Genomic DNA, 57671 nt, shown 5'->3' with positions numbered 1-57671 from the left:
TCCATTGTCCTTGCGCCAGGCTGCGGCCGATGACGCCTTGCAGCAGATCAACCTGAGTTTCCAGCAAGGCGCCGCCTGGCGGGTGCTGCGCACGGTTGACGGGACGCCGGCCTGGGCGTGGAAAACCTGCACCTCTGCCCAGGAACTGAGTGCAATGTTGATCGGGCGCCTGGCGATCGAGGCTACGCAATTGCTGGTGTCCGGTGATCTTCGTGCCTTGAAGTGTTGCACGGCCACCGACTGCGATTGGCTATTCCTGGATATTTCCAAGAACAAGCTGCGCAAATGGTGCCAGATGAGCGTGTGCGGCAGCCGGGAGAAATTGAGCCGCCTTAAACAGGCGCTTTAGTTGCCAGGCAATGTCGCGGTCGACGGGTAGCAATTGCTCCACTTAATAGGAAGCATTACTATTCACGCCCCGCCTCCCCAGTGCCCTCGCGATGATCCCTCAGCCGCCCCGCAGAACAGGCTTTTTCGAGCACTACGAAGAGTTGATCGGCACCTGGACACGCCGCCTGAGAAACCGTCAGCAGGCCGAGGACCTGGCCCATGACACCTTTGTGAGGGTGCTGGAGGCAAGCGCTTCCCAGGTAGAGCAACCGCGCGCTTATCTGCATCAAACTGCGCGAAATATCGCCGTGGACGCCTACCGACGTGAAGACCGGCGGGAAGCCATGGCGTTGGAAGCCTTTGATCAGAGCCAGCCCCACGGTGGCGATCCGGAGCATTTCATGCACGCGATCCAGTTGGCGGACTCCATCGAGCGGGCCTTGGCCGAGTTGCCGCTCAACTGCCGCAGGATCTTTATCTGGCAGAAGATCGAGGGCCTGACCCAGCAGGAGATCGCCGAGCGCCTGGGCTTGTCCAAGAACATGGTGGAAAAGTATATGATCCGCACCCTGCGGCATTTGCGTGAGCGCCTGGACACGATGGCCCCATGACACACGCTCGCTCTGAAACAGGACCTTCCATGATGGATAACCGTGCCCGCGACGAAGCCGCGCAATGGTTTGTACGCCTGCAAGACGCTGGGTTGGACGCCACCGAGCGCGAGCGTTTCGATGCGTGGCGCAGTGAAAAGCCCGAGCACCAATATGAATTCGATGTGCTGCAAGGCCTGTGGAGCGCCGCCGACCTGGTGCCCAAGGCCCGCTTGCAGGCGTTGGGCGAGGCGCCGGCCGAGCGTCCAAAACGTCGTGGCGTGTTGCGTTACGCCGTCGCGGCCAGTGTGGTCGCCGTGGCCTTGGGGCTCGGCTTGTTCAGCGGCCTTGATCATCCGAAGCCCTACCGGGCCGATTTCAGCACGCGCCTGGGTGAGCAACGCCAGGTGGCATTGCCCGACGGCTCGGTGATGGATTTGAACAGCCGCAGTGTTGTCTCGGTGCACTATGAAAAAGGTCGCCGCAGTGTTGAACTCAAGCAGGGCGAGGCCATGTTCAGTGTCGAGCATGACACCCGCCGTCCCTTTGTGGTCGCCGCCGGTGCAGGGCAGGTGACGGTCACCGGCACGCGCTTTGATGTGCGTCGCGATGACGACCAGACCCGTGTGGTGGTCGAGGCCGGTACAGTGAAGGTGCAAGGGCGCTCACCGAACGAGGGGGTGACGCTGACGGCGGGGCTGGGGACCCATATCAATGACCAAGGCCTGGTGGCAGCGTCCTACGCAGTGAATGCCGAGGAACTGACGGCCTGGCGCAGCGGCAAACTGGTGTTCAACAACGCATCCCTGGGTGAAGTCGCCCGTGAGGTCTCGCGTTATCGCGAGCGCCCGTTGCGCGTCAGCACACCCGCCGTTGGCAACCTGCGACTGACCAGTGTGTTCAAGGCCAATGACACCGATGCCTTGCTCAAGGCCTTGCCACATATCCTGCCCGTGGCCCTGCGGACCTTGCCGGACGGCAGCCAGGAAATTATTTCACGCTGAGATTCAGGTTTTTTCCGAGTTCTTCGTCTTCCTCCCAAGCTGCAACTGGTTTGCATTAACAGCCGCATACTCTTGCGATTACAGGACTGGGGTCGACGTGAAAAAATGTGCCGTTCACAACAATAAAATCTCCCGCTGGGCGCCGCTTGCCCTTGCGCTTGCTGTCAGTGCCGCAGTGCCGGCGGCCTATGCTGGCGACGCTATCCATATCCAGGCCCAACCCCTGGGGAGCGCGCTGAGCCAACTGGGGCAGCAGACGTCCCTGCAAGTGTTTTTCAGCCCCGACCTGGTCGCCGGCAAGCACGCCCCCGCAGTAGACGGCAACCTGTCGGCGGAACAAGCCCTGCGTCAATTGCTGCAAGGCAGTGGCCTGGACTATCAGATCGACGCCGGTTCCGTGACCCTGCGCCCGCTCGGCAGCGGCGCCGGTGACGCCGGTTCGCCCCTGGAACTGGGTGCCACCGACATCAGGGTGGTCGGCGACTGGCTTGGGGATGCCAATGCCGAAGTGGTGCAGAACCACCCGGGCGCGCGTACGGTGATTCGTCGCGAAGCCATGGTGGAGCAGGGCGCGATGAATGTCGGTGATGTGCTGCGTCGTATGCCTGGGGTCCAGGTGCAGGAATCCAACGGCACAGGTGGCAGCGATATTTCCCTCAATGTCGGCGTACGCGGGCTGACATCACGTCTGTCACCACGCTCCACCGTGCTGATCGACGGGGTGCCGGCGGCATTCGCGCCCTATGGCCAGCCACAACTGTCGATGGCGCCGATTACCGCCAGCAACCTGGACAGCATCGACGTGGTACGCGGCGCCGGTTCCGTGCGTTATGGGCCACAGAACGTCGGTGGCGTGATCAACTTCGTGACCCGCGCGATCCCCGAGAAATTCTCCGGTGAAGTCGGCACTACCCTGCAAACTTCCGCCCATGGTGGCTGGAAGCACATCGAGAGCGCTTTTATCGGCGGCACTGCCGACAACGGCATCGGCGCTGCGCTGTTGTACTCCGGAGTGAATGGCAACGGCTACCGCAACAGCAACAACGGCAACGACATAGACGACGTGATCTTCAAGACCCACTGGGCGCCGACCGACCAGGACGACTTCTCGCTGAACTTCCATTACTACGATGCCAGCGCCGACATGCCCGGCGGGCTGACCCAGAAACAGTTCGATGCCAACCCGTACCAGTCGGTGCGCGATTGGGACAATTTCAGCGGGCGCCGCAAGGACGTGTCCTTCAAGTACATCCGGCAGATCGACGACCGGACCCAGGCCGAAGTGCTGACTTATTATTCCGACAGTTTCCGCGGCAGTAACATCGCTAACCGCGACCTCGCGACCCTCGGGTCCTACCCGCGCACCTACTACACCTTCGGCATCGAGCCGCGGGTGTCCCATGTATTCGACGTGGGCCCCAGCACCCAGGAAGTCAGCGTCGGTTATCGCTACCTCAAGGAGGGCATGCACGAGCAGGCCACCAGCCTGAACCTGATCAACAACGTGCCGACGCCGGGTGGCCGCAGCGATGGTCACGTCTACCAGGATCGCACCGGTGGTACCGAGGCCAATGCCTTCTATATGGACAACAAGATCGATATCGGCAAGTGGACCGTCACCCCGGGCATCCGTTTTGAAGACATCCGCACCGAATGGCACGACCGTCCGGTCATCCCCCTTACGGGGCCTCGCACCCAGGAAAAACGCCGCGAGGTCCATAGCCAGGAACCGCTGCCGGCCCTGAGCGTGATGTACCACGTGTCCGATGCCTGGAAACTGTTCGCCAACTACGAGACCTCGTTTGGCAGCCTGCAATACTTCCAGCTCGGGCAGGGCGGCACCGGCGACCAGACCGCCAGCGGCCTGAACCCGGAGAAAGCCAAGACCTATGAGGTCGGTACGCGCTACAACGACAGTGTGTGGGGCGGGGAACTCACGTATTTCTACATCGACTTCTCGGATGAGCTGCAATACGTCAGCAATGCCGTGGGCTGGACCAACCTTGGCGCCACCAAGCACAGCGGCATCGAAGCGTCGGCCCACTATGACTTGTCGAACCTGGACCCACGCCTGGACGGCCTGACCGCCAACGCCGGCTTCACCTACACCAAGGCTACCGCCGAAGGCGACGTACCGTTCAAAGGGCGCGACCTGCCACTGTATTCCCGGGAAGTGGCAACCCTGGGTCTGCGCTACGACATCCACCACTGGACCCACAACCTGGATGTGTACGCCCAGTCCGGACAGCGTGCACCGGGTACCACCAGCACCTACATTACCCAGGGCACCGCCGATGGGCAGTACGGTGATATCCCGGGCTATGTCTCGGTCAACGTGCGCAGTGGCTACGACTTTGGCGAACAACTGTCGAACCTGAAGCTGGGGGTGGGGGTGAAAAACGTCTTTGACCAGCAGCACTACACCCGCTCCAGCGACAACAATGCCGGGCTGTACCTGGGCGAGCCGCGTACGTTTTTTGTACAGGCCAGCGTCGGGTTCTGACCCTTATCGGTTTGGAAAAGTCGCAGTCTTGCAAGAGGCTGCGATCGTTTGTCCTGTTTCTTACATCCTCGCAGTGCATATTGCGGCTGGTTCAGGAACCGTTTCCGACAGAAGTGCCACACATGGGAAAGCTAAAGGGCTTCGACGTTGCGTTGGAGCGGCAAGCTTAAGATCGCGCCCACTGTAATGGAGAAAACTATGTCGGTATTGGTGTCCGATACACAGGCCTCTACCTCATCAACCTCTGACCTTTTGCAGGCCACTTCCAGGCCTGAGGTCAAAGCCCCTCGGCCAGCGACTGCCCCCAACGGCCAAACGGCTGCAAACGTCAGCTTCCTGCCTCGGGAAAACCAGAGGGGGCCCGTGTTCGGCGCGCCCTCTTCGGAGGCCCCCCGTCAGAGTGCTGCTGACAACGTGATGCGTCACTCCAGCGAGCCGGCTAGGCAGGGCCTGATGGATACGGTCAGACACTGGGTGAGCCCTTGGTTTGCCTGGCATCGCCCACAACCAGGTCCTGGCTACTGCAATCCGCCGCCGAGGCCGAATCCTGGCTGCTGCAATCCGCCGCCGAGGCCGGATCCTGGCTGCAGCAATCCGCCACCACGCCCCGATCCTACCGTGGGTAAGCCGTATCCGCCCGCACCGGGCTGGCCTGATCCGACGTACTCGCTGAAAAATAATGATGAGTTGGCCCAACAGTTACGTGACAATTTCAATGCCTTCAGGGACCGCAGCGACCCCAGGTATGTCAGCGTTGACAGTATCTATGGGATGGCGAAAAAAAGCTGGTCTCCCAATCCGGTCACGAACGCGAACATTCGCCTGGCCAACGAGTTGCTGCGACGTCCAGAGCTGATGAGCGCCCTGGACCGGCACTCCTCCACCGGTGCATTGGATGGCCTGATCGACCGGCAAAATGTGAACATCGTGGTCAAGGGGGAAAACTACTTCAAGTACAAGATCGACAAGGAAATGGCCGGTGAAATGCTTGATCATTTCGACGAGTTGAAACGTTATCCCTGGGAGCGGGAGCTGAGCTTCAGCCACCTGAGGAGCCTGGCGGCCCGGAACCAGACGGGCGACTCGTCCATGGATCATCTGATCCAGCTGTCCCAGGAGATACTCAAGCGCAGTGACGTGTTGAGGGAAATGGACAATCTCGCCGGTCGTGATAACGACGGCTGGATCAGCTGGCAAGCGCTTTACCTGCTTTCCCGCTGACCGTCCGCCAGGCGCCGCCGCTGAATGACGGTGCCTGGCTCAATTTTGTCAGGAACTGTTTACGCCGACTGACCAAGTAGTTCACAGGCACCGGCCTTGATCAAACCGGTCGGCTTTCAGATTCCGTGTGGAGGGCTAGCAAATGACGTCAAGCTCGTTTCACCCGCCCCAGCCCAGCTGTCATGAGCTCTTTCGCAATACGGATGATGGCGATCCGACTGTGCCCACGGGTGACATCGTTGCGCACGAGCCCCCGGCCGCGGCCGATGTGCATGCTGTCGAAGCCAGGCGCATGAGGGCTTTTGCCGGTCAGTGCCAATTCCAGGCGCCGGTCGAGGAAGACTTTTCCCGGGGCATGCTCGCGACCGGGCAGATGGCGAGTGACGACGCCAAACCCCCCAAGTATTCCAGGCTGATCAATAGCCTGACGACCTGGTTGCGTCGGTAAGGGTGGGAATCACCGTACCTTCTGGTCGTTGTTTACATGCTGTCATTGGTATTCATCGGTTGTCCGGAACTGTTGTGTTTGTCCAACCACACATGGGGTGCTTGCCGGTGGAATCCATTCGCTGATTCCGTCTGGGGGTGGTGATCACCGGGCAGGTATGTATCGGAAACGCGTTGGAGAAAACCCATGACGATCGAGGGTGTACCCCCTCATGGTCTGCCCTTGGCGCTGGACGAGCCGGCTTTACGGTCTACAGTGCCAGCGCCGCTCACGCCCTCTGGAACCTGGCAGGGGGCTGTTCCTGCGCGCCCCGACGGCGTGTCGCGGGTGCCTCTGGTGCTGTGCGGAACAATGTCGGTGCTGCGCCAGCGAGCGCTGCAGAACCTGCCCGCTGCTACGCGCGCGTACCTCGCCCAGCCCGGCGTAACGTCCACCGACAGTCAACTGGCGTTGGCCCTGGAAAAAGATTTTGGCAGGCTGTACCCCTTCCTGAACGACGGGCGTTTGACCTGCTCATCATTGCAGCGTGTTGCAGATGAACGTATGGGGAAAAGCGAGGAGTTGGACCGGACGATTCAAGTGGTCAGCGAGATTCTCAAGCGCCCGCGGTTGAGCGATGCAATTTTGAGCCGCGACGGCGATATCACCCGGGATAGTCTCAGGGCGGCAGCCCAAACGCTACAGGGGAACAGCTCGCCAAGTGTGTTCAGCCAGGACCCGTTCCATGCCCAGGGCAATACCCAGGTGGTGCTGGCCCTGCAGGGCCAGTTCGAACAATTGAGGGATAAATCGCAGGATCGGACGTTCTTCTTTGAACAACACCAGTACGTTGAAATCGCCACGCTCAAGGCCGTCATGCAGGACCCGCATGCCGTTGATCAAGAGGGTGCGCCTGTGCTGGATCCTTCCTCCGGCATGCCTCGGCCCAGGTACAGCGAGCTCTGTGTCTACACGGCGAAGAACATTCTTGAGCGGCCAGGTCTGCTGCCTTCGCTGGTACGTGCGAACGGCACACGATTGTTTGGTCCGCCGCAAAAAGACGGCTGGCTCAGTAACAAAAGCCTCGAGCGTTGGCTGGAACAGGACAAGGCCCGCAAAGCGCGCTGATGTGCGGGGGTCATACCTTGAGGACCTTGCCGCTCAGGGATACACCGGCGAGCAGTACTGCGATCAGCACAAAGCCACTGCTCAGGCCGCTGCCATGGGCAATGAAGCCAATCACTGCGGGGCCGGCAAGAATCCCGGCATACCCCAAGGTCGTGATGGCAGGTACGGCAATATGTTCCGGCATCACCGTTTGCTTGCCGACGGCGGTGTACAGCACCGGCACGATATTCGAGCAACCGGCACCTACCAGCGCATACCCCAGCAATGCGGTTTCCCAGGCTGGCAATAACGTTGCCAACAACATGCCAGCAGTGGCCAGTGCACCACCGATCACAATCACGCGGGTTGCGCCCAGGCGCCGCACGATGGCATCGCCGGTCAGGCGCCCGGCAGTCATGGTCAGGGCGAAGGCTGCGTAACCCAGGCCGGCGTAGGCTTCGTCCAGACCGCGTTCGGCACTGAGGAACACGGCGCTCCAATCCAGTACGGCGCCTTCTGCCAAAAACACGATAAAGCACAGACAGCCGATGAACAGTACTACGCCGTGGGGGATCGCAAATGCCGGACCCGAACTTTCACTGCCGTAGGGCAACAAATGTGGCCCGGCCTTGAGCAGCGCCAGCGCCATGATGACGATCACCACCAGGGTCGCCTGCAGAGGTGACAGACCCAACCCCAGCAGCCCTGCAACCCCGGCCGCGCCGACGATCCCTCCCAGGCTGAACAAGCCGTGGAAGCCCGACATCATGGTTTTGCCACTGGCGCGCTCAACAATCACCGCTTGCAGGTTCACCGTGGAGTCCACCGTGCCAAGGCCCGCGCCAAACAGGAACAATCCGGCGATCAGTAACGGAATCGAGCTGACCGTGGCCAGCATGGGCAAGGCCAGGCAGATCATGATCGTGCCGGCGCTCAGCACGCGTCGGCAGCCATAACGAGACGCCAGCGCACCGGCGGCCGGCATGGCAATGATAGACCCCACCCCCAGGCACAACAGCAGCAGGCCCAGGGTGCCTTCACTCAGTTCGGCGCGTGCTTTGGCGTATGGCACCAACGGCGCCCAGGCAGCAATGCCGAAGCCGGCGATGAAAAATGCGATACGGGTCGACATTTGTTCCAGCCGCCCGGGAACCACGGGTGCTGAGGTGGGGATGGCAGTCATGAAAAAATCCTTGGTTTTGCGTTCAGCGAACGATGTCCGGCGCGATATCCTTGCACATCAGGCCCTTGGGGGCGAGCCAGGTTCCCCCCGAGATCAGCGGCGATGATTTCTTTTTGCAATTCGGGAACGCCATGGGCGTTGGCAACCACACACGAAGTGTCTTTGCAGAAGGCGTTCTGGAAGGTGTGTAATCCCTGTGGGAACTGGTGAACCCCCGGGTTTTCACGGTGGATTACCACCTTCCAGGCCGCCTCCCACACACCCTGCATTGTGTAATACGCTGCTGGTCCAACCCTATAGGCAACCGAGCGGACGCACCGATGAAGATTGCAAGGCAAGTGGCGCCATGACCCGGTTCTATGATGCACGTGGCAACATTTACGGGGTCTCCAGCCCGGCGTTTTTACGACAGCAGGGTATCGAGGTGCCCAACAGCGCGGCACAGGCCGCGAAGACTCGCGAGGCTTGGGCTGCATCTGCCATAAGCTCCGAATGCGAGTGGGGCTCGACGCTGCGCCCGGCCAATGCCAAGGCCCACCGCTGTGATGGCTTGCTGGTTGGTCCCTTCCAGGCCGAGCCGCCGTTTGACCTGTTGATCGTGAACACCGACGGCTCCCTGGCCGAGCGCAGTGGCAATGGCTTGACGATTTTTGCCCAGGCGCTTACTGACCAGGGCTTGATGACCGAGGCTTGTGATTTGCGCGTGCATCATGACCAGCCTGACGGGGGGGCGCCGTTGGTGACTCGGGTCGAACCTGCCATCTATGAGCACCGCTCTGGATTCTGGCTGGCATTGGGTTTGCCCGGGTTCGGGCCGTCGTCCGTGGGTGCGCAGGGGGTTGAGCAGGTGTTCCAGGACGGCATTGAACTGAGCCATGTGAAGGCGTTGGCGGCGATCAACCCACAGTGGGCGCACAGTCAGTTTGTGCGTGTGGGCAATCCACATTGTGTGACCCTGGTCGAACACCTGTCAGCCTTGCCGGACAATCTGCAGATGCAACAGCCAGCGCTGTTCGAACCGTTGCAGGCGATTGCCTTCGCCCCCCCGGCAGGAAGCGGCGAGCCATGCTTGGCCGGAGTCAATTTGCAATGGGTCGCCAGGCAATCCGGCAACCGGGTGGTTGCCCGGGTGTTCGAGCGGGGAGAGGGCCCCACGGCGTCCTCCGGCACCAGCGCCAGTGCCGTGGCCTGTGCGGCGTGGCGAGCGGGTTGGGTTGAGGGTGGTGAAGTCGCGGTGGTTATGCCGGGTGGCACTGCGCCGGTACGTTTGCATACCCAGGTCGATACGCTGCTGAGCGTCAGTCTGTTCGGGACTGCACGGCCTCGGACATGAAGTCTTTTGAGCAGTTGACGCCCTGAGTGGGTGTCGGCTGTTTCGCTATTAATTAATTGATCAGATAAAAGTTGATGTAGGACATTTCTTATGTTTAAGAAGTGGCTCATTGACTCGATTTATTATTTTGTAAAAGACACTTCAATCTCAGTCGTACGAAACTTCTTTTTTATTTTTTGGGGGCCGATTTTTTCCTGGAAACGCTAAGCTTCAAGGCGTTCAGGCGCTTTTCCTCGGCAACTTATTTCATGTTTGGCGGGGGAGGTATCTCAGTCCGGTAATAACTATCGATATTGGCGGGTAACAACGGATGGTTAACGCGTTTGTTTCGTCACGTTTCAAATTAATCCTTCCAGGCATAAAGACTGACTTTCAAGTACTGGCGTTCAACGGTCAGGAGGTGCTTGATCAGCCGTTTTTCATCCAGGTGCAGGTGGTCAGCGAAAACCCTTCACTGGACCTGGAGTCACTGCTCCACCAGCCTGCCTACCTGGTTTTTGGCGATGCCAATGAAGGCCTGCATGGGCAGGTTTACGCGATTGGCCGCGATGATCCCGGGCGGCGGCTCACCCGTTATCACCTGACGTTGGCGCCGCATCTCGCCTACCTTGCCCATCGACGCGACCAGCGGATTTTCCAGCAGCGCAGTGTTCCGCAGATCATCGCGGCAGTCCTCGAACACCACGGCATCCTGGCCGACCGCTATGCCTTTGAGTTGGGGCCGGTGGTCTACCCGCCGCGGACGTTCTGCGTGCAATACTCGGAAACCGACCTGCATTTCATCCAGCGCCTGTGTGAAGAGGAGGGCATTCACTACCACTTCCGTCACAGCGAGCACCAGCATGTGCTGGTGTTTGGCGACGACCAGACCGTGTTCCACCGCCTGCCTGCGCAGCGTTATTCAGCTGCCGGCGGGCCGCTGGCCGAGACACGGGTTATCCAGCGTTTCGACGTACGCCTGGCGACCCGCAGCCAGCAAACGGTGCGTCGTGATCATGACTTCGAGCATCCGTCCTTATGTCTGCAAGACAGCGCGGGTTCTGCCTCAGCGCTACCCCTTGAGGACTACCGCTACCCGGCTGGATTTACCGGCCATGCACGGGGCGCGCGCCTGGCTCGCAGGGGGTTGGAGCGCCTTCAGATCGGCGGATATCGGGCATTGGGCAGGAGCGACCAAGCGGTGCTGCGCAGTGGGCATTTTCTTGAGCTGCACGACCATCCGGATCCGGCCTGCAATGATTTATGGTTGATCACTTCGGTCCGTCACGAGGGTTATCAACCGCAGGTGCTGGAGGATGCGACAGGTGAGGTGGATGCATTCCAGGGGTATCGCAACCGTTTCACCGCGACACCCTGGACTGCACCGTATCGACCCCCTCTCAAGCATCCCAAGCCGACCATTCACGGCACCCAGACCGCCACGGTAACCGGGCCTGTCGGTGAAGAGGTGCATTGCGATGCATACGGCCGGGTGAAAGTACGGTTTCACTGGGACCGACTGGACAAGAGCGATGACACAAGCAGTTGTTGGGTGCGGGTGGCATCGGGTTGGGCCGGAGACGGGTTTGGCGCAACGATGATCCCGCGGGTGGGCATGGAAGTGCTGGTGACGTTCCTGGAGGGCGACCCGGACCAGCCGCTGATCAACGGTTGCCTGGCCAATGCGTTGCACATGCCGACCTATTCCTTGCCGCAACACAAGACCCGCAGCGTCTTGCGCAGTCGCAGCACCCTGGGCGGAGGCGGCGGCAACGAATTGCACCTGGAAGACCGCCGTGGCAAGGAGCTCATCTACCTTCGTGCCCAGCGGGACCTGGAGCAGCAGGTGGGGCATGACAGTCGCCTGGAAGTGGCCGGTGAGCGGCGTGAGATCATTCGAGGGATAAGTACGGTGCACCTGGAAAGCGAGGAGCATCGTCACGTCACCGGTGACCGCAAGGTTGTGCTCAAGGCCAGCGATCATCTGGACGTGCAGGGCGACAGCCGGACCTATGTCGGGCAAACCCTGGTGATTGAAGCCGGGCAACAGGTGCATCTCAAGGCCGGCGCCAGCCTGGTGATCGACGCGGGCGTACAACTGAGTTTCAAGGCCGGCGGAGAGCACCTGGTGATCCAGGCAGGCGGCATTTTCAGCAGTCGGCCCATCACCCTCGGTGGAACCCCGTCCGCGACCGGGTCGGCGAACGCCCTGTTGGTTGCGCAGAGCCCGAAAATCTCCGCCACACAGGGCGCCGTCATGCACTTGGCCAGGCAATTGGATGCGGACTTCTGCCCGCTATGCGAGGGCTGCCGCGAAGGCCTCTGCACCGTCGGCGGGAGGGCTGCCTGATGGAAAACCTTCCAAGCCGATGGATGAGCCAGCAGCAGCAGGCAGGTCACAGGCTGTGCCTGATGCTTGAGGGAAAAAACGCAGCCTGCCAGTCATTGTTGGCGGTACGCGGTTTTCCAGCGTACTGCCACCTCTACGCACAAACCCCACTGGCGGAAATGGCCACGGCTGGCCCCGTGATCCTGTTGCTGGATCAGGTAGGAGAGCCCGCGCTGCTCGATCTTCTGCAAGAACCAGAGATGAATTGGGGCTGGCTGGGCAGTTTGCAAAATGCGGACCTGACGGACATGTCCCGGCATTGGCGCGACCGGCTGCTGGTCGGACCGGAGAATAACCGGACGCTGTACCGCCTTCACGACAATCGTACGTTGGCGCGCGCACTGAACCATCTGGGCCTTGAACACTGGCCAGCATTCCTCGGCCCACTGATCAGTGTGTGCTACTGGCATGAAGGCAGCTGGCACTGTGGCGACAACCCTGCCCCCGGTGACTATCCGGTGCCCGAGCCAGCCCCCTGGCTGAACACGCCCAACCCGAATGCCAGCGCCATCCTGCACGCCAATATCCTGCGTTACCTGCTGGCTGAACGCAGTGAAGACCTGGCGGCATTGGTTGAATTCCAAGACCCCAGGGTCTGGCTGACCCAAGTGTTGGAACAGGCTAGCAGTTGGCGATGGAGCCAGCCGGAACAGCTGGAGTTTCTGGTCGTGCGACGGCTGGAAGAGGCCACCCGCAGCAGTGTGATTCGTTGGCAACCGACGCTTGGAGAAACACCGCAGGATCACTTTGAACGAGTTAAGCAGCAGTGGCACATGTTGGAGAACAAGGATGAGTAAGCGTGTATGGGGCGTGCTGCTTGCACTGGCGATGGCGGGACTTTCGGGGTGCGCGATGAAACCGGTTGATCGCTTTACGTTGGAGGTGGATTTACCGGGGGAGTTTAAACTTAAAACTGCCGCCAACTATGGGCCTGCAACAGGTGAGACCTGCACCTTGCCAAGGCGCCGAGGCAAGAGGCCGGAGCGGAAGGTCTTTTTTACCGAGTACAAGCCGGTGGCGAGTCGTGCGAGTTATGAGTTGCCTCTGAGTGAGACGGTACAGGGGTGTCCGTTGGTGCTGCGAAGTGTGGATTTTGATCTTTATGCGAAGTGGGGCAAGCGGGATTCGGACGTTGGGGGGGATATAGGGGGGGTTTCCATTCGGGATCTTCTGGAGGGGGATCGGCCAGGAATGCCGGAGTCGGGAGTTAAGGAGCTGTCTTGGCAGTGTCAGTGGTTGTTTCGGACTGCAGGGCGGAAGCACGTAATCATAAAGGTCCTTAAATGTGGATATTTGAGTGACAGTGGGGCGCTATCTAACGCTGGTACGAGAGGTGGTTTGCTGCGAGATGAACTGGGAGGACAAAAGGTACTGATAAAAGTAGGACTCAATCCCGAAGAGCGACCTTACATGGGCGATAACTGGATTCGTTTTCCTGGTGGGTGGAAGCGTTGTCTAGGGACGGATTTTGATGATCTTTATGCGTTCTGTAACGGGAATACTACCGACTTCAAGCCCATCACAATGCCCGATGGGCGTATATGCGACATCTATCCAACTTGTACTGAATAAGGATATCCAGGCATGACGATGGAAGAATGGAAGCACCCTTTTTTTGATGAAAGTATGCCTGCTTGCGCATTGCATGGAGGTTGGCTGAGTTTTTGTCTGGTGGATGAATCAGGTGATGGGAAAGCCTATGGAGGGCTTAGATATGAGGTTGTTGACAGCGCAGGGCAGCGGTACAAAGGCCATTTGAATGGAGAAGGGTTTGCACGGTTGGAGGGGCAGTGTCGCGGTCCTGTCGTGCTGGTTTTAGATGCTCCATATGAGGCGGGGAGGGGCTACTATTCAACATTGCAGCAGCGAGACAGCTATCCATTACCGATCACCGATCTTCAAGTCCGAGCTGAACAAACCCGTTTTTCAAGCGTCGATGGTCGGCGAACTGAAAGCAATCCAGGACGACAGAGCTCAGATCGGTTTTACCAAGTTGAAGTAAGCGATCTGGTTCGCCATATCGCCCATCTTCCCCCCGTGGAAAAAACACCCCACCGCCCCCAGCGCCACGCATTAAAAATGATGGCCGACCTGGGCTTTGGCCCGCCCCAGCCAACCTTATCGGGTATCGTGCTGTTCCCCAGCCAGCATACCGTTCTCGAAGTCCGACCGCTGCGAGCCTTGCGCCCGATGCTCTCCACTGAAGATGAGTTCTGTGCTTTGAACCTGTATCAGTTGGCTTTGTTTGCAGCGTTGAGTTACTGCGATTTTGGGCAGGAACCCTCAAAGAAACCCGTTGATAAAGTCCATTTCCCGCTGGACCCCAGCGTTGGGAATCTGTTTGGCAAGCAACTGTCTGGATACCGTGAAGCCTGGCGAGTTGATCCCGAGCAAACCCGGCGATTTTTCCCTCTTTATGAAGATGTCCCTTATTCCAGGCGCTTCGAAATCCTGCCCTTCGACCCTGAGTTGTACCTGCAAAATCGCCCGGAGTTGGGCGAGAAACAGGAACATCCCGCAAGCTTGCACTTCTTTGATGACGAAAAAGACGGCACTGACACCCAGGCGTTCATCACCCATCACGATGAGGTGATCCTGATTTCAGTGCGCGGAACGTTCAGCACGGCCGACGCACTACGGGATGCAAATGCCCATCAGGTTGCATTCGCCGACGGGGTCGGCAAGGCACACGAAGGTTTCTATCAGGCTTACCGGGCTGTGCGTGACTTCGTACTGCGTTACCTCAGTCAATTTCACATAGGCCAACGAATAGTCATTTGCGGTCATAGCTTGGGCGGCGCAATTGCGTTGTTACTGGCAGAAGCGTTACGTCGTATTCCTGAGCGTAACTACAACATCCTCCTCTACACCTACGGCGCCCCCCGCGCCGCCGATGCCGAGTTCACTGCCGGCGCTTCCACGTTGGTCCACCACCGCATCGTCAACCACAACGACCCGGTCCCCAGCGTCCCGGCCCCTTGGATGAACACCACCGCCAAACTCTGGATCCCCGGTGCCGTCACGCTATTCAGCGCCCCCACGGCCGGGGGCCTGTTGTTCGCCGCCGGCCTGGTACGTATTGGCGGTAACCCCTACCAACACCACGGCGATCAACAGCACTTCATGCCGATCGTGCTCCCGGACGGTACGCATTCGTCCGTGCTGTGGAAGCCGGGCTGCGAGTCCATTGAAGAAGCTGGCCGCAACCGGGCATGGCAAACGCGCGGTGACATGCCCGATCGCGAAGGCCTGATCAAACAGTTGGTGCAATACAAGCAGCATTTCATGACCGCCAGCTACATCCCCGCCGCCTGGGCGACGTTGCGTCGCTGGCAACAAACCGTGGATAGCAACGGTCCTCTGGTGACCCAACGGGAGTTTGAACTGCTCGACCACGCCCTTGCGACCATGCGCAAGCAACTGCACGACAAGCGACGTGAACTGACTCGACAGCGCCCGGCCAACGACCGTGCCTATGAATACCATGAGCCGCTGAACGCTGAGATCGACCGCCTGCACACCAGTCGCGAACGCCTGCAAACCCTGCGCTGGCGTCGTCTTGAAGCGCGTGATGTCTACGGCAGCCATAGCCACTCCTCCAACCTGCAACCCAGTCTCAAGCGCTGGTTCCGCCATCGTGAAAACCAGGCGTTGCCTCAGGTCGCGAGCATCCCTCCCGCTGCGCAGAGTGAGCTGGGGAGGGCACAGCCGCTGGATCTCGACTCAATCGTCTGACCTGGGTGCTTAGACAAACTCCACCTGCGTCGGCTGGCGTTTCATCAACACCTTGCCGTGGCGAATCGAGTACAGCGCCAGCCCTTGGCTGCGAATCACCTCGTAGTCGCTGTCGGCCGAGAGGATCAACAGGTTGGCCGGGCGCCCGGCTTCTAGGCCGTAACGGTCACCCAGGGCCATGGCCTTGGCGCTGTTGTCGGTCACCAGGTCGAGGGCGCTTTGCAGGTTGCGGTAGCCGAGCATATGGCAGATGTGCAAACCGGCTTCCAGCACGCGCAGGATGTTGCCGTTGCCCAGCGGGTACCAGGGATCGACGATGGAGTCCTGGCCAAAGCATACGTTCATGCCGGCCTCCAGCAGCTCGTTGACCCGGGTGACACCACGGCGTTTCGGGAAGCTGTCGAAGCGACCCTGCAGGTGGATGCTTTCGGTGGGACAAGAGACGAAGCTGATCCCGGAGTGCCCCAGTAGGCGGAACAGTTTGGCGCAGTAGGCATTGTCGTAGGAACCCATGGCCGTGGTGTGGCTGGCGGTGACGCGGGCGCCCATGTCGCGGCTGCGGGCTTCTTCGGCGAGTACTTCGAGGAAGCGTGAATGCGGGTCGTCGGTTTCGTCGCAGTGCACATCCACCAGGCAGCCGGTGCGTTCGGCCAGGTCCATCAGGAACTTCACCGAACTCACGCCTTGATCGCGGGTGTATTCAAAGTGGGGGATGCCGCCGATCACATCGGCGCCCAGGCGAATGGCTTCTTCCATCAGTTCGCGGCCGTTGCGGTATGACTCGATGCCTTCCTGGGGAAAGGCGACGATTTGCAGGTCGATCAGGTGCGAGCTTTCTTCGCGCACTTGCAGCATGGCCTTGAGCGCCGTGAGGTCGGGGTCGGTGACATCGACATGGGTGCGTACATGCTGGATGCCGTGGGCGGCGAGGGACTGGATGGTCTTTTTGGCGCGGTTCCTGGTGTCTTCCTCGGTGATGGTGGCCTTGCGTTCACCCCAGCACTCGATGCCTTCGAACAGGGTGCCGCTCATGTTCCAGCGTGGTTCGCCGGCGGTGAGGGTGGCATCGAGGTGAATGTGCGGTTCGACGAAGGGCGGTATCACCAGGTTGCCGGCTGCGTCCAGGTCATTGGGCCCCACTGCCGGCGCTGTTGCTTGTGGGGTGATGCTGGCGATCCGGCCATGTTCCAGGTGCAGATCATGCAGGCCTTCACGGTTGCGCAGGCGGGCGTTGATGATGTGCATGGGCAAGTTCCTCTTGGTTGAAAGCAATCAGGCAGACAGCCGCCAGATCATCAGGGCGATGCCGATGTCCAGGCGGTCATAAGCGTTATCCAGTGTCAGACCGCACAGGGCCTCGATGCGCTGGACACGGTGTGTCAGGGTATTGCGGTGCAAGGCCAGGCGTTGGGCGGCAGCCACAAGGTTACCATTCTCGTGAAACCAGGCTTCCAGGGTCGGCATCAGGCTGGGCCCGTGGTGCAGGTCGTGACGCAGCAGCGGGCCCAGGCGTTCATTGAGGAACTGGTCGAGCAGGGCGCGATCACGCACACCGCTGAGCAGCTTGAGCACGCCGAGTTCGTCATACACGCACAGCCCGGCACGCTCGCTGAAGCGTCGTGCCGCCACCAATGCCTGGCGTGCTTCGTCTTGCGCCTGGGCCAGGCGCGCGGGTGGGTGTGCAGCGGCGCTCAGGCCGATAAACAATTTCAGCGGCGCCAGGCGCAGGTTGAGCGGATTCAGCCAGTTGGCCAGTTGCTGGCGGTTGGCCAAGGCCGTGACGGCATCCGGTGTCGGCAGCAGCAGGGTCCATTGTCCGGCGCGCCCCAGTACCGGCAGTACCGCCGATAATTGACGCAAGCGCCGGCTGATAGCGTCGTGTTGCCGCGCCAGCTGTGCCTCCACCTGTGCCGCGTCCCCCTGGGCAAACAGCAGCTCACTGCCTTCCAATTGCAGTTGGGCGACCTGCCAATGCCCGGCCAGTGGCATATTCAATTGCACGGCCCGATGCAGCAGCAAATCCAGGGATTGATAATCCCCGCTCAGCAAGCGCTCCAGCACGTCGTGTCGCGAGCGTCCCAGTTGCTCGGACTGGATCAGCGCCGAACCAATTGCCTGGGTCACCAGCACCATTTTCAGCGAATAGGGCTGCTCGATCAGCGGCATGCCGGCGGCTTCGGCGGCGTCGAGCAAGCGCTGGGGAATCGCCTGGATATACGCCGCTCCCGTCAGGATCACCAACCCGGCCACTTGACGCTGGCAGGCTTCGTCCAGCAGTTGCAGGAGGTTGGCCTCATCCCGTGGGTGGTTGATGCCGGTGACGAACACCAATTCACCGCCCAGCACCCACTCGGCGATCCCGCTGTTTTCCGCCACATAAGGCCAACGCACGACGCTATCCAGGGCGGCAGCGCCGGCGCGCAGGCGCATGGATTCCAGCCCCCGCAACGCCAGTACATCCGCAATGGTCAGGCTCATGCCCGGGCATCAGCCAAAGGCACGCGCAGCACGGCGGTGAGCGCGACGTAGGTCAGCGACGCGGCAGCGATGCCCACCAACGGCGCGACCCATGGCGAGTTGAACGCCAGCACGGTACCCACCGCGTACGCCACCAGCCCGGCCCAGTTGAAGGCTGGCAGGCGCGCATCCGCCAGGCGCGGGTAGTGGCCGCGCCAGCGGTAGAAGAAGTCCGCCATGATCACCCCGCCAATCGGCGGAATCACCGTGCCCAGCAGGATCAGGTACGGCACCAGCATGTCGTACATACCCAGCAAAGCCAGCAGGGTGCCGATCACCGCACCCGCCAAGGTCACGGTTTTGCGGCGCTTGGTGCGCAGCAGGTTGCAACCGGCCACGGCGAAGTTGTAGATGGTGTTGTCCTGGGTGCTCCAGATATTGAGCAGCAACATGGCCATTGCCGCCATGGCGAAGCCTTGCAGCAGCAACACTTCGACCACGTCGGGCTGTTGGTAGACGATCGCGCCATAGGCGCCGATCAGCACCATCAAACCATTGCCGATAAAGAACCCGATCAGGCTGGCCAGCACCGCGACCTTGGCCGAGCGGGAAAACCGCGTCCAGTTGGTAGCCTGGGTGGCGCCGCTGACGAACGTACCGAACACCAGGGTGATCGCGGTGGACATATCCAGCTCGCCGGTCGGTACCACCGCCAGCAGCCCATCCAGCCCGCCGACTTTCACCGTGGCGACCCACATCGACAGCAACAGCAACAGGCCCATGGCCGGCACCGCGATGTAGGAAAGAAGCTCCAGCCCGCGATAGCCCACGTAGGCCGTGGCGCAAAACACCAGGCCGAACAGCACCATCAATGCCAGCACGCTGCCCTGGCTCAACTCGAAATACTTGCCCAGCACCACGGCCGCCGTGGCGGTGCCCCAGGCGTACCAGCCGATCTGGGTGAACCCGAGGATCAAGTCACTGAGCTTGCTGCCCACCTCGCCAAAGCAGAAGCGGCCCATCAACACTGAGTTCAACCCGCTTTTGAACGCGATGTAACCCAGGCCTGCGGCGTAGATACCCAACAGCAGGTTACCCAGGGCCACCACGCCGAGCATCTCGGTGAAACTGAACGCCACCCCGAGCTTGCCGCCGGCAAACATGGTCGCTGTAAAAAAGGTAAAGCCCAGCAGCACCATGGCGGTCGACGCCAGGCCTTTGCGCGCATGCATGGGGACTTCGCTTAAGGGGTAATCGTTGCCCGGTTCTTGCTGCGTCATGTGCGTGCTCCCTGAATGAGTGACGCAGGCCTGTTGCACCGGGCGTGCCAAATCACCGGCAGTGACAGGCGCACGGTCGCCACTGTGCACCGTGCACAGTATTTATAGCCAAACAGGTGGGGAATGCAGGCGGGAGTGTTCGTTGTGCCCAGGCGGGCACGAAAGCGGTGCAGCAGTGATACAAATTGGATCAGTCGAACAGCGTCTGCGTGGTCTCGCCGCGATGAAAGGCGAACGCCGCCTCCAGATCACTTTCGATGGTGCGCCCACGGGACAGCGGCGGCAGCTCGTCCAGGCTGAAAAAGCCCACCTCGGTGGTCTCGAACCCGGCCACCGGCGCCAGTTGATCCACCCGGTCACACAGGAAATACAACTTGTAGAAATCCCGCACATCCGGCCGGTACAGCCCCTTGGCCTTGTGGGTGACGCTATACAGTGCACGCGCAGTAACGCTCAGGCCGGCTTCCTCGCGAATTTCCTTGATGATGTTTTCCGCCGCCGACAACCCGATATCGGCATAACCACCGGGCAGCGCCCAGCAACCGTCGGTGGCCTCGCGCACCAGCAGAATCCGCTCACCCTCGATCACCGCGCCACGTACGTCGATCATCGGCGTCGAATAGCGCTGGGCGAAATCCGACACCAGCCCGGTGATGCGCTCCAACGGTACGTTGCCCAGCTGTGCCAGCATGCTGTGGGCAATCTCGGCGATTTCTTCCAGGCGTTCGCGCTCGAAATCATCGGTGCAAAAGTGCAGTCCTGTGGAGGCCAATGCCTGCAAGCGTTTGGCCTGGGCCAGCCAGGTAGTTTCCATGGACATCTCCTCGGTCGCGAAGAAAGGCAAGGGTGGAAGGGTGCTACGGGATGCACAAAAAAACCACCGCAAGGGTGGTTTTTTAACAGCGCAGGCTTACTCGCCGCGATAGATGCAGCCACTGGTGCAGGTCTCGTGGATACGGATCGCACTGAGCTCCGGCAGCAGCGGCTTGAGTTCAGTCCAGATCCACTTGGCCAGCACTTCGCTGGTGGGGTTTTCCAGGCCTGGGATGTCATTGAGGTAGTTGTGGTCGAGGCGTTCGTAGAGCGGCTTGAAAATCGCCTTGATCTCCGAGAAGTCACGAATCCAGCCGGTATGGGGATCCAGGTCGCCACTCAGGTGGATCGCCACCTTGAACGAATGCCCATGCAGGCGCCCGCACTTGTGGCCTTCCGGTACGTGGGGCAGGCGGTGGGCGGACTCGAAGGTAAACTCTTTGAAGATTTCCACGGTATTTTCAGCTCGGTCAGGTATCTGGCAGGCGGCGAGTTTAACAGCTTGATCCCATGCCGCGCATACCGCTGGGTCAAAGCGCCTGCAAGCGCTCGCCCAGGCCACCGTTATCGGCCAGTTGCAGAAACTCATCCCCCAGCCGCCGGCTCTCGCTCATCGCGGTTTGCCAGTACTTGTTGCGGCTCGGATCGTCGCCCATGAAGCGCTTGAAGTCGCTGCGGTCCGGCAGTTTGCCGTGGGGCAGGCGGGCCAGGTAGTCCTTGGACGGCGCCAGCAGCAACACATCCTGCAAGCCGTGCGGGTTGCTGCGCCGCCATGGCAGGCCCTTGTCGAACCAGCCGGGGATGACCCGGTCGGTGAAGTGCGGGTACAGCACGATGTCGTCGCCGTGGTAGGGCAGGTCGAGGTGGTAGTCCAGCAGGCCGCCGTCGCGATAAGTGCCGGTGCCGGCTCCGGGCAGGTCGCGCACGCCTTGCATCACCATGGGGATCGATCCGGACGCCAGCAGCGCCTGGCGCAGGTTGCCCATGTCCAGCGCAAGGAAGCGCGAGGGGAAATCCTTCAGCGGGTGCACCGGCGGTGCCTGGCGTGGGTCGTGGATGATCAGCCGCTCGAAATGCCGCGCCAGCCGTGCACGGCCGCGCAGGTTGTCGGCAATCACCGAGGACAGGCCCAAACCCAGGCGCCCGCGGTGGTCATCGGCGAGTAGGCCGTGGCTCTTGACCACCATGATGTTCAGTCGGTAGTCGGGGTTGTCCAGTACCCGCGCATCGCGGCCGGCCAGCAGGTCGTCGAGCATGCGCTGGCAGCTGCGGCTGACTTCGGCCATGGTCACGCCTTTGGCAAAGCGTTGTTCGTTGTACAGGCGGCCGAGGTCCCGCAGGCCTTGCACCGGGTCGGGCAGGCAGGCGCTGGCAAACCGCCAGGAACCGATCGATGCGCCGATCAACGCCCGCTCCCGCGGCGCGCGCGGCAGCCAGTCGCCGAACAGCGCCAGGTCCAGGCCCTGGATCCCCAACGCCTTGGGGCCGCCGGCCGCTCCGGGAAGGATGCCGACATCCGCGGGCTTGAGGCCCTGTTCGCGAATGCGCGCAAAGGCGCGTTTGCCGGCCTTGAGGGTCAGGGCGGGGAACTTGATGTGGATGGCTGTCATACCGGTCTCTGTTGAAGCGAGGTGCAGGTGCAAGCGTGCTCGCGAAAAACGCTAACGATACCGCGTGAATCCTGAATAAGCATCGTAGCCTGTCGCGGCTGCTGGAAATTGCCATGGTGGCAATTCAGTTTCAGTTAAGTTGCAGCCGCTACCGTGGCCGGTGTAGGAAAAACATCGTGTAACGGAGACTCATCATGAAACGCCTCACTGCTCTGGTCGCCGCCGCTATCATCGCCTCCACGGCGACCCAGGCCGGAGCCGTGGACCCCGACAAACCACTGACCGTGCCCGCCACTGTTACAATTGTCGCGTTCGACCAGCTCGAAGCCACAGCCCAGGCCCTGCACCCCGGTTCAACGCTGCTGGACACCGACCTGGACGAGGCTTACGGCAAGTATGTCTATGAAGTCGAACTGCAAGATGCCGACGGCATTGAATGGGAGGTCGAATTGGACGCGCTCACCGGGCAGGTTCTCAAGAATCATCAGGATACGTAATGAAGGTAAATTTACGCGCCGGCAGTCGAGTGGCGTTGGTGCTGGTGGTGTTCTGCTCAGGCTTGCAGGCCCGCGACCTCAACCAGGACGAAGCCTTGGCGCTGCGCCAGCAGGGTGTGATCCTGCCCCTGGAGCAACTGTTGCAGCAGGCCATGGCGCGGTATCCCGGCTCGCGCCTGCTGGAAGCCGAGCTTGAGAAAAAGCACGGCCAATATGCCTACGAAGTGGAACTGGTGACCACCGACGGCGTGGTGCGCGAGATCAAACTCGACGCCACCAACGGTGTACTGATCAAAGATGAGGAAGACTGATGCGCCTGCTCCTGGTGGAAGACAACGTACCCCTGGCCGATGAACTGCTGGCCGGCCTGCAGCGCCAGGGTTATGCCGTCGACTGGCTGGCCGACGGCCGTGACGCCGCGTATCAGGGCCGCAGCGAACCCTACGACCTGATCATCCTCGACCTCGGCCTGCCCGGTTTGCCCGGCCTTGAGGTGCTGGCGCAATGGCGCGCCGCTGCGCTGGCCACCCCGGTGTTGATCCTCACCGCCCGCGATTCCTGGGCCGAGCGTATCGAAGGGCTCAAGGCCGGTGCCGACGATTACCTGAGCAAACCCTTTCACCCCGAAGAGCTGCACCTGCGCATCCAGGCGCTGTTGCGCCGCTCCCACGGGCAGGCCAACCAACCCACCTTGCAGGCTGCCGGCCTGCACCTGGACGAAGGCCGCCAGTGCGTGCTGCGCGATGGCGACGAGATCCAGCTGACCGCCGCAGAATTTCGCCTGTTGCGCTACTTCATGCTGCACCCCGAACAGATCCTCTCGAAAAGCCACCTGGCCGAGCACCTGTACGACGGCGAGACCGAGCGCGACTCCAACGTGCTGGAAGTGCACGTCAACCACCTGCGCCGCAAACTCGGCCGCAGCGTGATCGAAACCCGGCGCGGCCAGGGTTACCGGTTTGGCGCCAGCCCTGCATGAAGTCGATTCAGCGCCGCCTGAGCCTGGGCCTGATCAGCGTGATGGTGATCGTCGGCGTGGTGCTGGCGCAAACCAGCCTGTGGTTGTTCGAGGCCGGTTTGCAACGCTACCTGGAAGCCGGGTTGCGCAACGATGCCGAGAACCTGCTGGTCGCCCTGGTACGCGGGCCCAACGGTGTGCAACTGGATGAGCAGCGCCTGTCGCCGGCCTACCAGCGGCCGTTTTCCGGGCATTACTTCCGTATCGATTTTGCCGACACTCACTGGCGTTCCCGTTCGCTGTGGGACCAGGAATTGCCCCGACTGCCGGAGGCCGGGCTCAAGGGCAACCTGCAATTGGGCCCCGAAGGCCAGCAATTGCTGGTCCTGCGTTCGGACTACAAACGCTTTGGCCAATCGATTTCCATCAGCGTGGCCCAGGACTACACGCCGGTGCGGGAAAGTTTTCGCCTGATGCGTCGGATCGGCCTGGTGTTGGGGCTGGCGGCACTGCTGCTGGTGTTGTTTTTGCAGCGAGTCACCGTACGTCGCGCCTTGCGCCCGCTGGAAAACGCGCGTAACCAGATCGCCCAACTGCAACAAGGCCAACGCTCGCAACTCGACACCCAGGTGCCGCTGGAACTGGAACCGCTGGTCGCCCAGATCAACCACCTGCTGGCCCACACCGAAGACAGCCTCAAGCGTTCGCGCAATGCCCTCGGCAACCTTGGGCATGCGCTGAAAACCCCGCTGGCGGTGCTGTTGAGCGCCGCCTCGAGCGAGGCGCTCAAGGATCACCCCGAACTGAGCAAACTGCTGCGCGAACAATTGGAGCAGGTGCAGCAACGCCTCAACCGTGAACTCAATCGCGCCCGGCTGGCCGGCGAAACCCTGCCGGGTGCCTTGTTCGACTGTGAACAAGAACTGCCCGGCCTGCTTGCCACCTTGAACATGATCCATGGCGAACACCTGGACCTCAGCTACCACGTCGCGCCGGGACTGCAATTGCCCTGGGACCGCGAGGATTTGCTGGAGCTGCTCGGCAACCTGCTGGACAACGCCTGCAAATGGGCGGATGCGGAGGTGCGCGTGAGCGTCAGCGAGACGCCGCACGCTTACCTGCTGGCGGTGGAAGATGACGGTCCCGGCATTCCCGAGGCCCAGCGTGACCAGGTCTTCAGCCGTGGTGCACGCCTGGACGAACAGATCGACGGCCATGGCCTGGGGTTGGGGATCGTGCGCGATATTGCCGAGGTCTGGGGCGGGGTGTTGCAGTTGCAGGACAGCGAACTGGGCGGGCTCAAGGCGCTGATCGAATTACCCAAGCGCCATGGCTGAGACACCGTAGATCAACATGTGGGAAGGGGCTTTCTGTGGCCCCCCCACATTAGACTTGTCTTCGACCCTCAGACGCGGAACTGGTCCATCAACCCCTGCTGCTGATTCGCCAGACTGTTCAACGCCTGGCTCACCCGCGCCGACTCATTGGCCTGTTCCGACAACGACTCGGTCACATCGCGAATGGTCGCCACATTGTGGTTGATCTCTTCGGCCACCGCGCTTTGCTCTTCGGCGGCGCTGGCGATTTGCAGGTTCATGTCGCTGATCACCGTGACCGCATCGCCGATCTGGCGCAGGGCGGTAACGGCCTCGCCGACCTGTTCGACACTGCCCTGGGCCTGGCGATAGCTGTTGCCCATGGAGCCGACGACCTCTTCGGTACCGCTTTGCAATTGCTCGATCACAAGGCGGGTTTCCTCCACCGACTCCTGGGTACGCCGTGCCAGGTTGCGTACCTCGTCGGCGACCACGGCAAACCCGCGGCCGGCCTCGCCGGCGCGGGCGGCTTCGATTGCCGCGTTGAGCGCCAGCAGGTTGGTTTGCTCGGCGATGCCGCGAATCACTTCGAGCACGGAGCCGATCTTCTCGCTGTTGGCGGACAGGCCTTCGACCTGGGCCATGGCGGTGCTCATATCGGCCGCCAGTTGGCCGATGTTGGTGGTGGTGCGGTCGATCACTGTCAGGCCATCGCGGGTGGCCTGGTCGGCATCCCGTGCGGCCTGGGCCGCCTGGGCGGCGCTGCGGGCCACGTCCTGGGCGGTGGCGCTCATTTCGTGGGAGGCGGTGGCCACCTGGTCGACCTGGCGGTACTGCTGCTCCATGCCGGCGCTGGTTTCCGTCGCAATCGCGGCGGACTGGTCGGCGGTGCCACGGGCGTCCTGCACCGAGCGTTTGACTTCGGCAATGATGGGTTGCAGCTTGTCGAGGAAACGGTTGAACCAGCCGGCGAGCTGGCCCAGTTCGTCCTGTTTGTCATACGCCAGGCGGCGGGTCAGGTCGCCTTCGCCGCTGGCGATGTCTTCAAGCATATGGGCCACGCCGAGGATTGGTCGGGTCACGCTGCGGGCCATCAGCCAGACCAGGATCAGGCCGATCACGGCGGCCAGCAGGCCCAGGCTCAATTCCAGCAGGGTGCCGCGGGTATTATCGGCGTCCATCTGGGTCTTCAGTGCTTCAGCCGGCCCCACCAGGACTTTTTCCGGCACATCCAGCAACACGCCCCATGGCTTGCCGTCGGGAATCGGCGCGAACGGCGCCAGCACCTTGAGTTGATGGTCGGTGCGCAGGCTGCGGGTCTGTGTCCCGCCGGCCAGGGCGCTGATCAATTGTGCGCCGTTTTGCATATCGACCTGATCCAGGCGTTTGCTCAACTGGCTGGCGTCCGCGCTGTAGCCGGCAAGCAAACCGGTGGGGCTGAGGATGCTGACCTGGGTCTGGCCGTCATACAGCTTCTGGCTGGCCTGCTGGCTCACGGCCTGCAGGCTGTTGAGGTTGATGTCCACCGACAGCGAAGCGATCACCTTGCCATTGACCGTCAACGGAAACACGATGCTGGTCATCAGCACGTTTTGCCCATCGATCACATAAAAGTACGGTTCGATCACACACGGCTTGAGGGTGCTGCGCGGGCAGGTGAACCAGGCGTTGGCCGGTTCGCCGCTGGGGCCGACGCGGGTGTCGGACATGTCGCTTTCCGGCAGTGCCATCGAGGTCAACGTGCCTGGTGTTGGCTGCGACCAGTACAGGGCGAAGCGGCCCTTGTCATTACTGCCCAGCTCCGCCTGGCCAGCGAACAACTCATCCTTGCCATCCAGCGCATTGGCTTCGAAGACCAGGGACAGCCCCAGCAGTTCCGGGTTGGCCTGCAGGGCGGCCTTGACCTGGCGGGTCAGGTCTTCGCGGGTGTCGAAGGCGTCGAGGAAGCGTTTTTCGGCTTGCTCACGCAGGAACAGGACCTGGCGGGAAAACCCGTGCCCATATTGATAGGCGTCCATGAATTGCCGGCGGATGCCCGCGGCCTGCACCTCACCTTGGGCCTCGATGCGAGCCTGGGCCGCTTCATCGAGCATCTGCATGCTGGAAGCCTTGACCTGCTCGGAACTCTGCGCCATGCGGTACAACGACAAACCCACCAGCAGGGTCACGATCCCCAGCAGGCACAGGCCGGCGAGCAGGGTGATTTTCCATTGAATGGAGAGCTGTCTGAGGGACATCGGCACATCCTTACCTGAAAACACATAGAGCCCGGTTATCGGCCGATCTGGAATTTTCTTTATTCAAACGATCAATTTAAACCTGAAAGCGGCGCCGCTTTTTGACATGGGGCGCGACCTGCTGCACAGTGCGCGCCCTCTAATAAGACCTCCTTCAAGCCTGCACGCCGGCTGCCATCCGATGGCCGCCCGGGCGCGGGCATGCCTGTTTTTATGTTTCTGCTTGAGGTAACCATGATTAACGCAGTCATCGCCGCGGTCGGCACCATGCTGGTGCTCAGCCTGTCCCGCGTGCATGTGGTCATCGCCATTATTGTCGGCGCCCTGGTGGGCGGCCTGACCGGTGGCCTGGGCATCGAGGCCACGCTCAAGGCGTTCAACGGTGGCTTGGGAGGGGGGGCGACCGTGGCCTTGTCCTACGCCTTGCTCGGCGCTTTCGCCGTGGCGATTGCCAAGTCCGGCCTGGCCCACGCCCTGGCGGACAAGGCCTTGCTGCTGGTCGACCGTCAGGAAGCCAGCGGCGGCAACCACGTCAAATGGTTGCTGATCGGCCTGCTGTGGGTGGTCGCGATTGCGTCGCAGAACATCCTGCCGATCCATATCGCGTTTATCCCGTTGCTGGTGCCACCGCTGCTGTATGTGCTGACCAAATTGCAGTTGGACCGCCGCCTGATCGCCTGTGTGATGACCTTCGGCCTGATCACGCCGTACATGTTCCTGCCGGTGGGCTTCGGCAATATCTTCCTCAACCAGATCCTGCTGGCCAACGTGGCCAAGAGCGGCGTGGACATCAGCCAGGTCAACGTCACCCACGCCATGAGCCTGCCGGCGCTGGGCATGGTGGTCGGGCTGCTGGTGGCGGTGTTTATCAGCTACCGCAAGAAGCGCGTGTATGACCTGGAGAAAATCGAACGGGTCGAGCAAGTGGCGGTGCAGTACAACCCGCTGACCCTGCTGGTGGCCGGCCTGGCGATTGCCTCGGCGTTCATCATCCAGTTGTGGCTGGACTCGATGATCATCGGTGCCCTGGCCGGGTTCCTGATCTTCTCGATCTCGGGCATCGTGCGCTGGCGCGACACCGACGAACTGTTTACCGAAGGCATGAAGATGATGGCGATGATCGGCTTCATCATGATCGCCTCGTCAGGCTTTGCCGAAGTGCTCAAGGCTACCGGCGACGTGCGTTCGCTGGTGGAAACCTCGGCGGCTTTCATCGGCCATAGCCGTGGGGTGGGGGCGTTGTTGATGTTGCTGGTGGGGCTGCTGGTGACCATGGGCATCGGCTCGTCGTTTTCCACGGTGCCGATCCTGGCGGCGATTTTCGTGCCGCTGTGTGTGCAACTGGGCTTCAGCCCGCTGGCTATCGTGTGCATCGTCGGTACCGCCGGGGCGCTGGGTGATGCCGGTTCGCCTGCCTCGGACTCCACCCTCGGCCCGACCTCCGGCCTGAATATCGACGGCCAGCATCACCATATCTGGGACACCGTGGTGCCGACGTTCCTGCACTACAACCTCCCATTGCTGGCGTTTGGCTGGTTGGCGGCGATGACGCTCTGATCTACAGATTCACCGGCTCTGGCCGATAACCTCTCAAGTCGCCCAATAAGAGAGAAAAGCCATGCGTCTGAGCCTGAAGGCCAAAGTCCTGTCCCTCGCCGTTGTGCCGGTGTTGCTGTTCGCCGTGGTCATCAGCCTGACCACCGTGTGGATCCTCCAGGGCCAGGCGCGCAATGAGGTGGATGAAACCCGCCAGCGCCTGCTCAACAACGCCAAGGCCACCCTGCAAAGTTATGTGGAAGTGGCCATGACCACCATCAAGCCGCTCTATGACGCGGCCGCCCCCGGCGATACGGCGGCGCGGGCCGAGGTGGTCAAGCTGCTGTCCAACACCAGCTATGGCAAGGACGGTTACTTCTTCGGCTACGACTCCGAGACCATCCGCCTGTTCAAAGGCAACAGCCCCGACGGCGTGGGCAAGAGCTTCAAGGACAACCGTGATCCCAACGGTGTCTACGTCAACCGCGACCTGGTCAAGGTCGGCAAGGACGGCACCCACTACCTGCAATACAGCTCGACCCAGCCCGGCCAGACCGAACTGGTGCCCAAGATGGGCTACACCGAATACCTGCCCAAGTGGGACATGGTCATCGGCACCTCGGTGAACCTGGATGGCATCGAAGCCCAGGTGGCGGTGGTCGAAGCCAAAGTGAAAACGCGCATGGAAGGCGTGCTGCTGAGCATCCTCGGCGTGGCCGTGGTGGTGTTGCTGGTGATCGCCGCTGCCGGCATGCTGCTGGCCAACACCATGCTGCGCCCGCTGCATCTGATGAAAGCCAACCTCGACGACATTGCTGCCGGTGAAGGCGATTTGACCCGCCGCCTGGCCATCACCAGCCAGGACGAGCTGGGCGACCTGGCTGGCGCGTTCAACCGCTTTGTCGACAAGATCCACGGCCTGGTGCGCCAGATCACCGAGATGACCACCCAACTCACCGGCCTGGTCAGCCAGGTGTCCGACCAGGCCCAGCGCTCGGAGCAGGCCATGGAACGCCAGCGTCACGAGACCGACCAGGTGGCCACCGCCATCAACCAGATGTCCTCCGCAGCGCAAGAAGTGGCGCGCAGTGCCCAAGGCGCTTCGGTGGCCGCGCAACAGACCGACGCCGAAGGCCAGGCCGCCAAGCGCGTGGTGGACGGCAGCATCGCGCAGATCCATGCGCTGGTGAATGACATCCGCAGCAGCGGTGTGTCCCTCGACAGCCTGCAGCAGGACGTGTCGTCGATTGTCAGCGTGCTCGGCGTGATCCGCTCGATTGCCGAACAAACCAACCTGCTGGCCCTCAACGCGGCGATCGAGGCCGCGCGGGCAGGGGAGGCCGGGCGCGGTTTTGCCGTGGTCGCCGACGAGGTGCGTGCCCTGGCCAGCCGCACGCAAACCAGCACCCAGGAAATCCAGGGCATGATCGACCGCCTGCAAAAAGGCACCGAGGCGGCCGTGGATGCCATGCGCCGCTCCAGCGATGCCGGCGACGGCACCTCGGCCAAGGCCAACGAAGCCGGGGCGTCCCTGGACACCATGGCCCAGTTGATCGGCACCATCAACTCGATGAACGCGCAGATTGCCAGCGCCGCCGAAGAACAGACCGCCGTCGCCGAAGAGATCAACCGCAGCGTGCATCAGATCGCCGTGGCGGTGGACAGCGTGGCCGATGAAACCCAGTTGGGCGCCCAGACCTCGCGCAGTCTGGCGGACCTGGGCCAACGCTTGGGCCAATTGGTCGGCCAGTTCAGGATCTGATCCTCATAGGTTGAGCATATGGTTATCCACCGTTAATACGAATATACCTATCACCGCCCCTCAGTGAGACTTGAGCCCCACTCACCACAGGGGCTCACCTCATGCCACTTCCCGACCCGCTTCAGCGCCTGGCTGAACTCGACACCAATACGGTCTCCGACGCACTGGATTTCCTGCAACTGCCGGGGGCAGTGGTGGGCATCCGCCCGTTGTGGGACTGCCCCAAGGTGGTGGGCCGGGCCAGCACGGTCAAGCTGGGGCCCAAGACTGACGCCGCGCCCGCCGTGCACCTGATTTCCCCGGTGATCGACGCGATCACCACCGATGATCGTGTGCTGGTGATCGCCGGTGGGCTGGAGGGTATCTCCTGCTGGGGCGACATCATCGCCAATGCCGCCGTGGCCAGGCGCATTCGTGGCTCGGTGATCGACGGTTGCAGTCGCGACATCGACGGCAGTGCGTCCATCGGCTACCCGGTCTATGGCCGTGGCGTGACCATGATCAGCGCGCGCAACCGGGTGGTGCAGGTCGATTCCGGCGTCACTGTCAGCGTGGGCGGTGTGAACGTGTCGGAGGACGACTTCGTGATTGCCGACCGCTGCGGCACGGTGTTCATCCCCGCTGCCGTTATCGAGCAGGTGTTGGACCTGGCGGAGCGCATCGCCGCCCGTGAAGCCGGCATGGTCGAGGCCGTGCGCAGCGGCCGCTCGGTGGCCGATGTGATGCACGACAGCCACTTCGAAGCCATCCGCGTGGAGCCTGCCCGATGAACGATCAACACCTTGTCGCCCTGTTTGCCGGGCTCGATACACCGAGCGTGTCGGATGCCATGGATAAACTCGGGATTGCCGGCCAATGCCTGGGCATCGCGCCGCTGGATAACTACCGGGGCATCGTGGTGGGCCCGGCGTTTACCGTGCAATACGTCCCGGCGAGCACGCCGCCGGGCTCGGTCGGTGACTTTATCGAAGACGTGCTGCCGGGGGATGTGGTGGTTATCGCCAACGCCGGGCGCAGCGATTGCACGGTGTGGGGCGACATCATGACCCAATACGCAGGCAGCCGGGGCATTGCCGCTACGGTGATCGACGGGGTGTGCCGGGATGTCAGCAAAGCCCTCGGCGACGGCTACCCGTTGTTCACCAAGGGCCGCTATATGCGCACCGGCAAGGACCGCGTGGAAGTGCTGGCGGTGAACCAGCCGGTGGCGATCAGCGGCGCGCGTGTGTGTGCAAGGGACATCGTGGTGGCCGACGCCAATGGCGTACTGGTGGTGCCGCGTGCCCGTGCCGAGGAAGTCGCGCGTACGGCCCGGCAGATCGAGGCGGTGGAAGCCCGGATCCGCGCGCAGATCGAGGCCGGCAGGACACTCAAGCAGGCGCGTGAGTCCCTGGGTTATCACACCTTGCAGAGGAAGGACGCATGACCATTGAACGCCTGAACACGCGCCTGGCCCAGGCCCGACCGTCTGCCACCTACCGCATCATCGACCGCGTGGCCGCACGCCGCGCCGAGGGCGCAAGCATCATCTCGTTGTGTGCCGGGGAGCCGGATTTCGACACCCCGGAACACATCCGCCAGGCAGGTATCGATGCGATCCGCAACGGCCATACGCGTTACACCCAGGTCGCCGGAGTGCGTGCATTGCGTGAAGCGGTGGCGCAGAAGTTTCGTCGCGAAAACGGCTTGGACGTCACTTGGCAGGACACCCTGGTCAGCAACGGCGGCAAGCATGTGATCTACAACGCCCTGGCCGCCACCTTGAATGCAGGCGACGAGGTGATCGTGCCCGCGCCGTATTGGGTCAGCTACCCGGAAATGGTCGAACTGTGCGGCGGCACCGCAAGGATTTTGCCGTGCGCCGCCCAGCAGGGGTTCAAGCTGACCGCGGCAGCCCTGGAGCAGGCGATCACCCCCCGCACGCGCTGGCTGATCCTCAACTCACCGTCCAACCCGACCGGCGCCGTGTACAGCCGGCTGGAGTTGCAGGCCTTGGCGCAGGTGCTGTTGAAACATCCTCATGTGCTGGTACTGGCGGACGATATCTACGAGCACTTGCTGTTCGGCGGGCAAACCTTCCACACCCTGGCGCACGTCGAACCGAGCCTGGCGCCACGGGTGCTGACCATGAATGGCGTGTCCAAGGCCTACGCCATGACCGGCTGGCGTATCGGCTTCGCCACCGGCCCGCGCTGGTTGCTGGCCGCCATGGAAAAACTCCAGGGCCAGCAGACGTCGGGGGCCAGTGCGATTTCCCAGCAGGCCGCGATTGCTGCATTGACCGGCCCGCAGGACTTTATCCAGCAGTCACGGGCGGTATTCGAGCAGCGCCGTGACCTGGTGGTGGCCTTGCTGAACGCCAGCCCGGGGCTGGAATGCATGAATCCGGACGGTGCGTTCTATGCCTTTGCGTCCTGCGCCGGTCTGCTGGGCCGCACCACGCCGGCCGGCAAGCGGCTGCACACCGACGAAGACGTGGCCGATGCCTTGCTCGACGAAGCCCACGTGGCCGTGGTGCCCGGCAGTGCGTTCGGGCTGGCGCCGTACCTGCGCATCGCCTACGCGTTGGACGACGCCTCGTTGCGCCAGGCCTGCGAGGCGATCCACCGGTTCTGTGCTGCGACCCGTTAGACGTCGCGCATCAGCAAACCGAAGCGCAGGTCGATCTCGGTCGGCAGGGGCACATACACCGTGTGCCCATCCCCCGGCGCCACATCGATGGCTTCGCCCTTGGCGTTGTGCAGGCTGGCCAGGTCAAAGTGGAAGTTGCCGGCGGGGGTCATCAGTTCCAGGTGATGACCCACGGCAAAGCGGTTCTTCACCTTGACCTCGGCCAACTCGCCGCGGCGCTCGCCGGTCAATTCGCCGACAAACTGCTGGCGCTCGGACACTGAGCTGCCGTTCTGGTAATTCTGGTATTCGTCGTGCACGTGGCGGCGCAGGAAACCTTCGGTGTAGCCGCGTTGGGCCAGGGATTCCAGGTCGGTCATCAAGTTGCGGTCAAACGCACGGCCGGCCACCGCATCATCGATTGCCTGGCGGTACACCTGGGTCGTGCGGGCGCAGTAGAAATGCGATTTGGTGCGGCCTTCGATCTTCAGCGAATGCACGCCCATGTGGGTCAGGCGCTCCACATGCTGCACGGCGCGCAGGTCCTTGGCGTTCATGATGTAGGTGCCGTGTTCATCCTCGAAGGCGGGCATCTGCTCGTCGGGGCGGTTGGCTTCCTGCAGGAGGAACACCTGGTCGGTGGGCGCGCCGATCCCCAGTGTGGGTTCCGGTTGATACACCTGGACTATATCGCCCGTGGCGTTTTCCACCGCCGGGGTGGCCTGGTATTTCCAGCGGCAGGCATTGGTGCAGGTGCCCTGGTTGGCATCACGTTTGTTCATGTAGCCCGAGAGCAGGCAGCGCCCGGAATAGGCCATGCACAAGGCACCGTGGACGAACACTTCCAGCTCCATGGCCGGCACCTGCTGGCGAATCTCGCCGATTTCTTCCAGGGACAGCTCCCGCGACAGGATCACCCGGCAAATCCCTTGCTGCTGCCAGAACTCCACGCTGGCCCAGTTCACCGTATTGGCCTGCACCGACAGATGGATCGGCATCATCGGGAAGTGCCGGCGCACCAGCATGATCAGGCCAGGGTCGGACATGATCAGCGCATCCGGGCCCATGGCGATCACCGGGGCGAGGTCCTTGAGGAAGGTCTTGAGCTTGGCATTGTGTGGCGCGATGTTCACCACCACGTAGAACCGCTTGCCCAGCGCGTGGGCTTCCTGGATGCCGAGCGCCAGGTTGGCGTGGTCGAACTCGTTGTTGCGCACCCGCAGGCTGTAGCGCGGCTGGCCGGCGTAGACCGCATCGGCGCCGTAGGCGAAGGCGTAGCGCATGTTTTTCAGGGTGCCGGCGGGGGCGAGCAGTTCGGGGGCAAGGACGAGAGGCATGGGGATCGGATCGCAAAAGACCGCGAGCGTAGCCCAACATGTGCCGGGCTTTATTGATCTGGGTCTACGCTTACCGCAACAAAGATGGCACTCCCGGGATTTGCGGTGGACTAAGCAGCTGGACGCACACGCGCGGCCTGCTTTTCTGACATGGATCGGACATGAATCAAACCAACCTGCAATTCAAGACCCTGCTGCTACTGCTGGCCCTGGTGACCGTCGCCTTTATCTGGATATTGCTGCCGTTCTACGGTGCAGTGTTCTGGGCGGTGATCCTCGGCATCATCTTTGCGCCGATGCAACGTCGCCTGCAGCAGCGCTTCGGCTGGAACCGCAACCTGACGTCCCTGGCCACCTTGATGGTGTGCCTGGTGATCGCGATCCTGCCGGTGATCATTACCAGCGCGTTGCTGGTGCAAGAGGGCGCCACGCTGTACAAAAACGTCGAGAGCGGCAAGCTGGACGTGGCCGGCTATATCGAGCAGTTCAAGAACTTCCTGCCGCCGTACTTCCAGCACCTGCTGGACCGCTTCGGCATGGGCAACCTGGAAGGGCTGCGCGAGAAGATCGTCAAGAGCGCCATGCAGGGCAGCCAGTTCTTTGCGACCCAGGCGTTCAGCTTCGGTCAGGGCACGTTTGATTTCCTGGTGAGTTTTTTCATCATGCTGTACCTGCTGTTTTTCCTGCTGCGCGACGGCCCGGAACTGGTGCGCAAGGTCCGCACGGCGGTGCCGCTGGCCGAGCCGCAGAAGCGTCGGTTGCAGCTCAAGTTCAATCGGGTGGTGCGCGCCACGGTCAAGGGCAATGTGCTGGTGGCCGTGACCCAGGGGGCGCTGGGTGGTTTGATCTTCTGGTTCCTGGACATTCCCAGTGCGTTGCTCTGGGCGGTGCTGATGGCGTTTCTATCACTGCTGCCGGCCGTGGGCGCGGGCATTGTGTGGGGGCCGGTGGCCGCCTACTTCCTGTTGAGCGGTTCGATCTGGCAGGGTGTGGTGCTGGGCCTGTTCGGCGTGTTTGTGATCGGCCTGGTGGACAACGTATTACGCCCGATCCTGGTGGGCAAGGACACCAAGATGCCGGACTACCTGATCCTGATCTCGACCCTGGGCGGCCTGTCGGTATTCGGCCTCAACGGGTTCGTGATCGGGCCGCTGGTGGCGGCGCTGTTCATGTCCAGCTGGGCGTTGTTTGTCGAGAGCAAGCCGCGGGTCAAGTTGCCGTTGCCTTGAGTCTCAGGCGTGCAGGCGGAAGTTCGAGGCTTGCTGCAGTTGTTTTTCGGCGGCAGACAGGGATGTGAGCGGGCCGCTGATGGCTTCGCCGTCGCGCACCACGTACCAGCAAGCCAATAAACCCAGCTCTCGAAGCGGGGCAGGGACGGCGCTGCCGATGACGGACATGATTTGAACAGTGGGCATAAGGACCTCCAATCGCTATGGAGGTCACCTTACGGGGCACAGGCGCTCAGGAAAAATCATCTGGCTCGATAGTCGACATCAACAAAAGGCCTCAGTCGACCACTTGATCGAGCATGCTCACCACTTCCTGCTCATTAAGCAGGCCTTTGTGCACCAGGTTTTCCGCCAGCAGCGCGAGGAACTTGGCGCTGCGGTGGCCTTCCAGGTGCTTGAGCTCCGTGAGGGCGCTGTAGACCTTGCTGGACGTACACAGGCCAGCGGTGCGGTGCGGATTTTGTGTGGGCATGGTCAGTCGTCCTTGTTGTTATGGAGTGGACAGGATTGATAGTGGGAGTGTGGCGTGACACAAACATGACAGCGTGAGCCCCGTTCGGGCAAGTAGACTTTCGACCTTAATCATGTGGGATTGCAGCCCGGTCATTGTCCTCAGAGCGACCTTGGCAGGATAAATCCGGACGTTACCCACAAGAAAAGGCCCCGCGGGTGGGCGAGGCCTGTTGCATAGCTGACGGTTGAGACTTACCAGCCGCGGCGGTAATAGCCGTGGGGCGGGCCATAGTAGCCACGCGGTGGGCCGTAGTAGACCGGCGCAGGGCGGTAATAGACCTCCTGCTGCACGTACACCGGTGGCGGTGGTGCGTAGTAGACGGGCGGCGGCGCGGCATACACCGGCTGCGGTTGCACGTAGACCGGCTGCTGCACATAGACCTCACGGGGCTGGCTGGCCACCACGGAGCCCACTACGGCGGCGCCGACCAGGGCACCCAAGACGGCTGGGCCACCCCATCCACCACCATGGGCGGAGGCTTGGCCTGCCATAGCGAGTGCACCTACCAGCAAGGCGATCTTGGGGATTGTACGAATCATGGTCATTCCTCGGTTAGCCCCTGCGCTTGTGGTCTGCAATCAATAGACTCAAGTAATGTCGCGGGGATACTTTTAAGACAACGTATTTCTGAAAAACAGCACGGCCGCTAGGTAAAGGTTGTGTAAGGTCTGTACCGATTTGCTTACTCAAAGGAGTTATCCATGCAGATGCACCCCAACAAGGACACCCAACTGTGCATGTCGCTGTCGGCCCGCCCTGGGAATTTTGGCTTGCGTTTTCATAACCACCTGTACGAACAGCTGGGGCTGAATTTCTACTATAAAGCCTTCAGCAGCCAGGATTTGCCCGGCGCGATAGGTGGTATCCGTGCGTTGGGCATCCGGGGTTGCGGGGTGTCCATGCCCTTCAAGGAGGCCGCCATTGCCTTAGTGGACGAACTGGACGATTCGGTTCAAGCCATCGACTCCCTGAATACCATCGTCAATACCAATGGCCATCTCAAGGCCTACAACACCGACTACATCGCCGTCGAACAATTGCTCAAGAAACACGCCGTGCCGCAGGATTCGACCTTCGCCCTGCGTGGCAGCGGCGGTATGGCCAAGGCCGTGGCGAGCGCCTTGCGGGATGGCGGTTACGCCAATGGTGTGATCGTGGCGCGTAACCAAGCGGCGGGCCGGGCGTTGGCGCACAACCTGGGGTATGAGTGGCAGGCGGAACTGGGCGATTTGCGCCCACAGATGCTGATCAACGTGACGCCCATCGGCATGACCGGCGGGGCCGAGGCGGATGCCCTGGCGTTCGAGGCGGATGCCGTGGATGCAGCGGACACTGTCTTCGATGTGGTGGCGATCCCCGCCGAAACACCATTGATCGTGCGTGGACGGGCCAAAGGCAAGCGGGTGATCACTGGGTTGGAGGTGATTGCGATCCAGGCGTTGGAGCAGTTTGTGCTTTATACCGGCGTGCGGCCTACGGATGAACAGTTCCAGGCAGCAGTAGCCTTCGCCCGCAACTGAAGGCTACTGCAGCTCTAAATGTGGGAGGGAGCAAGCCCCCTCCCACATGGTTGACCGTGTCAGGCCTGTTCCAGCTGCGCCAGCCGCTCTTCCAGAGCTGCAATTCGTGCTTCAAGCTCTTCGATACGATCCAGCGAGACTGCGCCGGCAGAGCGCTCCACCGGGCTTCCCCGCGCCGCGATAATCACCTCGATGTCCGCCGGATCCCCCAGCGCATGGGTATAGCGATCTTCCCGCTGCCCCGCCTGGCGCGGCACCAGCAGCGCCAGCCCACGGGCAATCAGGCGCTCCAGTTGGTGCACCACCTGCTCGGCATCCTCGAAGTCATGCATGCGTCCGCTGCGGGTCAGCAGTTCGTTCACCGTCTGCGGCCCACGCAAGAACATCAGCCCGGTCAGGATCACCTGGGCCGGTACCAGTTCCAGCGCCTTGTCCACGCGATGCTCCCAGCGGTCGGCACGGCTGCCCATCACCAGGCGCGTGAAGCCTTGGCCTTCCAACGCACGCAGACTCTGGCCAACCTGGCCCTGGCTCAGGTTCATCACCGGCTCGCGGCTGGTCTTCTGGTTGCAGGCCAGGACCAGGGCGTTGAGGGTCAGGGGATAGGTTTCCGGGTTGGTCGCCTGTTTTTCGATCAGGCAACCCAGGACGCGAATTTCCGTGCTGTTCAGGCGCGGCTCAGGGGTGTCGGTGTCGTGCTCGGCGGTCATCGCGCTTTCCCTATGCTGTGAATGGGTGCGCTCTCAATTAGTTTCCTCAGCGCGGCGAGGAAACTAATTGAGAACGCCCCCGCCTAGCCTAAGCCGGAAAAAATAAAAGACAAGCGCCTGGCGTGTCTATAATCGCCGCTGGTTCCAACCCTGCCATTACCCATGAGACTGCCATGACTATTTCCCTGTACGCCGCCTCCATCCCGGTCTTCAAGCAAATGCTCAGCGCCCTGAGCGATGTGCTGAACAAAGCCGAAGCCCACGCCACCGCCAGGAACATCGAACCCAACGCCTTGCTGCAAGCACGCCTGTTCCCGGACATGTTCCAACTGGTGCGCCAGGTGCAGATCGCCGTCGACTTCGCCAAGGGCGTTTCCGCACGCCTGGCTGAGATCGAAGTACCGAAATACGAAGATACCGAAGTCACCTTCGCCGATCTGCAAGCGCTGATCGCCAAGGTGCTGGCGTTTGTCGACACCATCAAGCCCGAGCAAGTCGACGGCAAGGAAGGCATCGAGATCATCACCCGCCCAGGCACACCGAAAGAGAAGCGCTTCAGCGGCCAGTCCTACCTGCTGACCTACGGCCTGCCGCAATTCTTCTTCCACGTCACCACCGCATACGCCTTGCTGCGTCACAACGGTGTGGAAGTGGGCAAGCGTGACTACATGGGCGCTTTCTAAGCCCAGGCATCGGAAAAACGCCCGGAGCCGTTCTTTGCCGAATGGCCCTGGGCGTTTTTTATTCCATCCCGGTGTGGACAAACACCCCCGCAATTTTCTCCGGCAGCGGGGTAGACGAGATCAGCACAAGCCGTTGGCCTGCGCGAGTCATCGCCATATACAGCTTGCGAGCATTCTGTTCCAGCTCGTCCGCCGTGATGCCAACCTTCTGCTCGATAATCCTGAGCAATTTTTCCAGCCCAACCAGAAACACTACGTTGGCTTCCAGTCCGGTTGCACTTTCAACTGTCGCGATTCGCAGCGTTTCATCATGACCGGGTACGACGTCTGGATCATTCATGTCCCAGATTCGCTCGGTGCCGAAACTCTTCTTCAGGGTTTTCATTAACAACGCTTTGTCTATGCCCTTGCCATACAGCAGCAACATTGCCGACAACGGTAATTCATAGCTGTTCCGATGCGCTCCAATTTCATTGCAGGCCTGGACCACGGCATCCTGTGGAGAGGGCGACAGAACAAACAGCGGCGGTGTACCTGCTTCCATACCGTCGAAGTCTGGTTGCAGATACTCGTCCGGATCGGTCTGCGTAATATCGGCCAGCATCTGGCTGGCAGCGCTTAGTATGGCCTGGGTGGTGCGATACGATTTGCGCAGCTTTTTGGTCTTGCCCGCCACATCCAGGCCGACTCGTTTCCAGCTAAGGCGGCTCTTCAGAAAGCCCTGATTCGGATCAGCGCATAAAAACAGCGTTCCCTCGGTTTTTTCCAGGGTGAGTTTGATCAGTTGGAACCACGATGGTGCGAAGAACTGTGCCTCGTCCACCAGAATGTGCTGATAGGCTTCCAGCGTGTCTGGGCGATTGGCCAGGCACAGATCACGGGGCAGAGAGCTCCATAAACGCAGCCCATGCTGATTGAACAGGGCTTTGGTCACCCGTTCGTACAGCGCCCAGACCTGTTGTCGCTCCTCTTTGCGCAGCGCAAAGCCCTGGCCTGCCCGTTCTGCCTTGAGATAATCAGGCTCGTCGATGACGACGTTGTCGTTTATAAAGTTGAACTCATCAAGCAACTGGTTGTTGTCCGGTTTCAGTTCCCGGTATTCGGTGTCGCGAAAATGCTGAATAAGGCCTATGGCTTCGGTAGTGAACTTAGGCATCTTCAGTGTTTCTTTAAACAGCGCCCTCCATTGCCTTGAGATCCAGCCCAGCGCCGTCATGATGGTGAGGTTCTTGGGGATTTCCCCATAGACGCGCTGCAGGCGGTGTTTCAGATCTTTCACGACAGGAACGTTGTGAATCAGCATGAGAACCTGCTGGTCAGGGAATTTCCTGGCCAGGATATAGGCGCGACTGGCAGCAATAAGCGTTTTGCCGCTGCCCGCTACACCATTGATCAGCCGCACGGAAAAATCCCCCGCCATTTCCGTTTGCTCATCCGGAAGGTCCAGGTCGAGCTTGCTGGCCCACTCTTGCTGAGGGTCCAGAAAGTAGCGCAGCGTGCGGGCACTGTTGTCGCGCGAAAACTGACGGCGTGTTGAGCGGAGCCCGGCTATTTCTGCCTCGGAAAAGTAACGGCCCATAAGGGTCTGCCGGGTTTCCGAAGACAGTGCCTTGAGCAGCTTGGGCAGTTGTTCTGCACCGGACTCAAGGAACGTCTTTTTCGACATCAGCCAGATTCCCCGACCTTCGCAATGCCGTGACCAGAGGATTTTACTTTGCTCGGAGTCGCAGCCCCACATCACCACCATCTTGCGCATGGTCGGGATACCGGCCTGGGTTTCGAATGTTTCCAGTTTCTCCAGCATCTGGCTGAACGCTGTCTGCTCTGCGGTCAAAAACAGCTGGTCCGGGTCCAGCGTATCGTACGGCAACTCGCACACCATCAGCGCCAGCCACTCAAGCTCACCGCGCTGCAGGAAAAAATCCGGTGCCCAGCTGTCTTGGGTCAGGCATTTGCGGACGACGTAGTCATCCTCAAGCTTCTTGAGTACCCGCTTGCACTGTTGCTGGGAGCCGCTGCTGCGCTGCCATTCGGGTATGAAAAGAGTCATAGCGGGACATTTACCTTATGGCATTGGCTGATCAACTGGCGGTATTGCTCAGCCCAGGCCTGTGCGGTTTCGCTGGAACAGATGATCCCGTGCCGCAGCTCCGGCCCGATGATGATCAGCTTGGTCATCGCGCGCGTGATGGAAACGTTCAGGCGCTCAGGCTGAAAGAAAAATGTCCCGATTGCACTGATAAACGCTTCGTCGCCACTGCACAGGGACAGGATCACCAACTCCCGCTCCTGACCCTGCATACGCTCGACAGTATCCGCGACGATTGTACTGGCGGCCTCGCTGCCGAACTGTTTGGCCAGCGCCTTGCGAATGGCTCGACCCTGAGCACGGTAGGGCGTCACGATCCCGATTTCATGGAGTGGCAGCCCCATGTCGTGCGCTTGCCGGCACAACTGGACGACGCATCTGGCGTCTGCTGGGTTGCGGTTCCGCGCTTTTGCGTCCTGCGTCGGGATGAACACCGCGCAGGTTTGCGGATCAAGCGCTTCGCTGACATCTGCCTGATGAACGGGCGACAGGAGACGGTCCTTGTTTCGCCCGGCGGCGCGTAATCGCCCGCCGTAATACATTTGGCTGGGCCACTGGGTCAGCCAGCGATTCATCCGGTAGGTTTCTTCAAGCATTACCGTGTGATCGGCATCCTGAGCCGTCAGGCGGGCGAACACAGACATGGATTCTTTTGACAGAACCGAGCGAGAAAGCAGTACGGGGGGAAGTTGTTTCTGGTCGCCGATAAAAATAAAGCGTTTGCCCTTGCGCATCGCCATCAGGGCGAGAGGTACGGTGATCTGACTGGCCTCGTCGAAGATCACCGTGTCGAAATTGTAATTGGACAACGAGGAACACGTTGCAAAAGGCGTGGCGCCAATCACATAACCTAGACCTGCCTCTGGCATCCCTTCCCACCTGGCCGGTTCGGCTGCCCAATCCACGCGTTTGTCGAGGTCTTCTCGGCGGCCACCGATCTTGACGGTCGGCACATCGCGCGCAGCAATCTTACTCAGGGCGTTGTTGATGGCCATGTGTGTATGCGAAGTGACGAACACCCGTTCGCCGCGCTCGACCAGCAACTGAGCGATCAGGGCCAGGGCTCTGGTCTTGCCGGTACCGGGTGGACCTTGAATGCAGGCGACCTGTTCAGCACCGAAGGCAAAACCCACGGCCTCGGCTTGTTTCTGGTTGCAGCCCTCTTTGAGCGCGATCTGCTCGGCGTACTCGAGGTCTGCGTCATGGAAGCCGATATTGGGAGCATCGCCAAGCAAAGGAAGAATCGCGTTGTTACCGTGTACGTCGCTCTCAATATCCTGCAAGGTTTGAAGATATTTCGGCGTCAGGTCCATGCCATCAGGGTCCGCGTAGCAAACACCTTCCTGATAGCTCTCCCAAATGAGCATTGCCTGATCCGAACTGAGAAGCCAGCGATCATCCTCTTCCTTTTCGAACTTCATGGCCTGGCATAGCAGCGGGCCTTGGGCATCGCCCAGATGCAGACGCAACAAGTCACCTGCACGAAAGCGCGATTCGTTGTCGTCGAGGTAGGCCCACAGTAATTTGGCTGTATCGCCTCGTTCGAGTCGAACGAAGCCCTGTGTCCAGCCCTGCAGCAACTTGTCCTTCAAGGGACGTTCCCATACCTCTTGAAGTTTTTGCCAGTTGGCGGCCTGTTCGGCGTATACGAAGTCGTACAGTTTTTGAATCAGGGGGTGCTGTCCGAGCATGGCGGTGAACAATCCTTATCGACCGAGGCATCTGTTGGCAGTGTTACATAATGTTTGTCGTGGTTGCGAGCCAGCACGTGGCACGGAAAACCCGATCAGCCCATACAAAAAAAGCCCGGCGCCATTCTTCATTGAAGAACGGCGCCGGGCTTTTTTTCTTACGCTGGCTGTTTTAAACCGACTGCTCTTCCTTGCCCAGGCACGCTGCCGCGGTAAACAGCACATCGGTGGACGAATTGAGTGCAGTTTCCGCCGAATCCTGCAGCACACCGATGATGAAGCCTACGGCCACCACCTGCATGGCGATTTCGCTGGGGATACCGAACAGGCTGCATGCCAGGGGAATCAGCAGCAGCGAGCCGCCGGCCACACCCGACGCGCCGCAGGCACAGATCGCCGCGACCACGCTGAGCAGCACGGCGGTCGGCAGGTCCACGGCAATGCCGAGGGTGTGCACGGCCGCCAGGGTCAACACGGTGATGGTGATCGCAGCGCCGGCCATGTTGATCGTAGCGCCCAGTGGAATCGACACCGAGTAGGTGTCTTCATGCAGGCCCAGGCGTTTGCTCAAGGCCAGGTTCACCGGGATATTTGCCGCCGAACTGCGGGTGAAAAACGCGGTGATGCCGCTTTCGCGCAGGCACATCAGCACCAGCGGGAACGGGTTGCGGCGCAGTTTCCAGAACACGATGGCCGGGTTGACCACCAGCGCCACGAACAGCATGCAACCGATCAGTACCACCAGCAGGTGGGCGTAGCCGAGCAGGGCGCCGAAGCCCGAAGTGGCGAGTGTCGAAGCCACCAGGCCGAAGATACCCAGCGGGGCGAAGCGGATCACCACGCGCACGATCAGGGTCACACCGTTGGACAGGTCGTCGAGCACCGTGCGGGTGGTCTCGCCGGCATGGCGAATGGCAATGCCCATGCCGATGGCCCAGGCCAGGATGCCGATGAAGTTGGCGTTCATCAGCGCGCTGATGGGGTTGTCCACCACGCTCAACAGCAGGCTTTGCAAGACCTCGCCAATGCCGCCGGGAGCGCTCACGGTGGCGTCATGGGTAGCGAGCACCAGCGATGAGGGAAACCACATGCTGGCAATCACCGCCACCACGGCAGCGGCAAAGGTGCCCAGCAGGTACAGGAACAGGATCGGCTTGATATGGGTTTCCTGGCCGTGTTTATGGTTGGCGATCGACGCCATTACCAGCACAAACACCAGGATCGGCGCCACGGCCTTGAGCGCGGCAACAAATACCTTGCCGATAAACCCTGTGGCCTTGGCCGCCTCCGGCAAGAGCAGGGCCAGCAGGATGCCGGCGATCAAGCCGATGACGATTTGCGTGACCAGGCTGATGCGGGTCAGGCGTTGGAAAAGGGAAGGGGCAGCAGTCATATAAAGGTTGTCTCTAGTTTTTTTAAGGGCGCGGCAATGCAGGCAGAAAGGTCTGTAGGAAGCAGGTCGCGAAGTCTAGCATGCCGCTGGACCTGCCCCGGCCGCTGCGGCATTGGGTCACCGGGGCTTCGCAAAAGCCGGACATACTCTGTTAAGATTCTCCCCTCTCCCCTCTCCCCTCTCCCCTCTCCCCTCTCCCCTCTCACCTTTCCTCTCCGTCAGCGGGCCCTTCGGGCTGTCGTTGATGTCGTCGTTTCTGGAGTTTTCATGCTGTTTCCCATCCTGCTGCTGTCGGCCGCCGGTTTTACCGTGCTGACCACAGAATTCGTTATCGTCGGCCTGTTGCCGTCCATCGCCCGGGACCTCAACGTCAGCGTGTCCCAGGCCGGCCTGCTGGTGACCTTGTTTGCCTTTACCGTGGCGGCCTTTGGTCCGTTTCTGACCGCGTACTGCGCCCGTTTCCCCCGCAAGCGTCTGTTTATCAGCATCCTGCTCCTGTTCGGCGTGGCCAATACCGTGGCCGCATTGGCGCCGAATATCTGGGTGATGGCGTTGGCGCGCTTGATCCCGGCCCTGGGTCTGCCGGTGTTCTGGGCCCTGGCCAGTGAAACCGCGGTGGATATCGTCGGCCCCGAATACGCCGGGCGCGCCATCGAAAAGATCGGCTTCGGCATCGTCTGCGCCACGGTGTTCGGGATTCCAGTGGGCACGTTGATTTCCGATATGTTCGGCTGGCGCGCCGCGTTTGCGATCCTCGCCGTGGTCGCGCTGGCCAAGGCCTTGCTGCTGTTTATCTACCTGCCGGTGACCCAACCGAAGAACGACCAGGTGTCGTTGCGCTCGCAGTTCAAGATCCTGCGCAACCCGCTGATGCAAGGCCATATCCTGTTGTCGGTCCTGGTGTTCAGCGGCATGTTCACGGCGTATACCTACCTGGCGGACATCCTTGAGCGCCTGGCCGGTTTCGACGGCACGCTGGTGGGCTGGTGCCTGATGGGCTTCGGTGCGGTCGGGCTGATCGGCAACTCCCTGGGCGGGCGTGCGGTGGACCGTCACCCGCTGATCGCTTCCATGGTGTTCTGCGGTTTCATGATCGCCGGCATGGTCGCGCTGGTACCGGCGATCCACTCCACGGTCGGCCTGGCGGCGGCGATGGCGGTGTGGGGCGTGACCCAGGCGGCGCTGTTCCTGGTCAGCCATGTGCGGCTGATGAAGGCCGCACCCCATGCGCCGGCGTTTGCGGCGTCGTTGAATATCGCCGGGGCCAACCTGGGGATCGGCCTCGGGGCGATGGTCGGCGGGCATGTGATCGACACCCTCGGCCTCGGCAGCCTGGGTTTTGCCGCTTCCGGGTTTATCCTGGTGTCGATGCTGCTGGCGCTGTGGCTGATGACCGCCAGGCAAGCGGTCGCGTCCAACGCCTGAACGCTCAGGGCAGGGCGGTAAACAACTCTCGCCGTGCACCTTCGGTAATCGCCACGATGCCGGGGTGTTTGACCTTGCGTTCCACCGAGATCGCGTAGAACGACTCGGTGACGGCATCGGTCTGGCCAATCAACGCCACGCCGTACTGGCGCACTACTTCATCGGCGATCACGCTGGGCGCGATAAAGATCCCGCTGCCGGATTGGCCAAAGGCCTGCATCAAGGCGCTGTCATCGAACTCGCCGATGATCCTGGGCAGGATCTGCTGCTCGGCAAACCAGCGCTGCAAACGACTGCGTACTACGGTTTCCGCGCCGGGGATCAACAGGGGCGCGCCGTGCAGGCACTGTGGGAAGTCACCGGCGTACCTGTCAGCCAATACTTGGGTGGCGAAAAAACTGATGCCACATTCCCCCAGTTTCTGGCTGTAGCCCTTGATGTCCAGGTGCGAGGGCATGGGGCTGTCGGAGATCACCAGGTCCAGCCGCTGGATCGCCAGGTCGGCCAGTAAACGCTCGAGTTTGTCTTCCCGGCAGGTAATGCGCAGGGGCTCGCTCAATTCCATGGTCGGCGCGATCAGTCGGTACACGATGGACTTGGGCACCACATCCGCCACCCCGACCCGAAACAGGATCTGTTGCTCATTGGGCTGCGCGCGCAGCATCGCCTCCAGTTCATTGCCGGTCTGGAACATCTGTTCGGCATAGGGCAGGGCCTGGCGCCCGGCTTCGGTGAGTTCAAGCTGGCGGCCTACCCGCTGAAACAGCGCAATCCCGTAGGTTTGCTCCAGCAGGCTGATCTGCCCGCTGATGGTCTGGGGCGTGAGGTTCAGTTGCTCGCAGGCGCGCACGATGCTGCCGGTCTTGGCCACTACCCAGAAGTAATGCAACTGTCGGTAATTGAGCATGATGATCGTCACTTCGTAAAAACCGAAGTATACGCGAGGAAAATACGAATTTTCCTGAACTGTTTGCCTGCATAGAATGCCTCGCTATCGCGGGGCCACTATTTGGACCCAATGGTTCTAACGAGGAAGACATGATGAAACTCAATTCCCTGGGCGCGGCATCGTTGCTTGCGCTTTCATTGGTGATGATCAGCGGTTGCGATCAGGTCGAAAAAAGCGCGCAACAGGTCATGGGCAAAGCCACCGAGTCGGCCAAGCAAGCCATCGATGACACCCAGAAAGCTGCCGAGCAGGCGTTGAGTGAAGCGACAAACGGCCTGATCAATCCACAAAAAAAGGACGATCAGGAAGAAAACGAGTCTGAATCGAACACCAAAGAAACCTAATCTCCCCAGCACAACGTCAGGACTGACCTATGGATTACCTTTTACAACTGGCCGCCAGCCCCACCGCCTGGATCGCCCTGGCCACCTTGATCGTGATGGAAATCGTGCTGGGCATCGATAACCTGATCTTTATCTCGATCCTCACCAACAAATTGCCCGAGAAGCATCGGGCCAAGGCACGACGCATCGGTATCAGCATGGCGCTGGTGTTGCGCCTGGGCCTGTTGAGTACCATTGCGTTTATCGTGCAATTGACCACCCCGGTGTTCGAAGTGCTCGGCCAGGCGTTCTCGTGGAAGGACATGATCCTGATCGCCGGTGGCCTGTTCCTGGTCTGGAAGGCCACCACCGAGATCCATCACAGCATGGACCCTGAGCCCGAAGAGAAGACCAGTACCGGTAATGTCGTGGCCATCGGCTTTGCCGCAGCCATCGGGCAGATCCTGTTGCTTGACCTGGTGTTCTCCATCGACAGCATCATTACCGCCGTGGGCATGACCGAGCACTTGCCGATCATGATCATCGCCGTGGTGACCTCGGTGATCGTGATGCTGGTGGCGGCCGAGCCGTTGGCCAAGTTCATCAACGACAACCCGACCGTGGTGATGCTGGCCCTGGGCTTCTTGATCATGATCGGCATGACGCTGATCGCCGAAGGCTTCGGTGCCCATGTGCCTAAAGGCTACGTCTACGCGGCCATGGCCTTCTCGGCCGCCATCGAGTGCCTGAACATCGCCCGACGCAATCGCCACAAGCGTCTGCTCGCTGCCCGGCAGTAACGCTGCAACCCCAAAGGCCGGCTGTGCTCACAAGAGCCCAGCCGGCCTTTTGCTGTCTGTTAGAATCCGCCCACTTGATAGCTTGAGGTCCACCATGAACGAGCCGATTCGCCTTACCCAGTACAGCCACGGCGCGGGTTGTGGCTGCAAGATTTCGCCCCAGGTGCTGGAAGTGATCCTGGCGGGCAGCGGTGCGCAGAACCTTGACCCGAACCTGTGGGTGGGCAACGCCTCCCGCGACGACGCGGCGGTGTATGCCATCGACGATGAGCGTGGGGTGGTCTCCACCACCGATTTTTTCATGCCGATTGTCGATGATCCCTTCGATTTCGGCCGTATCGCCGCCACCAACGCCATCAGTGACATCTACGCCATGGGCGGCGACCCGTTGATGGCCATCGCCATTCTTGGCTGGCCGGTGAACGTGCTGGCGCCGGAGATCGCCCGTGAAGTGATCCGTGGCGGTCGCTCGGTGTGCGACGAAGCCGGCATTCCGTTGGCGGGCGGGCACTCCATTGACGCGCCCGAGCCGATTTTCGGCCTGGCCGTCACCGGCATCGTGCAAAAGCGCCATATGAAGCGCAACGACACCGCCACCGTGGGCTGCCGTCTGTACCTGACCAAACCGTTGGGTATCGGCATCCTCACCACCGCCGAAAAGAAGGGCAAGTTGCGTGAGGCGGATATCGGCCTGGCCCGTGACTGGATGTGCACCCTCAACAAACCTGGCAGCCGTTTCGGCAAGCTGGCCGGTGTGACGGCAATGACGGATGTCACCGGTTTCGGTCTGTTGGGCCATTTGGTGGAGATGGCGGACGGCAGCGCCGTGACCGCACGCATCGAATACGACAAAGTCCCACGTCTGCCCGGGATCGAGGATTACCTGGACCAGGGCTGCATGCCAGGTGGCACTTTGCGCAACTTCGACAGCTACGCAAGCAAGGTCGGGCGTCTGCAGGAATTGCACAAACGCGTGCTGTGCGACCCGCAGACCAGCGGCGGCCTGCTGATCGCGGTCACCCCTGAAGGCGACGCCGAGTTCCGCGCGACGGCGGCTGAATTGGGCTTGAGCCTTGAGCCCATCGGCCAATTGGTTGAGCGACAGACCCACGCGGTAGAGGTGGTTTGATGGCAACTGACATCACCGATTACCGCGACATTTTCCTCAACGACCGGCCGATGATGGATACCCGCGCGCCGGTCGAATTCGCCAAGGGCGCGTTCCCGGGCGTGATCAACCTGCCGTTGATGACCGATGACGAGCGTCAACGCGTCGGCACCTGCTACAAGCAGCAGGGCCAGCAAGCCGCGATTGTGCTGGGGCATGAGCTGGTATCGGGGGCGATCAAGGCTGAACGCATCGAACAATGGGCGCGGTTTGCCCAGGCCAATCCTGACGGTTTCTTGTATTGCTTCCGGGGCGGGCTGCGCTCGCAGATCGTGCAGCAATGGTTGAAGACCGAAGCCGGCATCGAGTACCCCCGGGTCGGCGGTGGCTACAAGGCCATGCGGACCTTCCTGCTGGAGACCCTTGACCAGGCGGCCGCCCACTGTGATTTCGTGTTGCTGGGCGGCATGACCGGCACCGGCAAGACCGAGGTGCTGGGCCAGTTGCGCAACGCCCTGGACCTGGAAGGCCATGCCAACCATCGCGGTTCCAGCTTCGGCAAGCGCGCCACGGTGCAACCTTCCAACATCGACTTCGAAAACCGCCTGGCGGTGGACCTGCTGAAAAAACGCGCGGGCGGCATCGAGCAGTTCGTGGTCGAGGATGAAAGCCGCATGATCGGCAGCTGTGCGCTGCCGTTGCCGTTGCACAAGGGCATGCAGACCTTTCCGATGGTGTGGCTCGAAGACAGCGTCGAAGGCCGCGTCGAGCGCATCCTGCGCGACTACGTCGTTGACCTGTGCGCGGAGTTCATCGCGGTATTTGGTGAGCAGGGCCAGGCGTTGTTTGCCGAGCGCCTGACCCAGAGCCTGGCCAATATCCACAAGCGCCTGGGCGGCGAGCGCTTCCAGCGGTTGCAGGCGATCATGCAGGATGCCCTGGCGGAACAGGTGCGCAGCGGCGCCGTGGACCTGCATCGCGCCTGGATTGAAGGGCTGTTGCGCGAGTATTACGACCCGATGTACGCCTTCCAGCGTGAAAGCAAAGGCGCACGCATCGAGTTTGCGGGAGAGCAGGGCGCCGTCACGGCCTATCTGCGCGAGCGCGCCCTTAGAGGATAAACGCGCCGATCAACCCGCACACCACGCCTACCAGCATGGTCAGCCCGGCCACCGTCACCAGGACCCGCGCATCGAAATCCTTGCGCAGCATCAACAGCGACGGCAGGCTCACGCTGGGCAGGGTCATCAGCAGGGCCACGGCCGGGCCGGTGCCCATGCCCAGAGTCATCATGGTTTGTACGATGGGGATCTCTGCCGCTGTAGGAATTACGAACAGCGTGCCGACAATCGCCAGGGGCACCAGCCATACCAGGCTGTTGGTCATGGCGCCGTCCACATGGGGGAACAGCCAGACCCGCGCGGCGCCGAGTACCAGCACCGCCAGGATATAGATCGGTATGGTGCTCCAGAACAGCTGCCACAGGGTACGCAGCCAGCGACTAAAGAAGGGTTGTGCTTCGACCTGGCTGGCCTCGGCCACCGCGTCCAAGGCAACTTCCGGCACCTGGTCCGGCCGTGCGATGCGTTGTGCCACCAGTGACACACCCACCACCAGCACAATGCCCGCCACCAGCCTCAACGCGGTAAAGCCCCAGCCCAGTACAAAGCCCATGAACACCAGCGTCGCCGGGTTCAGCACCGGGTTGGCAATCCAGAAGGCCAGTGCCGCGCCCACCGACACCTGCTGGCGGCGCATGCCCGCCGCGACGGGGGCCGCGCAGCAACTGCACATCATCCCCGGCAAGGCGAACAGCCCGCCGCGCAAGGTCGAGCCCAGGCCGGCACGGCCAAACAGGCGCAGCAACCAGTCCCGGGGGATCAGCACTTGCAGCAACGAACCGAGAATCACCGCCAGTACGGCAGCCTTCCAGATCGCCAGGAAATACACCTGGGCATAGGCCAGCGCCGCTGCCAGGGGCGAGCTTTGCTGATCGTTGAGGATCGAGGCGCCGATGCTGTGGTTGTCAGCGGCAACAAACGCCTTGAAGTAGTAGGGCGACCACTTCACGTAGTAGAGGCCGACGCAGGCCACCAATAGGAAGAGGGCAGGTTTCCACCAGAACGACCAGCCCCGGACGGGCTGGGTGGAGGCGAGGTTGGGCATGGGGGAGGGTCCGCAGATGAGTCAATAGCGGTGCATCATACGCCCTCAGCTATCGGCACTCACCTGTGTTGGCTGCGGGCAGGTTTCGTCACCGTCGTTCAAGCCCTGCTTGTAGTTGCGGCTGAGCAGCGAGGCTTTGCCGTTGTGCCAGGTCAGCGTCAGTACATACAGCGTGTCGTAGTCGCTGCCGGACCAGTCGTCGGTAATCGTGTGTGTTTCGCCGGAGGCCTCACTGGCCACCTTGTTGATCAGCTCCGGCAAGTAGCCGTGGGACCACGCGGTGTAGATGGTGGCATTGTGGTATTTGTCTTCCACCAGTTCGTCGGCCAGGTCGCTGGTGTCGTTGGCCGAGAACTTGATGTTCACCGGCAGGCCCAGCTTGATGGCGCTGGGGCTGATGGTCATCAACGGGCGAATATAGCTGTAGGAGTTGTCCAGCTCACCTTCCTCGACATTGCGCGTCGGGTTGGCGGCAAACACGAAGTTGGCCTTGCCGAATTTTTCCGGCAGCAGGGTGGCCAGGTTCATTGCTCGGTTCAACCCCTGGCAATTGAGTTGGCCCAGGCCGCCGGCAGGTTTTTCGGCGTGGCGCAGGAACACCAGGGTTTGTACGCCGTCCACTGGTTGGGCGCGGCTTTCGCGGGCGTCGAGGGCGGCGACCATGGCGCCGCTCACCAGCAAAAGTGGCAACATGATGTAAGAATAGCGTTTGAGTCGTTGCACAAGGCGCGGAGGCTTGATCTTCATTATAGGTTCGAGTCTTCGTGCGTCACGTTAAGGCGGACAAGCCTGGCCCCAGTGACGCCTGGGGGCGTCCTGCGGTGTTCCGTGTCGATATAGCGAGGTGCCTCCATTCACCGTTTGGGCGCACTTAAGAGTGCACTCGGGCGTATTGGTTCGCCCACGGGGGATAATAGCCCGCTGATGTTGCGCATTGATGACCCATGCAGGACGTGGGACAGATGATTATCATGGGAGCTTTCCGCCAGGGAGTTTCCCGATGAACCCGATCGCCGCGTTCCCGATCAACAGCAAATGGCCCGCCCGGCATCCGGAGCGCCTGCAACTGTACTCGCTGCCCACGCCCAACGGGGTAAAAGTCTCGATCATGCTCGAAGAACTGGGCCTGCCTTATGAGGCGCATAAGGTCAGTTTCGAGACCCAGGACCAGTTTTCCCCCGAGTTCCTGTCCCTGAATCCCAACAACAAAATCCCCGCGATCATCGACCCCGACGGCCCGGCGGGCCAGCCGTTGGCGCTGTTCGAGTCAGGCGCAATCCTGATCTACCTGGCGGAAAAATCCAGCCAGTTGCTTTCCGAAGATCCGGCGACACGTTATGAAACGATTCAATGGCTGATGTTCCAGATGGGGGGCATCGGTCCGATGTTTGGCCAACTGGGCTTCTTCAATAAGTTCGCCGGCAAGGACTACGAAGACAAGCGCCCCCGCGACCGTTACGCCGCCGAATCCCGTCGCCTGCTGGAGGTGCTGGAAAAACGCCTGCTCGGCCGCACCTGGATCATGGGCGACGACTACAGCATCGCCGACATCGCCACCTTCCCCTGGATTCGCAACCTGATCGGTTTCTATGAATCGGGCGATCTGGTGGGCATTGCCGACTTCCCTAACGTACTGCGCGCGCTGGACGGCTTTGTCGCCCGGCCGGCGGTCATCCGTGGCCTGAGTATCCCGAGCTGAAGCATGCCGACTTTCGATTTCAAACAACTGGATGTATTCAGCAGCGTGTCCCTCAAGGGCAATCCGCTGGCCGTCGTGCTGGGTGCTGACAGCCTCAGCGACCAACAGATGGCTGACTTCGCCAAATGGACAAACCTCAGTGAAACCACGTTTTTGCTGACACCGCGCGATGCTCGGGCGGACTACCGGGTGAGGATCTTTACCACCTTGCAGGAGCTGCCATTCGCCGGGCACCCGACGCTGGGCAGTTGCCATGCGTGGCTCAAGGCCGGTGGGGTGCCCCAAGGCGAGGAGATTATCCAGGAGTGTGAAATCGGCCTGGTGCGTATTCGTCGTCAAGGCGATGAACTGGCGTTTATTGCACCGCCGTTGATGCGCTCCGGCGCTGTGGACTCCGCGCTGCTGGAGCGCGTACGCCGGGGATTGGGCCTGGCGCCGGGGGCCATTGTGCGCAGCCAGTGGGTCGACAATGGCGCGGGGTGGCTCGCGGTGATGCTGGCTGACCGTGACCAAGTTCTGGCCTTGCAGCCGGACTATTCGCAACTGCTCGGGCTGGCCGTCGGCGTGATTGCTCCTTGCAACCCGGCTGACGACGTGGACGCGCAGTTTGAGGTGCGTGCCTTTGTCGCAGGCGACGGGGCCCAGGAAGACCCGGCCACCGGCAGCCTGAATGCCGGCGTCGCACAATGGTTGCTCAGCGAAGGACTCGCGCCGGAGTGCTACGTGGTCAGCCAGGGCACGGCCATGGGGCGTGCGGGGCGGATTCGGGTCGAACGTCAAGGCGATGAAATCTGGATCGGTGGCGCTGTCGCGGTGTGCATCGACGGGCGTCTACAGCTCTAGATCAATACATTATTACGGCCCCCGCAATACACTGTTGGCCCCTGGGCATTTGTGCTGCCGGGGCCTTGGGGCATAAGCTTTCGCCCCAAAGATTTCCCGCCACTTTTTCAGGACAGCCATGACCAGCCAGTTCCCCCAAGCCCGTCCACGCCGCCTGCGCCGCTCCCCGGAGCTGCGTGGCTTGTTCCAGGAAACCGAGTTCACCCTCAACGACCTGGTGCTGCCGATTTTCGTCGAAGAAGAAATCGACGACTTCGTACCGATCACCAGCATGCCCGGCGTGCAACGCATCCCGGAAAAGAAGCTGGCTGCCGAGATCGAGCGCTATGCCCGTGCCGGTATCAAGTCGGTGATGACCTTCGGCGTGTCCCACCACCTGGACGCCAACGGCAGCGACACCTGGAAGGAACGTGGCCTGGTCTCGCGGATGTCCTCGATCATCAAGGACGCGGTGCCGGGCATGATCGTAATGTCCGACACCTGCTTCTGCGAATACACCGACCACGGCCACTGCGGCGTGATGCACGGTGCCCATGTCGACAACGACGCGACCCTGCTCAACCTCGGCAAGCAGGCCGTTGCCGCGGCCCGTGCGGGAGCCGACGTGATCGCCCCTTCGGCTGCCATGGACGGCCAGGTACAAGCCATCCGCCGCGCGTTGGATGAGGCCGGCTTCACCCATATCCCGATCATGGCCTACTCCACCAAATTCGCCTCGGCCCTCTACGGCCCCTTCCGCGAAGCCGGCGGCAGCGCGCTCAAGGGCGACCGCAAAAGCTACCAGATGAACCCGATGAACCGCCGCGAAGCCGTGCGCGAATCACTGCTGGACGAACAGGAAGGCGCGGACGCACTGATGGTCAAGCCGGCCGGTGCCTACCTCGACATCATCCGCGACATCCGCGAAGCCTCGCGCCTGCCAGTGGCGGCGTACCAGGTCAGCGGCGAATACGCGATGATCAAGTTCGGCGCCCAGGCGGGAGCGATTGATGAGGATCGGGTTGTGCGGGAAACGTTGGGATCGATCAAGCGTGCGGGGGCGGATTTGATCTTCACCTACTTCGCGATGGACTTGGCGTTGGCTGGGATCTAAGGGCAACGTACACCCCCTGGTGAGCGAACACTTGTGGTGAGCGAGCTTGCTCGCGTTGGGCTGCGTAGCAGCCCCACGCCCACGATCTACCTTAAATACTTCATCTGCCTGACTAACTGCATTCTGTGAAGTTTGAATTGTGTGGTTGGATGAAGGGGGGGTAATCGCTGGTCTGAATTTTATATATTTTTCCTGGCTTTTGAATAGAAGGCTGCGGAGGGTTGAAAGTTTAGGTTGATGTTTCGGTTCAGTAGTCCGTGCAGGCGGTTATTGGGTTTCCGTCTGTATCTAGTATTACTGTTGCTTTTCTTTATTTTACATATTCAAAATGTGTATTTTTTATAGCTCTCTCCGATTGATTTTCGCTGGTTGAGCTTTTTTTGTATATGTAGTTGACGGCTGTGAGTGAATTTATGCTCAAACATTTGTTGGGTGAAGAAGAATGTCAGTTGCTATCACTTCAACAAAGCAGGGCTCGCCGGTGATTGGCTTGTCAATTTCAATCAAAATTACTGAATCGCCGATTTTTAGTATTGAGCAACTTTGGTCTGCATCTTGGAAAAGCTCGCCGATAATTTTATGAGCCCCATTTGCAGCCGTGATCTCTGGTGTTTTTACGGATGAGGACATGATGTTTTGTCCCCATGAAAATATTTCATCAAGTTCTAACTCTACATCCAGAATTTCACCAGTTTTTAACTTGGTTCCGCTCCATAAAGCTGTGGCATTTCCAAAAGGTGAGTTGAATTTTACTCTCACAGTGCCTTTGTCAGAAAAAATATCAGTTACTTGTATCTTCATTTCACTTCTTCGTCAGGGGAACGCGTACAACAGTATTGTCAACGTTCATGGTGTTGGTTTTTATCTCGAACGTCCATGTCTCTTCATGATAGTGATGCTTGCTTGGCTTGCTATTCATTTCATGAACCCCATAACGAATACTTCTTTTTGCGTCGCTGGAAACAATTCTGTCGCGGTCGGGCTTCCCAGTTCGTGGGTTGATGTTTGTGTGAGGGCCAGGTCCTAGAAATTCATCCCATTTCTGAATGGTTTCTTCCGGCTTTACAGGTTTATTGGCAAAGGTCTCCTTATGGTAGCCCAGTGTAGGTGGAGAGTTGGAGCTTGTGGGCCTGAGTGGGCTGCCTTCATTAACCTGTGCTTTTTCCGCTGGATCTTCAGCACTGGGGTTCGGCTTGCATTTATCCCCGCCTGGACAAGTACTCAGACCTAACGGATCCACCCACCCCATAGGGTTCGGCACGTACTGGTACGCGTTGATCCCACCCGCCAACTTCACCGGATCAGGCGTCAGGTAACACCCAATATCCGGATTGTAGTAGCGATGACGGTTGTAGTGCAGCCCGCTTTCCTGATCAAAGTACTGACCCTGAAAACGTAGCGGGTTGTCGATTGTGCCTTTGTCGAGTCGGCTGATCTGGCCGTAGGCGCGGTAGTGGGCGGACCAGACGATTTCGCCGTCTGGGTCTGTCAGTTCCTGTGGCGTGCCGAGGTGGTCGAGTTGGTAGTGGAAGGCTTTGGTGTTTTTTGGGCCGAAGCCTTCCAGCAGTGCCAGCGGACGGAAACTGTCGGGTTCATAGAGATAGCTGCGGTGGCGATCTGCATGGTGTTCGGCAATCAGCCTGTCGCCTTGCCAGAAAAACTCCGTCGTTAGGCCGTCCACGGTTTTGCTGATGCGCCGCCCAAAGGGATCGTAGCGATAGCTCGCGGTTTGGCCATTGGGTTGGGTGATTCCAATCAGCCGGTGCTGGCAGTCGTAGCGGTATTCGGTGATCAGCGCGTGCCCACGGCCGCGCCGTTCGCGGATGAGGTTGCCGAAGGCGTCATAGTCGTAGTGGCGGTCGCCCTGGATCATCAGGCGGTTGCCGGCGACGATGTCGGGACCGGGGCGGTCTTGCATGAGCAGGTTGCCGGCCGGGGTGTGGCCGAAGCGTTCCTGCAGGTCTTGGGAGTGGTCGGCGCGGGTGAGGCGGCCTAACGGGTCGTAGTGGTAGTGGTGTTCGCCTTTGCGCGTGTCGAGCAGGCGGGTGAGGTTGCCGGATTTGTCGTAGTCGTATTGACGTTGGTAGAGGTGATCTTGCTGTTGAGTGACCGCATGGGCGTGCAGGCGGTGTTGGTCGTCGTAGTGGTAGTGGCTGAGGAGTTGGCCTTGTTGGCGTTGGTGTTCCTGACCCGCCTTGAACAGGTGAGAGGTCAGCAGCGCACCATTTAATTCGACGGTGGCGAGGTGGCCGCCTTTCGCATGATTAAAAACCAGCCGGTTGTTGTCGGGCAGGCGCAGGTGTTGAAGCTGGCCGCAGGCGTCGTAGCCGTAGCGCAAGGTGCCCCAGCCCTGGTGTTCGGCGGTGAGGCGGTTTTGGCGGTCGTATTCGTAGGCCAGCGCCCAGTGGCCGTCGTCGACGCTGAGGAGGTTGCCCTGGCGGTCGTAGGCATATTCAACAAGGCTGCCGTCGGGCAGGTTTTTTCTTACGAGGCGTCCGGCGTGGTCTCGTTCGTAGCGGGTAACGAGCTGACTGCCATCGTCACCGTATTCGGTCTTTTCCTGCAGGTTGCCGTTGAGGTCGTAGACGTAGGCCGTACGCTGCCCATCAAAACCGGTTTCCTGCTGGATCAGGCCATTGGGGTGGTAATCAAGTCGGTAGGTCTCGCCGACTTCGTTTTCGATCTCGGTCAGCAATAACCGCACGTTGTCGTAGCGGTAGTTGACCTGAGTGCCATCAGCGTTGATGCGCCGACTGATCAGGTGCAACCCGTCGGCGTATTCGTAGCGGGTGACGTGGCCCAGTTCGTCGCGTTCGGCGGTGATTTTTCCGTAGGGGTTGTAGCTGTATTCCCGACATGCACCGCCTGGTAATACGACGCGAACCAACCGGCCCCCGCTGTCCCACTGATACTGGGTCAGCGCGCCATGCTCATCCTCGCGGGCCAGCTGCCGGCCGAGATCGTCATAGCGATAACGCTTGATCCCGCCATTCGGCAGTTGCTCTTCAAGCAACTGTCCGCGCTCATTCCACACCAGCCGATGGCAACTGTGATCCGGGTACCAAACCCCAACCAGTTGCCCGTATTTGTCATAGCTGTAGTCGGTGACATGACCATCGGGATCGGTCTTGCGGATGACATCGCCCTGGTCGTTACGCTCGTACTTCCAGACCGCCAGACCCCGCCTTACAACCCGTACGAACCCGTTGTCATGCTCGTAGG

At 61.0% G+C, this 57671-nt stretch carries 53 protein-coding genes and 2 pseudogenes (1 of these 55 running past the window's edge); 33 read left to right on the top strand and 22 right to left on the bottom strand.

Annotated features, from left to right (window positions below):
* The 7 genes from BM416_RS24595 to BM416_RS30935 form a co-directional block, all read left to right on the top strand.
* On the top strand, positions 1-349 hold the 3' portion of the coding sequence (locus tag BM416_RS24595; RefSeq protein ID WP_092489768.1) for a CGNR zinc finger domain-containing protein. 287 nt of this gene lie to the left of the window's left edge; 349 of the gene's 636 nt are visible here — the last part of the coding sequence; its start codon lies beyond the left edge, outside the window; it ends in the stop codon at positions 347-349.
* A gap of 91 nt (positions 350-440) precedes the next feature.
* Positions 441-941: a sigma-70 family RNA polymerase sigma factor gene (locus BM416_RS24590; protein ID WP_092489767.1), complete on the top strand. Its 501-nt coding sequence runs from the start codon at positions 441-443 to the stop codon at positions 939-941.
* 29 nt (positions 942-970) lie between these two features.
* On the top strand, positions 971-1924 hold the full coding sequence (locus BM416_RS24585; RefSeq protein WP_371856067.1) for a FecR family protein: 954 nt from the start codon (positions 971-973) through the stop codon (positions 1922-1924).
* A 97-nt stretch (positions 1925-2021) separates the two neighbouring features.
* Entirely contained in the window at positions 2022-4427 is a 2406-nt protein-coding gene (locus tag BM416_RS24580) for a TonB-dependent siderophore receptor (RefSeq protein ID WP_092489766.1), read from the top strand.
* 618 nt (positions 4428-5045) lie between these two features.
* Complete coding sequence (locus BM416_RS30940; protein WP_256577588.1) at positions 5046-5648, top strand: hypothetical protein; 603 nt, start codon at positions 5046-5048, stop codon at positions 5646-5648.
* A gap of 292 nt (positions 5649-5940) precedes the next feature.
* Positions 5941-6096, top strand: a complete 156-nt coding sequence (locus BM416_RS30470) for a type III secretion effector protein (protein WP_139237774.1) — start codon at positions 5941-5943, stop codon at positions 6094-6096.
* A 186-nt stretch (positions 6097-6282) separates the two neighbouring features.
* Entirely contained in the window at positions 6283-7203 is a 921-nt protein-coding gene (locus BM416_RS30935; RefSeq protein ID WP_256577587.1) for a type III secretion protein, read from the top strand.
* 10 nt (positions 7204-7213) lie between these two features.
* Here the strand turns inward: BM416_RS30935 and BM416_RS24560 are convergent, their stop codons facing one another.
* Positions 7214-8365, bottom strand: a complete 1152-nt coding sequence (locus BM416_RS24560; protein WP_092489764.1) for an MFS transporter — start codon at positions 8363-8365, stop codon at positions 7214-7216.
* Between the two features lie 346 nt (positions 8366-8711).
* Here BM416_RS24560 and BM416_RS24555 point away from each other — a divergent pair, with 346 nt between their 5' ends.
* The 5 genes from BM416_RS24555 to BM416_RS24535 all read left to right on the top strand — a co-directional run bounded on the left by BM416_RS24555 (position 8712) and on the right by BM416_RS24535 (position 15801).
* Entirely contained in the window at positions 8712-9698 is a 987-nt protein-coding gene (locus tag BM416_RS24555) for a diaminopimelate epimerase (protein ID WP_092489763.1), read from the top strand.
* Between the two features lie 310 nt (positions 9699-10008).
* Positions 10009-12027 (top strand): type VI secretion system Vgr family protein, encoded by a 2019-nt coding sequence (locus BM416_RS24550; RefSeq protein ID WP_092489762.1) that lies wholly within the window; start codon positions 10009-10011, stop codon positions 12025-12027.
* A complete protein-coding gene (locus BM416_RS24545) occupies positions 12027-12863 on the top strand; it encodes a DUF4123 domain-containing protein (protein WP_092489761.1) in 837 nt (278 codons plus the stop codon). The genes BM416_RS24550 and BM416_RS24545 overlap by 1 nt, the downstream gene beginning before the upstream one ends.
* Positions 12856-13638: a hypothetical protein gene (locus BM416_RS24540; RefSeq protein WP_092489760.1), complete on the top strand. Its 783-nt coding sequence runs from the start codon at positions 12856-12858 to the stop codon at positions 13636-13638. The genes BM416_RS24545 and BM416_RS24540 overlap by 8 nt, the downstream gene beginning before the upstream one ends.
* Positions 13639-13650: 12 nt before the next feature.
* Positions 13651-15801, top strand: a complete 2151-nt coding sequence (locus BM416_RS24535) for a lipase family protein (protein WP_092489759.1) — start codon at positions 13651-13653, stop codon at positions 15799-15801.
* A gap of 9 nt (positions 15802-15810) precedes the next feature.
* Here BM416_RS24535 and codA read toward each other — a convergent pair whose 3' ends face one another.
* From codA to BM416_RS24505, 6 genes are all read right to left on the bottom strand, one after another.
* Positions 15811-17046, bottom strand: coding sequence for a cytosine deaminase (codA, locus tag BM416_RS24530; RefSeq protein ID WP_092489758.1), 1236 nt, complete (start codon positions 17044-17046; stop codon positions 15811-15813).
* Between the two features lie 27 nt (positions 17047-17073).
* Positions 17074-18279 (bottom strand): PucR family transcriptional regulator, encoded by a 1206-nt coding sequence (locus BM416_RS24525; protein WP_092489757.1) that lies wholly within the window; start codon positions 18277-18279, stop codon positions 17074-17076.
* The gene (gene codB, locus BM416_RS24520) at positions 18276-19538 is read right to left on the bottom strand and encodes a cytosine permease (protein WP_092489756.1); all 1263 of its coding nucleotides are present in this window, start codon (positions 19536-19538) and stop codon (positions 18276-18278) included. The genes BM416_RS24525 and codB overlap by 4 nt, the downstream gene beginning before the upstream one ends.
* A gap of 190 nt (positions 19539-19728) precedes the next feature.
* Entirely contained in the window at positions 19729-20352 is a 624-nt protein-coding gene (locus BM416_RS24515) for an NUDIX hydrolase (protein WP_092489755.1), read from the bottom strand.
* Between the two features lie 96 nt (positions 20353-20448).
* Entirely contained in the window at positions 20449-20805 is a 357-nt protein-coding gene (queD, locus tag BM416_RS24510; RefSeq protein WP_003237990.1) for a 6-carboxytetrahydropterin synthase QueD, read from the bottom strand.
* A gap of 76 nt (positions 20806-20881) precedes the next feature.
* Positions 20882-21961, bottom strand: coding sequence for a patatin-like phospholipase domain-containing protein (locus tag BM416_RS24505; protein ID WP_092489754.1), 1080 nt, complete (start codon positions 21959-21961; stop codon positions 20882-20884).
* Positions 21962-22155: 194 nt separating this feature from the next.
* Here BM416_RS24505 and BM416_RS24500 point away from each other — a divergent pair, with 194 nt between their 5' ends.
* From BM416_RS24500 to BM416_RS24485, 4 genes are read left to right on the top strand one after another with little or no spacing between them, the layout of a single operon-like run.
* Positions 22156-22458: a PepSY domain-containing protein gene (locus BM416_RS24500; RefSeq protein ID WP_027603139.1), complete on the top strand. Its 303-nt coding sequence runs from the start codon at positions 22156-22158 to the stop codon at positions 22456-22458.
* Positions 22458-22769, top strand: a complete 312-nt coding sequence (locus BM416_RS24495; RefSeq protein ID WP_027603140.1) for a PepSY domain-containing protein — start codon at positions 22458-22460, stop codon at positions 22767-22769. Before BM416_RS24500 ends, BM416_RS24495 begins: the two co-directional genes overlap by 1 nt.
* Entirely contained in the window at positions 22769-23437 is a 669-nt protein-coding gene (locus tag BM416_RS24490) for a response regulator transcription factor (RefSeq protein ID WP_027603141.1), read from the top strand. The genes BM416_RS24495 and BM416_RS24490 overlap by 1 nt, the downstream gene beginning before the upstream one ends.
* Positions 23434-24753: a sensor histidine kinase gene (locus tag BM416_RS24485; RefSeq protein WP_092489753.1), complete on the top strand. Its 1320-nt coding sequence runs from the start codon at positions 23434-23436 to the stop codon at positions 24751-24753. Before BM416_RS24490 ends, BM416_RS24485 begins: the two co-directional genes overlap by 4 nt.
* Positions 24754-24821: 68 nt before the next feature.
* Here the strand turns inward: BM416_RS24485 and BM416_RS31285 are convergent, their stop codons facing one another.
* Both BM416_RS31285 and BM416_RS31280 read right to left on the bottom strand, forming a co-directional pair.
* Complete coding sequence (locus tag BM416_RS31285; RefSeq protein ID WP_370671270.1) at positions 24822-25577, bottom strand: methyl-accepting chemotaxis protein; 756 nt, start codon at positions 25575-25577, stop codon at positions 24822-24824.
* Between the two features lie 102 nt (positions 25578-25679).
* A pseudogene (locus BM416_RS31280) lies at positions 25680-25826 on the bottom strand (HAMP domain-containing protein); the annotation flags it as partial.
* 1380 nt (positions 25827-27206) lie between these two features.
* Between BM416_RS31280 and BM416_RS24475 the strand changes: the two are divergent.
* From BM416_RS24475 to BM416_RS24455, 6 genes and pseudogenes are all read left to right on the top strand, one after another.
* The gene (locus BM416_RS24475; protein WP_175539096.1) at positions 27207-28526 is read left to right on the top strand and encodes a Na+/H+ antiporter family protein; all 1320 of its coding nucleotides are present in this window, start codon (positions 27207-27209) and stop codon (positions 28524-28526) included.
* Between the two features lie 61 nt (positions 28527-28587).
* Positions 28588-29409 (top strand): annotated as a pseudogene (locus BM416_RS31275) (cache domain-containing protein); the annotation flags it as partial.
* 36 nt (positions 29410-29445) lie between these two features.
* A complete protein-coding gene (locus tag BM416_RS31270; RefSeq protein ID WP_371856068.1) occupies positions 29446-30267 on the top strand; it encodes a methyl-accepting chemotaxis protein in 822 nt (273 codons plus the stop codon).
* Between the two features lie 101 nt (positions 30268-30368).
* Positions 30369-31037, top strand: coding sequence for an RraA family protein (locus tag BM416_RS24465; RefSeq protein ID WP_092489749.1), 669 nt, complete (start codon positions 30369-30371; stop codon positions 31035-31037).
* Positions 31034-31693: an RraA family protein gene (locus BM416_RS24460; RefSeq protein ID WP_092489748.1), complete on the top strand. Its 660-nt coding sequence runs from the start codon at positions 31034-31036 to the stop codon at positions 31691-31693. Before BM416_RS24465 ends, BM416_RS24460 begins: the two co-directional genes overlap by 4 nt.
* Entirely contained in the window at positions 31690-32898 is a 1209-nt protein-coding gene (locus BM416_RS24455) for a pyridoxal phosphate-dependent aminotransferase (RefSeq protein WP_092489747.1), read from the top strand. Before BM416_RS24460 ends, BM416_RS24455 begins: the two co-directional genes overlap by 4 nt.
* Here the strand turns inward: BM416_RS24455 and yegQ are convergent.
* On the bottom strand, positions 32895-34214 hold the full coding sequence (gene yegQ / locus BM416_RS24450; protein WP_092489746.1) for a prephenate-dependent tRNA uridine(34) hydroxylase TrhP: 1320 nt from the start codon (positions 34212-34214) through the stop codon (positions 32895-32897). The two genes, BM416_RS24455 and yegQ, sit on opposite strands and share 4 nt — an antisense overlap.
* 161 nt (positions 34215-34375) lie before the next feature.
* Here yegQ and BM416_RS24445 point away from each other — a divergent pair, with 161 nt between their 5' ends.
* Complete coding sequence (locus BM416_RS24445; protein WP_027603150.1) at positions 34376-35443, top strand: AI-2E family transporter; 1068 nt, start codon at positions 34376-34378, stop codon at positions 35441-35443.
* Between the two features lie 3 nt (positions 35444-35446).
* On the opposite strand, the gene BM416_RS24440 is transcribed toward BM416_RS24445, so the two are convergent.
* From BM416_RS24440 to BM416_RS24430, 3 genes are all read right to left on the bottom strand, one after another.
* Positions 35447-35629 (bottom strand): hypothetical protein, encoded by a 183-nt coding sequence (locus BM416_RS24440; protein ID WP_065939365.1) that lies wholly within the window; start codon positions 35627-35629, stop codon positions 35447-35449.
* A gap of 91 nt (positions 35630-35720) precedes the next feature.
* Positions 35721-35915 (bottom strand): hypothetical protein, encoded by a 195-nt coding sequence (locus BM416_RS24435; protein WP_027603152.1) that lies wholly within the window; start codon positions 35913-35915, stop codon positions 35721-35723.
* 233 nt (positions 35916-36148) lie between these two features.
* Positions 36149-36502, bottom strand: coding sequence for a hypothetical protein (locus tag BM416_RS24430; RefSeq protein ID WP_027603153.1), 354 nt, complete (start codon positions 36500-36502; stop codon positions 36149-36151).
* Positions 36503-36658: 156 nt separating this feature from the next.
* Between BM416_RS24430 and BM416_RS24425 the strand changes: the two genes are divergently transcribed.
* Positions 36659-37477: a shikimate 5-dehydrogenase gene (locus BM416_RS24425; protein ID WP_092489745.1), complete on the top strand. Its 819-nt coding sequence runs from the start codon at positions 36659-36661 to the stop codon at positions 37475-37477.
* A 59-nt stretch (positions 37478-37536) separates the two neighbouring features.
* On the opposite strand, the gene BM416_RS24420 is transcribed toward BM416_RS24425, so the two are convergent.
* Positions 37537-38187 (bottom strand): YceH family protein, encoded by a 651-nt coding sequence (locus tag BM416_RS24420; RefSeq protein WP_027603155.1) that lies wholly within the window; start codon positions 38185-38187, stop codon positions 37537-37539.
* Between the two features lie 173 nt (positions 38188-38360).
* Between BM416_RS24420 and BM416_RS24415 the strand changes: the two genes are divergently transcribed.
* Positions 38361-38870: a DUF1993 domain-containing protein gene (locus BM416_RS24415; protein WP_027603156.1), complete on the top strand. Its 510-nt coding sequence runs from the start codon at positions 38361-38363 to the stop codon at positions 38868-38870.
* Positions 38871-38928: 58 nt separating this feature from the next.
* On the opposite strand, the gene BM416_RS24410 is transcribed toward BM416_RS24415, so the two are convergent.
* The 3 genes from BM416_RS24410 to sstT form a co-directional block, all read right to left on the bottom strand.
* Entirely contained in the window at positions 38929-40920 is a 1992-nt protein-coding gene (locus tag BM416_RS24410) for a 3'-5' exonuclease (protein WP_092489744.1), read from the bottom strand.
* The gene (locus BM416_RS24405; RefSeq protein ID WP_092489743.1) at positions 40917-42650 is read right to left on the bottom strand and encodes a DEAD/DEAH box helicase; all 1734 of its coding nucleotides are present in this window, start codon (positions 42648-42650) and stop codon (positions 40917-40919) included. Before BM416_RS24405 ends, BM416_RS24410 begins: the two co-directional genes overlap by 4 nt.
* Before the next feature lie 172 nt (positions 42651-42822).
* A complete protein-coding gene (gene sstT / locus BM416_RS24400) occupies positions 42823-44043 on the bottom strand; it encodes a serine/threonine transporter SstT (protein WP_092489742.1) in 1221 nt (406 codons plus the stop codon).
* Positions 44044-44310: 267 nt separating this feature from the next.
* Between sstT and BM416_RS24395 the strand changes: the two genes are divergently transcribed.
* Positions 44311-45468 carry an MFS transporter gene (locus BM416_RS24395; RefSeq protein WP_092489741.1) on the top strand — a complete coding sequence of 386 codons (1158 nt, stop codon included), beginning with the start codon at positions 44311-44313 and terminating at the stop codon, positions 45466-45468.
* Between the two features lie 4 nt (positions 45469-45472).
* Here BM416_RS24395 and nhaR read toward each other — a convergent pair whose 3' ends face one another.
* Positions 45473-46375 carry a transcriptional activator NhaR gene (nhaR, locus tag BM416_RS24390; RefSeq protein ID WP_092489740.1) on the bottom strand — a complete coding sequence of 301 codons (903 nt, stop codon included), beginning with the start codon at positions 46373-46375 and terminating at the stop codon, positions 45473-45475.
* Positions 46376-46509: 134 nt separating this feature from the next.
* On the opposite strand from nhaR, the gene BM416_RS24385 reads away from it, so the two are divergent.
* The 4 genes from BM416_RS24385 to mnmH all read left to right on the top strand — a co-directional run bounded on the left by BM416_RS24385 (position 46510) and on the right by mnmH (position 49769).
* Positions 46510-46761: a hypothetical protein gene (locus BM416_RS24385; RefSeq protein ID WP_027603160.1), complete on the top strand. Its 252-nt coding sequence runs from the start codon at positions 46510-46512 to the stop codon at positions 46759-46761.
* A gap of 29 nt (positions 46762-46790) precedes the next feature.
* Positions 46791-47540 carry a TerC family protein gene (locus BM416_RS24380; protein ID WP_065926954.1) on the top strand — a complete coding sequence of 250 codons (750 nt, stop codon included), beginning with the start codon at positions 46791-46793 and terminating at the stop codon, positions 47538-47540.
* Between the two features lie 94 nt (positions 47541-47634).
* A complete protein-coding gene (gene selD / locus BM416_RS24375) occupies positions 47635-48669 on the top strand; it encodes a selenide, water dikinase SelD (protein WP_092489739.1) in 1035 nt (344 codons plus the stop codon).
* Positions 48669-49769, top strand: a complete 1101-nt coding sequence (mnmH, locus tag BM416_RS24370) for a tRNA 2-selenouridine(34) synthase MnmH (RefSeq protein ID WP_092489738.1) — start codon at positions 48669-48671, stop codon at positions 49767-49769. Before selD ends, mnmH begins: the two co-directional genes overlap by 1 nt.
* Here the strand turns inward: mnmH and BM416_RS24365 are convergent.
* Both BM416_RS24365 and BM416_RS24360 read right to left on the bottom strand, forming a co-directional pair.
* Entirely contained in the window at positions 49759-50814 is a 1056-nt protein-coding gene (locus BM416_RS24365; RefSeq protein ID WP_092489737.1) for a permease, read from the bottom strand. The genes mnmH and BM416_RS24365 overlap by 11 nt on opposite strands.
* Positions 50815-50859: 45 nt before the next feature.
* A complete protein-coding gene (locus BM416_RS24360; RefSeq protein WP_092489736.1) occupies positions 50860-51561 on the bottom strand; it encodes a histidine phosphatase family protein in 702 nt (233 codons plus the stop codon).
* Positions 51562-51814: 253 nt separating this feature from the next.
* Between BM416_RS24360 and BM416_RS24355 the strand changes: the two genes are divergently transcribed.
* From BM416_RS24355 to hemB, 3 genes are all read left to right on the top strand, one after another.
* Positions 51815-52513, top strand: coding sequence for a glutathione S-transferase N-terminal domain-containing protein (locus BM416_RS24355; protein ID WP_092489735.1), 699 nt, complete (start codon positions 51815-51817; stop codon positions 52511-52513).
* 3 nt (positions 52514-52516) lie between these two features.
* On the top strand, positions 52517-53356 hold the full coding sequence (locus tag BM416_RS24350; RefSeq protein ID WP_092489734.1) for a PhzF family phenazine biosynthesis protein: 840 nt from the start codon (positions 52517-52519) through the stop codon (positions 53354-53356).
* 118 nt (positions 53357-53474) lie between these two features.
* A complete protein-coding gene (gene hemB / locus BM416_RS24345) occupies positions 53475-54449 on the top strand; it encodes a porphobilinogen synthase (RefSeq protein WP_092489733.1) in 975 nt (324 codons plus the stop codon).
* A 417-nt stretch (positions 54450-54866) separates the two neighbouring features.
* On the opposite strand, the gene BM416_RS30465 is transcribed toward hemB, so the two are convergent.
* Together BM416_RS30465 and BM416_RS24340 are read right to left on the bottom strand one after the other, a co-directional pair.
* Positions 54867-55250, bottom strand: coding sequence for a hypothetical protein (locus BM416_RS30465; RefSeq protein ID WP_139237773.1), 384 nt, complete (start codon positions 55248-55250; stop codon positions 54867-54869).
* A 1-nt stretch (position 55251) separates the two neighbouring features.
* The coding region (locus BM416_RS24340; RefSeq protein WP_092489732.1) for an RHS repeat domain-containing protein at positions 55252-57671 on the bottom strand (2420 nt) is incomplete at its 5' end.

This window comes from Pseudomonas sp. NFACC42-2, assembly GCF_900116055.1.
Classification (GTDB): domain Bacteria; phylum Pseudomonadota; class Gammaproteobacteria; order Pseudomonadales; family Pseudomonadaceae; genus Aquipseudomonas; species Aquipseudomonas marginalis.
This window is presented reverse-complemented; position numbering and strand designations above follow the sequence as displayed.

Bases quoted from the DNA above. Each gene is read 5' to 3' on its own strand.
- BM416_RS24590 (WP_092489767.1), top strand. From the start codon at position 441: ATGATCCCTCAGCCGCCCCGCAGAACAGGCTTTTTCGAGCACTACGAA.
- BM416_RS24585 (WP_371856067.1), top strand. From the start codon at position 971: ATGATGGATAACCGTGCCCGCGACGAAGCCGCGCAATGGTTTGTACGC.
- BM416_RS30470 (WP_139237774.1), top strand. From the start codon at position 5,941: ATGAGGGCTTTTGCCGGTCAGTGCCAATTCCAGGCGCCGGTCGAGGAA.
- BM416_RS30935 (WP_256577587.1), top strand. From the start codon at position 6,283: ATGACGATCGAGGGTGTACCCCCTCATGGTCTGCCCTTGGCGCTGGAC.
- BM416_RS24560 (WP_092489764.1), bottom strand. From the start codon at position 8,365: ATGACTGCCATCCCCACCTCAGCACCCGTGGTTCCCGGGCGGCTGGAA.
- BM416_RS24555 (WP_092489763.1), top strand. From the start codon at position 8,712: ATGACCCGGTTCTATGATGCACGTGGCAACATTTACGGGGTCTCCAGC.
- BM416_RS24550 (WP_092489762.1), top strand. From the start codon at position 10,009: ATGGTTAACGCGTTTGTTTCGTCACGTTTCAAATTAATCCTTCCAGGC.
- BM416_RS24545 (WP_092489761.1), top strand. From the start codon at position 12,027: ATGGAAAACCTTCCAAGCCGATGGATGAGCCAGCAGCAGCAGGCAGGT.
- BM416_RS24540 (WP_092489760.1), top strand. From the start codon at position 12,856: ATGAGTAAGCGTGTATGGGGCGTGCTGCTTGCACTGGCGATGGCGGGA.
- BM416_RS24535 (WP_092489759.1), top strand. From the start codon at position 13,651: ATGACGATGGAAGAATGGAAGCACCCTTTTTTTGATGAAAGTATGCCT.
- codA (WP_092489758.1), bottom strand. From the start codon at position 17,046: ATGCACATCATCAACGCCCGCCTGCGCAACCGTGAAGGCCTGCATGAT.
- BM416_RS24525 (WP_092489757.1), bottom strand. From the start codon at position 18,279: ATGAGCCTGACCATTGCGGATGTACTGGCGTTGCGGGGGCTGGAATCC.
- codB (WP_092489756.1), bottom strand. From the start codon at position 19,538: ATGACGCAGCAAGAACCGGGCAACGATTACCCCTTAAGCGAAGTCCCC.
- BM416_RS24515 (WP_092489755.1), bottom strand. From the start codon at position 20,352: ATGGAAACTACCTGGCTGGCCCAGGCCAAACGCTTGCAGGCATTGGCC.
- BM416_RS24505 (WP_092489754.1), bottom strand. From the start codon at position 21,961: ATGACAGCCATCCACATCAAGTTCCCCGCCCTGACCCTCAAGGCCGGC.
- BM416_RS24500 (WP_027603139.1), top strand. From the start codon at position 22,156: ATGAAACGCCTCACTGCTCTGGTCGCCGCCGCTATCATCGCCTCCACG.
- BM416_RS24495 (WP_027603140.1), top strand. From the start codon at position 22,458: ATGAAGGTAAATTTACGCGCCGGCAGTCGAGTGGCGTTGGTGCTGGTG.
- BM416_RS24490 (WP_027603141.1), top strand. From the start codon at position 22,769: ATGCGCCTGCTCCTGGTGGAAGACAACGTACCCCTGGCCGATGAACTG.
- BM416_RS24485 (WP_092489753.1), top strand. From the start codon at position 23,434: ATGAAGTCGATTCAGCGCCGCCTGAGCCTGGGCCTGATCAGCGTGATG.
- BM416_RS31285 (WP_370671270.1), bottom strand. From the start codon at position 25,577: ATGGAGCAGCAGTACCGCCAGGTCGACCAGGTGGCCACCGCCTCCCAC.
- BM416_RS31270 (WP_371856068.1), top strand. From the start codon at position 29,446: ATGACCACCCAACTCACCGGCCTGGTCAGCCAGGTGTCCGACCAGGCC.
- BM416_RS24465 (WP_092489749.1), top strand. From the start codon at position 30,369: ATGCCACTTCCCGACCCGCTTCAGCGCCTGGCTGAACTCGACACCAAT.
- BM416_RS24460 (WP_092489748.1), top strand. From the start codon at position 31,034: ATGAACGATCAACACCTTGTCGCCCTGTTTGCCGGGCTCGATACACCG.
- BM416_RS24455 (WP_092489747.1), top strand. From the start codon at position 31,690: ATGACCATTGAACGCCTGAACACGCGCCTGGCCCAGGCCCGACCGTCT.
- yegQ (WP_092489746.1), bottom strand. From the start codon at position 34,214: ATGCCTCTCGTCCTTGCCCCCGAACTGCTCGCCCCCGCCGGCACCCTG.
- BM416_RS24445 (WP_027603150.1), top strand. From the start codon at position 34,376: ATGAATCAAACCAACCTGCAATTCAAGACCCTGCTGCTACTGCTGGCC.
- BM416_RS24440 (WP_065939365.1), bottom strand. From the start codon at position 35,629: ATGCCCACTGTTCAAATCATGTCCGTCATCGGCAGCGCCGTCCCTGCC.
- BM416_RS24435 (WP_027603152.1), bottom strand. From the start codon at position 35,915: ATGCCCACACAAAATCCGCACCGCACCGCTGGCCTGTGTACGTCCAGC.
- BM416_RS24430 (WP_027603153.1), bottom strand. From the start codon at position 36,502: ATGACCATGATTCGTACAATCCCCAAGATCGCCTTGCTGGTAGGTGCA.
- BM416_RS24425 (WP_092489745.1), top strand. From the start codon at position 36,659: ATGCAGATGCACCCCAACAAGGACACCCAACTGTGCATGTCGCTGTCG.
- BM416_RS24420 (WP_027603155.1), bottom strand. From the start codon at position 38,187: ATGACCGCCGAGCACGACACCGACACCCCTGAGCCGCGCCTGAACAGC.
- BM416_RS24415 (WP_027603156.1), top strand. From the start codon at position 38,361: ATGACTATTTCCCTGTACGCCGCCTCCATCCCGGTCTTCAAGCAAATG.
- BM416_RS24410 (WP_092489744.1), bottom strand. From the start codon at position 40,920: ATGACTCTTTTCATACCCGAATGGCAGCGCAGCAGCGGCTCCCAGCAA.
- BM416_RS24405 (WP_092489743.1), bottom strand. From the start codon at position 42,650: ATGCTCGGACAGCACCCCCTGATTCAAAAACTGTACGACTTCGTATAC.
- sstT (WP_092489742.1), bottom strand. From the start codon at position 44,043: ATGACTGCTGCCCCTTCCCTTTTCCAACGCCTGACCCGCATCAGCCTG.
- BM416_RS24395 (WP_092489741.1), top strand. From the start codon at position 44,311: ATGCTGTTTCCCATCCTGCTGCTGTCGGCCGCCGGTTTTACCGTGCTG.
- nhaR (WP_092489740.1), bottom strand. From the start codon at position 46,375: ATGCTCAATTACCGACAGTTGCATTACTTCTGGGTAGTGGCCAAGACC.
- BM416_RS24385 (WP_027603160.1), top strand. From the start codon at position 46,510: ATGAAACTCAATTCCCTGGGCGCGGCATCGTTGCTTGCGCTTTCATTG.
- BM416_RS24380 (WP_065926954.1), top strand. From the start codon at position 46,791: ATGGATTACCTTTTACAACTGGCCGCCAGCCCCACCGCCTGGATCGCC.
- selD (WP_092489739.1), top strand. From the start codon at position 47,635: ATGAACGAGCCGATTCGCCTTACCCAGTACAGCCACGGCGCGGGTTGT.
- mnmH (WP_092489738.1), top strand. From the start codon at position 48,669: ATGGCAACTGACATCACCGATTACCGCGACATTTTCCTCAACGACCGG.
- BM416_RS24365 (WP_092489737.1), bottom strand. From the start codon at position 50,814: ATGCCCAACCTCGCCTCCACCCAGCCCGTCCGGGGCTGGTCGTTCTGG.
- BM416_RS24360 (WP_092489736.1), bottom strand. From the start codon at position 51,561: ATGAAGATCAAGCCTCCGCGCCTTGTGCAACGACTCAAACGCTATTCT.
- BM416_RS24355 (WP_092489735.1), top strand. From the start codon at position 51,815: ATGAACCCGATCGCCGCGTTCCCGATCAACAGCAAATGGCCCGCCCGG.
- BM416_RS24350 (WP_092489734.1), top strand. From the start codon at position 52,517: ATGCCGACTTTCGATTTCAAACAACTGGATGTATTCAGCAGCGTGTCC.
- hemB (WP_092489733.1), top strand. From the start codon at position 53,475: ATGACCAGCCAGTTCCCCCAAGCCCGTCCACGCCGCCTGCGCCGCTCC.
- BM416_RS30465 (WP_139237773.1), bottom strand. From the start codon at position 55,250: ATGAAGATACAAGTAACTGATATTTTTTCTGACAAAGGCACTGTGAGA.